Origin of the sequence: Pseudoclavibacter chungangensis, from assembly GCF_013410545.1 — a bacterium.
GTDB classification, from domain to species: Bacteria; Actinomycetota; Actinomycetes; order Actinomycetales; family Microbacteriaceae; genus Pseudoclavibacter; species Pseudoclavibacter chungangensis.
Genome location: NZ_JACCFV010000001.1, coordinates 2,581,907 through 2,639,577 on the forward strand (window position 1 = coordinate 2,581,907; position 57,671 = coordinate 2,639,577).

The following is a 57,671-nucleotide window of genomic DNA, read 5'->3' on the forward strand; positions in this document are numbered from 1 at the left end:
CCACACGCGCTCCATGAAGCAGCGGTACAGGTCGGGTTGCAGGCCCGCCAGGTGGGGATAGTTCGTCGCATCGCCCACGAAGGCGGCGATGCCTGCGACGTCCGTCGTGCCGTCCAGCACGAGTTCGGTGATGCCGGGGAGTGCGAGCGTCTGCTCGCGCTTCGCGCGCAGCTGCGCCTGGGTCGGCTTCACGGCGAGCTGGAACCACGGATTGCCCTCCGCGAGCAAGGCCTCGACATCGGAGCGGGGTCGCACCCACGGCGGGTTCCCGAGCTGCAGCTCGAAGCCGCCCCCCGCGAAAACCGTCGCGAAGTCGAGTTCCCAGTGGAAGAAACCCTGCTGCTCGGCGATGCGCTCGCACACGCCCAGCCAGGGGTGCTCGTCGAGCACCTCGGCGATCGGCTTCGCCTGCGCGAAGTCGAGTTCGAGCCGTTCCTCGACGCCGAGTGCGTTCCAGTCACGCGCCAGGCCGAGCGGCGTCTGGCCCTGCGCAGCGGCCGTCGGCTTCACCTCGGCGTGCACGCCGAGGATCGCCGTGAGTCCCGCGACCCACTCGTCCAGGCCGGGTGGCGTCGCCCCTCGCGTCAGGGTGTCGGTGAGCGGCCAGAACCACAGCGCGCACCAGGCGTCCATCACGCGCCGAAGACGACGGTAGGCACCGTCCGCGTCGGCGAGGCTGCGCTCGATCTGCTCGCGCGACACCGCGCCCGTCCGCCCCGGGTCCGATGCGCCCCACACCCTGATCGGGCGACGCACCTCGCGCTCGGCGATCTCGAGCCGCCGCAGCGCATACCGCCACAGCACCTCGACCCGCCGCGCGAGCGCGACGAGCTGCTTCGTCTGCGCCTTCGACGGCTTCACGAGCACCCGCTTGCGCCACGCCTTCAATGTCTGAAGCGCCTCGGGGGCGAGCGTCTTCGCCTCCTTCGCATCGACCGCGCTCCCCCACCCGTCGGCTGGCAGCAGGAAGTGGTGGATCTTCCCCGCCGTCGAGGCCGACGGGCGCCCGGCGGCGAGGTCCTCCGCGAGTTCGGCGACGGGCACGTCGTGCGGCACGGCCGACAACCACGCCCGCCGGTCCAATTGCGACTCCGCATACACGGCCCGGCGAGCACCGATGAGCGAGTTACCGCGCCGCAGATGCAGCCCGAACCACGGCGCCTGCAGCTCGTCCGACATCGTGTCGAGCCACAGCGAGACCTCCGCGAGCTCCACGGCGGTCGCATTGAGGTCGACGCCGTACACCTGGTGCAGCGCTATCGACGCCTTCACCCGCTGCAACTCACGCGGGTAGCGATCCGGGTCGATCCGGCGACCGAGCTCGCGCTGTTTGCGGGTCAGGTACTCCGCCGCAAGCTGCCGCACCGCCTCGATCGCGAACGCCCCCGAGCCGAGCGCCGGCTCACACACGCTCATGCGCAGGATGTCGTCCGCTGGCGTCGTCTCGCCGTCCTGATCGAGCAGCTCCGCGAGCGCCTGCCCCACCGTGAAGCGCGTCAGCACCTCGGGCGTGTAGTACGACGCCGACTGCTGCCGCTCACGCCCCGCGAGGCGGAACACGAAGGTACCGCGCCGATGCACGACCGCTCGCGTCTCGCCCGTCACCGCATCGATCGCCTGCACGAAGTCCTGCGGCTCGATGTCGCTCGACCGCTCCACCGGCACGACCCACGAGCCCTTGTGCGCGTCACCGTTCTTCGCGACCTCGAACAGGTCCTGCTCCGCGAAGAAGCCCGTGTACGACATGAGGCCCTCGTACACGGCGCCGAGCTGGTTGATGCCGAGATCGGCATAGCTGATGAAGCCCCGATCGCGTCCCTTCTGCGCCTTGCTCAGCAGGAGGTGCTGCAACACCTGCTGGAGCGCACGATCCGACAGGCCCACCTCGTCGATGAGCGCCGTCGCCGCGGGCAGGAACAGGTCGGCACGGAGGCTGTTGAACACGAGCCCCTCGGTCACGTGCTCGGCGATCGCGCCGCCGTCCCACGCGGCATCCGCATCGCTCCCGTCGCTCCCCGAATCGCCGTCGGCAGCGTCGGCGGCACGAGCGACACCGTGGCCCTGATCGACGAGCCGGAAGAGCACCGCGAGCGAGTCGTAGAGGTGCCGCCCTTCCTCGCTGCGTTCCGTGCTGAGCGGCACGAGCGTCAGCTCGCGCAAGCGATCGAGGCTGTAGCCCTCCTCGTACTCGCTCGCCCCGACGGGAAGCACATCGAGCTCGGGCGAGGCCTCCGCGTAGAGCAGGAAGAGAATGCGGTACAGGAAGCGGAGCGACTGCTTCGCGAGCGGTTGCGCTGACTCAGCCGGCAACGGGGCGAGCCCGAGCCGCGCGCGCTGCGCCACGACGTCGTTCGCGATGAGTTCGATCGAGAGCCGCACGCCCTCGCGCAGATCCTGCGAGACGCCGACCGTGTGCGTGACCGACTCCTCGAGCACGGACTGCCACCAGCTCGACCCCTCGTCGCCGCGCTCGAATCCCTCGGCCCCGAGGCACGCGAGCGCGCGATCGATCTCGCCGCCGCGCTTCGTGTCGTTGCGTTCCACGACGAGCTGCAGATCGATCGCGAGATACCGCCCCTCGGGCCACCGCTCGCGCTCGGCGAGCAGCAGCCACGCGCCCGCGAAGACGATCGCGAACTGCGGCCCGTCATCGGCCACGAAGAGCGTCGACAGTGCCCTCGCCGCCGAGTGCACGACATCGCCGCGACGGGTGTGCTCGCCGTCCGGCAGATACGGTTCGAGCAGGGTGTCGGCGTCCTTGGCGAGCAGCTCGTCGAGGGAGTCGACGGGCCGCGCATCGACGAGCGCGAGGACCGGCTCGCCCTGCTCGCCGACGCGATGCACGAACCGCACCGGGCCGTGCGCTTCGAGCCGCACCCCGTTCGCCTCGTAGCCGAGCACCTGTCGGAGCGGCGCATACAGCTCCCGCTCGATGGCCGCCGGCTCGCGCAGCTCGTCCTCACCGAGCGAGGCGAACACGCGCTCGAGCGCCACGCGCTCGGCCGAGAACCGCGAGCGCGTCGACTCGTGCCCCTCGTCCGTGAGCGCCGTCCACGCCGCCACGCGTGCGAGCACACGCGACTGGAACGACTGGGACTTCGCGTCGGTCGTGACGTAGTGCTCGCTCAGCCAGCCCTCGCCGACGATGATGGCATCCGAACTCATGCCTCGCTCCTCTCGGTGCCGACGGGGGTGGCGACCGGCGTCAGCGCCGGGACGACGACGAGCAGGGGCCGCACGAACGTCTGCTCCGGGAGCATCGAGCGGGCGATCTCCAACTCGTTCTCGACCGACACGCGACGCGCTTTGAGCGCCTCGATCTGCGAGAGGCCCGCGGCCTCGTCGCTCCACCCCTCGACGCGGCCCGACCATCGATCGATGAGCGCTGTGACACTACGGTTCGCGTCCTCGTGCACCGCCAGGGCATAGTTGCGCGCCGCGTGCACGGCCGGTGCGATGACACCCGCGAACGCCTCCGCATCGATGGGCCCCGGATTCACGACCGTCTCGCGCGTGAAGCCGAGATCCTCGAGCGCCTCCCGCACACTCGCGACGGGCCGGGGCAGCGCGAAATCGCCCGTCGGGTCGGGCACCGTGGCAGTCAGCACGATGCTCGACACGAGCTGTCCGCGGTGGTTCGTGAGCGTCGCCTGCACGAGCACGGTCGGCATGTCGACCGTGCCGCGCACGGCGAAGACCTCGTTCCGGCCGAGCGTGCCGAGGGCCCGGTCACCGGCCCAGTCGAGCACCGGATGGAGGGGCCCGAGGTAGTGGGCCTCCGGCCACATCGTGTGGCTCTTCGGATCGTCGCGCGCATCCACGAGCAATTGCGTCGCGAGTGCGCGCTCGGTCACGAGCCGGAATCGCGTCGCGACTCCGCGATCGGCGAGATAGCTCTGCGGCAGCACGTCGAGCCTGCGGCGCAGATCGCGTGGCGGCTCGAGTTCCACGAGCGACGGGTCGAGCTCCTTCCAGCCCGCCCCGTTCTGCTCGACCGGCGCATCGGGCGTCGTGAAGCTCTCGGCGAGCGCGGTACGCAGGAAGTCCCGGTCGGCCGCGAACAATCCGGTCACGCCGTCGGAATGGTTGCCCGCCTGCCGGGACGGCGTGCTCGACTCGCTCGTGCCGGACGCCAGAGCCGCGTCTGCGCGCTGATCGAGTGCGCTGCCGACTTCGAGCCCGGCGAGCAGCGCGAGGAAGGGATCGTCGCTCGCGGCGAGCGCGTCCTCGACGTTCGGCACGATCTCGTCCAGCTCGCGCTCCCCCGAGAGGACGCGGCGTATGCCGTCCTCCTCCTCGCCCACGTCATAGCGTCCCATGAGCGAGGCGGCGTCGCCGAGCGTCGTGTGCGCCTCCTGCTCCCGGTCGAGGACGCGGCGGAGCACGCGCACATCGCCCGCGAAGCGCGCGTTCGCCGGGTCGAGCAGGAGCGTCGTGATCTGCGGCCGGTGCCGCTGCCCGTACCGGTCGATGCGGCCGTTGCGCTGCTCGATGCGGATGAGGCTCCACGGGATGTCGAAGTGAATGAGTTCGTGACACTGCGCGTGCAGGTTGACGCCCTCGGATGCGACATCGCCCGTGACGAGCACGCGGATCTTCGACGAGGACTGTTTGAACTGCTCGACGATCTCCTGTTGCTCCTGGTCGCTCAGCTGACCGTGCAGCACACGCACCTGCTCGTCGTTCATGCCGAGGTCCGCACGCAGCTTCGCGGCGAGCCAGCCGAGCGTCGGCACGCGCTCGGAGAAGACGACGGCACGCTCGGCGCTGCGCTTCCCGACGCCGATGCGCCGCAACTCGTCGAGGAGCGCGTCGTACTTCGCGGAGCGCCCCTCGAGTGCCGCGTTCGTGAGGTCGAGCAGGTGGGCGAGGGCGCGATGTTCGATTGCCGCGGCCTCGCCGCCGGTGCGGTCGAGCCGCTTCATCCGCTCGGTGACCGTCTCGCGCAGCGCGGCGGGTGACGAGAGGAACGACTTCGCGAGCGTCCAGGGGAACAGGGTCGAGTTCGAGCCCGAGTACGGCGAGCGCGCGTCGGCCGGGTGCAGCCAGACCTCGGCGAGTTCGTCGGCAATCGCGTTCTCCTCGGGTGAGGCGTCGACGAGGCGATGAATCGGTTCGAGCCGTTCCGCCCAGTTGTCCCCCACCTCGCCGCGCACCTCGGGGCTGTTGCGGTGTCGGCGGATGACCAGGCGCCGCGCCTCGTCCATGTCGATGTCGCCGTTCGGGCGCACGGCGGTCGGTTCGAGCAGCCGGATGAGCTCGGCAAACGATTCGGGCTTGCCGTTGTGCGGGGTCGCCGAGGCGAGGATGAGCGCCTCGGTGTTCGGCGCGAGCGTGCGGGCGAGCTGGTTGTTGAGGGTCTTGCCCGTGATGTTGTGCGATTCGTCGATCACCACCGCGTCCCAGCGGTGCTTGCGCAGGTGTGCGCGGTACTTGTCCTGCTTGAGCGTGTCGATCGAGATGATGGCGCGCTTGAAGAGCGAGAACGGGTTGCGCGTCACCGGCAGGTGCTGACGCACCCGCTGGATGCCGACGGAGTCGAGCCGCACGAACGGGAGCGCGAACCGCGTCCACAACTCGTGCTGCATCTGTTCGAGCACGTGCCGAGGCGTGACGACGAGAATGCGCTCACCGCGTCCGCGCCGCACGAGCTCGGCGAGGATCATGCCGATCTCGAGCGTCTTCCCGAGCCCGACGGCGTCGGCGAGCAGAATGCGCGGGCGCAAGTTCGACGGATCGAGCGCGCGCGTCACCGCGGCGCGCTGGTAGTCGAGCGGGTCCATGAGCATGCGATCCGCGACGGCGAGCCCCTCGGCCATCGCGGGCACAGGTGACTTGCGCATCGTCGCTTCGAGCCAGAGCTTCGCGGTGCGGTACTGCGACGAGCCGTCGGCGACGACTCGAGCGTTTTGCGGGTCGAGCGGCGTGATCGTGTCGATGTCGCTGTAGAACGCCGCCGTCGTGTCGCGCACCAGCTCGGAGAGGCCCACCACGCGCACGAGCGTTCCGGATGTCGTCTCCGCGGTGCTCGTGACGATCCAGTCCGCGTCACGGACGACAACGACCGATCCCGGAGCGACGTTCTCGAGGCGCGACGAAACGGCAGGAGCGGGTACGAGCGACACCGGTGATGGTCCTTTCCTCGCGCGACTGAGCGGAGGGGTGAAGCGTCGGCGCGCGGTAGGGGCAAGTCTAGTCGTCACGCGCAGCACCGGACGAGAGCAGCCCGTGTCCGAAGGCCGGTATACCGTGCCGAAAAAGACGGAGGTCGACATGTCACTCAGCGCAATACCCGGCGCCCTTGCTCAATCGCACATCCTCGTATCGACAGCCTTTGGTGTGGGATGGGAGCGAATCGCCCAGTGGACGGTCATCGGAATCGTCAGTGCGTGGTTCTGGACCAGCAGTGGCGAGCACGTCGTAGCGATGGTCGACCCGATTCATGGCCTACAGCCCGTCACGACACCAGTCGCTTGGCTCATCGAACTCCTCGGCGGCCTCGGAGTCACCCAAGTCCGTTGGCTCGAAGCGACTCTGGTTTGGACTGCGTCGCTGAAGGACGCATGGCTCGAGGGTGCGCTCGTCGTCGTCGCGGCAGGTTGCGCGACGGCCCTCGCCCGGCACAGGAATGGAGCTGGCCTCATCACGCTGAGCACGCTCTCGCTCGTGTTTGCGGTGCAGATCTCCGGAAACTTCGCGCCCGTACTGTGGTTCGGAGCCGTCGCAGCAAGCCCTGCTCTCCTTGCCCTCGTTCTTCGCAGCTTGCAACGGGCTACCGACGCTTCACCCCAACGGCCAACTCGCTGGCTGCCCGCCAGATTCATCGTCCTGAGACTCGTCGGCGTCGTCCTCAGCCCGATCCTTCTCCCCGTCTTCGCACCGGTCATCGCCCTGACCAATCTCATGCCCGCATACGCGCACGACGATGACGGTGAGAGCGCAGCACACGACCTCGTCTCCACCGGCGTGAGCGACCTTGTCGCGGCAGAGGCCGATGGGCGGCAACCGAGCGCATCCACGGTCCTCCGAATCCTGAGTGGACTCGCGCTCGCGGACTCGGCGGCGTCGTCACGAAACAGGCTCGCTTTTGGAATCCAGTGGGGTCTTGCCGCGCCGAGTGGGGCGGCCCCAAACCGAACTTCACCGTGAAACTGAATGAGTTGGGACACTCACCACCCCTGGTGGGGCGACGCAGGGAGGCATTCTCCAACAGGGAGGTCAAGACGGTGCCCTCCCGCCTCCCCGACTGCAGGGTTGTCCGCGAACGAAGGCACCGCACCGACGCCTGCGGGGACGTGCTAGAAGCCGCATACTCGGGCAGGCTTCGTCGTGAAGCGCGCTTCGTCGTGATGCAGAACCGCCACCGCAGGGACAGCAGCGGGCCGCCCATCATGTTCTGCGGCAGGCTCGACCTCTTGCGCGACAACGGCCCCGACGGGCGTGGCCGACATCGAACACCGATGTGGCGCCGGTTGTCGCCGCCTTCCCAAGCACCTAATCGGTCCTCGGGTCTGCCCATGCCCGACGACAGTCGTCGGCTCGGCCCGCAAACGCACACGCCGCCCAGGTACCCTCCCTTCATGTCCACGTCCGGCAAGACACCGGCAACCATCGCCCTGCGCGATGTGCTCGACGGTCGCCGAGTCGAGTTCGCTGCGCTGCTGGCGAAGTACCGGGCCACGAATCCGCACCTGTTCGGTTCCGTCGCACGTGGAACTGCGGGCGCGGACAGCGACGTCGATGTGCTCGTGGACATGGATGCGTCCGACGGCAACATCTTGTTGCGCGCCGCTGGCCTCATGGAGGAAACGCGTGACCTCTTCGGGAGGGACGACATCGACATCTTCCCGGCCGAGCTCCTGAAACGCCGGGTATCCGAGACGGCGCTGCGAGAAACGGTCCCGCTGAACTCCCCACGTATGCGTGAGCCACGGCCTTCCGCTTCACGTCCTCAGAGCTGATTGACCCGCACGAGGTTCCCCGACGGATCGCGGAATGCGCAGTCGCGCACCCCGTAGTCCTGCTCGGTCGGCTCCTGCACGACCTCTGCGCCGGCAGCCTCGACCCTCTCGAAGAAGGCGTCGAGGTCGTTCGTGCCGAGCGTCACCGCGCCGAGCACGCCCTTCGCCATGAGGCGCAGCACCGTGGCGCGCTCCTCCTCGGTGACGCCGGGGTCGACGACCGGCGGGTGCAGCACGATCGACGTCTTCGGCTGGTCGACGGGGCCGACGGTGATCCACCGCAGGTCCTCGTAGCCGACGTCCTGGCGCACCTCGAAGCCGAGCGCGTCGCGATAGAACCCGAGCGCGGCGTCCGCGTCGGTGTGCGGGAGGAAGGCGTAATGGATGATGACGTTGTTCATGCCGCCCACGCTACGAAGGTTCAGTGGCCGCCGGCTTCTCGATTCCTGACCGGTCTGCCGACCTGCCGCGCGAGGCAGTGGGGGATGCCCTCCGTCGCGCGCGCGAAATCGCGCCGATACGCGCTCGGGGAGACGCCGACGAGCTCCGTGAACCGCGTGCTGAAGGTGCCCAGCGACGAGAACCCCACCTCGAAACAGATCGCCGTCACCGACAGATCACCCCGCCGCAGCAGGGTCATGGCCCGCTCGATGCGCCGCGTCATGAGGTACGAGTACGGCGGCTCGCCGGAGACGCGCCGGAACTCGCGCGTCAGGTGTCCCGCCGACATGTGCACGCCCCGCGCGAGCTCCTCGACGTTCAACGGGCGAGCGAACTCCCGATCGATCCGATCGCGCACCCGCCGCATGACGGCGACGTCGTCGAGCCTTGCATCGTTCATCCCCGCTCCTTCGTGCGATCGCCCCGCGGACGACTCTCACACACGCCGCCGACCCGGTCGAGCCCGGCACCTCGACGGTCGCCGGGAGTCGAGTTGACGAAACCTTGCAGGGATGTAATATTGCGCGTCCGCAATTTTCATCACCCCTCGCGAGAGGACGCAATGTCCACGGTTTCATCGCTCACCGGCCCGCAGCCGGTGCCGCAGGCTGCTGCACCGAAGCCGGTCATGACGCATCGTCAGATCATGTTCGTGATCTACGGGCTCATGGCCGGCATGTTCCTCTCGTCGCTCGACCAGACGATCGTCGGCACCGCCATCCGCACCATCGGCGACGACCTGCACGGCCTCGATCAGCAGGCGTGGGTCACGACGGCGTACCTCATCACCTCGACCATCTCGGTCCCGATCTACGGCAAGCTCTCCGACATCCTCGGCCGCCGACCGCTGTTCATCTTCGGCATCACGGTCTTCGTGCTGGGCTCGCTGCTGTCGACGTTCTCGACCTCCATGCTCATGCTCGCCGGGTTCCGTGCCGTGCAGGGCATCGGCGCGGGTGCGCTGATGTCCCTCCCGCTCGCGATCATGGCCGACATCCTCGCCCCCCGCGAGCGCGCCAAGTACCAGGGCTACTTCTTCGCCGTCTTCGGCATCTCCTCGCTCGTGGGCCCGCTCGTTGGCGGCCTGTTCGCGGGCGCGAGCGAGATCCTGTGGATCCCCGGCTGGCGCTGGGTGTTCCTCATCAACATCCCGATCGGCCTGATCGCCCTCGCGATCGTCATCGCGTTCCTGCACCTGCCGAAGGTGGGCACACACGCGAACCCGCGAATCGACTGGTGGGGTGCGACCGCGGTGATCGTCGCGCTCGTCCCGCTGCTGCTCGTCGCCGAGCAGGGCCGCGAGTGGGGCTGGGGCTCACTCATCTCGATCGCCTGCTACGTCGTCGGCGGGCTCGGGGCCGTCGCGTTCGTATTCATCGAGATCGCGATGAAGAACGACGCGATCATCCCCATGCGACTGTTCAACTCGAACGCGTTCTCGTGGGCGACCGTCATCGGCATCCTCGTCGGCTTCGGCATGTTCGGGGCGATGATGACGATCCCCCTCTACATGCAGATCGTCATCGGCCTCACACCGACCGAATCCGGCTTCGCGATGCTCCCGATGATCGTCGGGCTCATGGCCTCGTCCGTCGCGGCCGGCCAGATCACCGCGCGCACGGGACGCTACGGCTTCTTCCCGCGCACGGGCACGCTCACGACAGCCATCGGCTTCCTGATCCTCACCTTCGTGTCGGCGACCACGCCGCTCTGGTTCATGATGCTCGGGATGTTCGTCATCGGCCTCGGTCTCGGTCAGCTCATGCAGACCCTGACGATGGCGAGCCAGAACGCCGTCGAGGCGCCCGACATGGGCGTCGCGACGAGCGCGGCGACGTTCTTCCGCCAGATCGGTGGCACGCTCGGCACCGCGATCATGCTGTCCGTCCTGTTCACGATGCTGCCGGCGAACATCACGCACAGCATGGCCGACAAGCCGACGCTCACCGCGGCCCTCGACGCCGCACTGGACCCGGAGGTCGCGGGAGCCGAGCGGAACCAGGCCGTCATGGCGCAGCTCTGGACGCCGATCGTCGGTCCCCTGCAGACCACCATCCAGCAGCAGCTCGACGACGCGGCGACGCAGGCGACGTCGGCGGCGAGCGACGCGGTCACGAGCGCCGTCACCGAGTCGGTGAATCAAGCGGTCGCAGCAGGGCAGCTGCCCGAATCGGCGGCGGCGAGCGCGATCGACGCGGGCGTGCAGCAGGCGCTGGGCGACGCGCAGTCTGCGGCCCTGCAGACGGTGGCGGAGCAGGCACACGCATCGGTCGTCGGCGGCGGCGTGTCGGTCGACTGGTCGAACGCCGAGCAGCGGACGTACTGGGTGGACCAGCTCGTCCCGGATCTCGCCGAGCGCATCGCGACGGACGCCGCATCGGACTCCGGCGGGGCGAGCAGCTCGGTGAGCGACACCTCGTTCCTGAACGGCGCGGACGCCGCGCTGACGAAGCCGTTCATGGTCGGCTTCACGCAGGCGATCGACGTCATCTACTGGATCGGCTTCGGCGTGCTGATGCTCGCGTTCGTACTGAGCTGGTTCTTCAAGGCTCCCCCGCTGCGCACGCGTTCCGCACTGCAGGAGCGAGCCGACGAGAGCGGCGTGAGCGAGACCGGCACGATCAGGGTGTCGAGCTGAGATGAGTGACGATCACGACGCGGGGCGGCCGACGGAGGGGCTGCGCGAACGCAAGAAGCGCTTGCGGCGGCAGGCCCTGCACGACGCCGCCCTGCGCCTGGTCGAGCAGAACGGGCTCGATGGCACCACGGTCGAGCAGATCTGCGAGGACGTCGGCGTCTCGCCCCGCACGTTCTTCAACTACTTCCCCTCGAAGTCCGCCGCCGCGCTCAACCTTCGCGACCAGGTCGTCTCGCCCGAGTCCGCGGAACGGTTCCGGAACGCCACGGGCGAGCTCATGCCGGCGGTCTGTGAGCTGCTCGTCGATGCGATGAACGCGGGGGCGGAGCGGGCGAGGATCAAGAAGCTGTTCGAGACGCAACCGCAGATCGCCGAGCCCCTGGCCCAGTGGATGGGGAAGCTCAAGACGGAGTTCTCCGCGCTCATCCAGGAGCGCACCGCCTCCCCCGAGACCGCCGACGCCGCGATCACGCTCGCGCTGACGTCGTTCCGAGCGCTCCTGCACGAACCGACCGACGAGGTCACCCTGACCACGGCGCGTCTGCTCGGGACCATGGACGAGTTGCTCGCCGCCCGGCACGCGATGCTGGCTGAGCCTAACGACGCAACGACGTAGTCCTCCCCGGGCAACACACGGAGTCGAAGCCGCGGAGGGACAAGGCATCGCGCTCGGCTCAATTCGCGAGCGATCCGATCAGGTCCCGCGAGGTGATCCCGAAACCACTTCGTCACGCCGGTCCGCGACGAGGATGGAAGCACAGTCGTTGGCACAAACCTGCGCCACCCGTTCACTCGCGATGTCCCAGGTATGCCCTACCTTGAACCCATGCCAGAGAAGAAGAATGAACTTGAACAACACATCGCCGTCTTCGGTGAGAGTTCGAGCGGAAAGACCGTGCTCGTGTCCTCGTTCTACGGCGCGGCGCAACAGGCCGCGTTCGTTGAGAACAGCCTGTACCGGGTCGTCGCGAACGACATCGGACAGGGCTCGAGACTCAATCGCAACTATCTCGGTATGCGCGACGAAGCGACCCCGCCGCTCGCCACGCAGTTCGCTGCGACCTCCTACGCGTTCTCCATCAAGCTCAAGGAGCCGCCGGCCGCGCGGGCACCGAAGGACCAACCCTTCGACGCCCTGCGGCTCGTGTGGCACGACTACCCGGGCGAATGGTTCGAGCAGAGCCTCACGGGCGAAGAAGCGCAGCGACGCATCGACACGTTCCGCGCTCTCCTCCACTCCGACGTGGCGCTGCTTCTCGTCGACGGACAGCGCCTCCTCGACCACGCGGGCGAGGAGGAGCGCTACCTCAAATCGCTCTTCAACAACTACATGAACGGGCTCCTCACACTCAAGGACGATGTCCTCGTTGACGGCAAGCCACTCGTCCAGTTCCCCCGAATCTGGATGGTGGCCCTCTCAAAGGCAGACCTGCTCCCGGACATGGATGCGTACGCGTTCCGCGACATGCTCGACCTCAAAGCGGCGGACGACATCAACGAACTCCGCTCGGTGTTGAAGAGCTTCGTGCAAGCGCCCGATGCGATGTCGGTCGGCGAGGACTTCCTCCTGCTCTCGTCGGGCAAGTTCGAACCAGGGAAGATCGACCTCTCCGAGCGACGCGGCGTCGACCTCGTGCTGCCGGTCGCGTCGATCCTCCCCCTCGAACGCCACGCGAGGTGGGCGAAACTCCAAAACCTTCCCGGTAAGGTCGCGGAGAACCTGCTCGGCGCCGGGTTCTATGTCCTCGGTGCGGCGCTCCTCGGGAAGAAGTTCTTCGGCAAGGCCATCCCCTTGCCACTGGCAGCCGCCCTGGCCTTCCTCAACAAGGACGTCGTGGACGCGGCGTCGCGGGTCGCGAACGACGCGCTCCGGGACCTCAACGAGAAGGCCCTGGCGAAACGCAACTACGTTACGGCCACGCTCACACAGTTCCAGTTGGACCTCAACACGGCGGAGGCGAAGCGGACTCTACTCAGGAGCGCTAAGTGACCCTCGAGCCGGGTTCGTTCATCTGGGCGACCCGAGGTCGCCATTGGGGGTTTCGGTTTCTCCGCGATGGCGGGTACACCGACCCGCTGCCTGCCTACGAGGAGGCCTTCGCCCAAGTGTCCGAGCGTCGCGAGCTCTGCGAGCTCGTCGGCGACGAACTCGTCGTCCGCTTCCCCGACCCAGCGGGACGCAAGGACCGCGCCGGGCGGCCCATCTTGCACGACTTCGTCATCCGTCACACCGACACCGGCCAGCTCCCCTCGCTCACCGATGCTCCCGGTCTGGCGTGGGCTGCCGTCTCCGCCGAATATGCGCGGCTGTGGGACAGCGACCCCGCTCCCTAGCACCGCCTACCGCTACGGATTCCCCATCCGACTCGCTGCACAGACCGCACCGTTCGCCATCGAGGCGGCGAGCGCGTCGACATCGGCCGTGGGTCTTCCACATTGTTGGCCCCCCATGAGGTCAGGGAACGATAGTGATGCACTCGGGCCGTGCACAGAGTGCGGCATGGTCGATGGCCCACGCGACCGGCGTGAGCGTCAGCGAGCGGAACGAAGAGTTGAGCGGGTGTTCGCATACGAGTGCATAGGCGGCGCGGGTTTCGAGCCGCGACCGGGCGATGCAATCCGTCGACTTCCGGCCCGAGCCGCGAAGCTGTCGGGGACGCCCGCCGATTGGCTCCGTGGGCCCGTTGCTACTGGGGCGGTCGAGAACGCGAGAACGTCGGCGACAGTCGACGCCAAGGTGCGGCCGATGTGTCACGACCCCCGAAGCACCCGCCACAGCACACGCCCGCCGAATCGCAGACTCTCGACGGGCACGTGTTCGTCGGCCGCGTGGAACTGCCCGAACGCGTCGAAGTCGTTCGGCAAGCGCAGCGGCGTGAAGCCGTGGCCGCGGATGCCGAGCAGCGCGAGGGCCTTGTTGTCGGTGTTCGCGGGCATCTGGAACGGCACGATGATGCCGTCCGCATCCTCCCCGGTGATCGCCGCTTGCAGCAGCTCGATGAGCTCGCCCTCCATCGGCGATTCGATCGCGGGGATCGAGCCGCGCTCCACGACCTCGATCCCGTTCCCGACGATTGCCCGCAGCTCGGCGGCGATGGTCCGTTCGTGTCCGGGGACGGTGCGGATGTCGAGTTGTGCGCGCGCCTCGGCCGGGATCACGTTGCGCTTCACCCCACCCTCGAGCACGGTCGGCGAGACGGTCGTGCGCGCCGCGGCCGAGATCAGACGCCCCGGCGGACCGAGCCGCTCGAGGAACCCGTCGAGGGCCTCGTCGCCGACGGGGCCTGCGCCGAACTCACGCGCGAGGACGCCGATGAAGCGATCCAGCGCGGGCGTGCGCACGATCGGGAACGGATGATCGGCGACTGCCGTCACGGCTCGCGCGAGCGCCACGACGGCATTGTCCGGCGTGGGTCTGGACCCGTGCCCCGCGCGGCCCCGCGCGACGAGGTCGATGCTCACCGAGCCCTTCTCCCCCGTGGCGACGAGATACGCTCGCCGCCCCTCGCGCAGGGGCAGCGAGAATCCACCGACCTCACCGAGCGCCTCCGTCGCACCCGCGAACACCTCGGGCCGCTCGGCGACGATCCAACGCGAACCGTATCGGCCGCCGGCCTCCTCGTCCGCGAAGAACGCGAAGACGAGATCACGGCGCGGTGCTCGCCCCTCGCGGGCGAGGGCCCGCGCGACGGCGAGCATCGTGCCCGCGAACCCCTTCATGTCGACGGCGCCCCGGCCGTACAGGATGCCGTCGTGCGTCTCCGCCCCGAACGGCGGATGCGTCCACGCCTGGCCGTCCACGGGGACGACGTCGAGGTGGGCGTGCACGACGAGCGCCCCGGCCGCCGGGTCGGTCCCCCGCAATCGCGCGACGATGCTCGCGCGCCCCGGCACGGGCTTGAACCACTCGGGCTCGTATCCCACCTCGGCGAGCCGCTCGGCGACGAATCGCGCTGCCCGTGCCTCCCCGTTACCCGTGGTCTCCGTGACCCCGGTGTTGACGCTGTCGATGCGGATGAGTCCCCGGGCGAACTCGAGCGACTCGCCCTCGATCCGCCCCTCGTGCGCCCCGTCCGTGGCCGCACCCGATGTCGTCGTCATGACGCCATTTCATCGAGCCGGACCGGATTCGCCAAGACGAGCGACTCGCGCCGTAACGCGCACCGTGCGTGATTCGGCCGACCGCTCGCGGTGGCACGGGACGCCTGTCGATGTCGGCCGCCACTCATGTGCGCGACGACGACACGCGACTCCCGTCTCGGACGTCGGCCACCCGGATGCTCCTGCCTGCGCCGTCCGTACTCGACCCGAGCTCACCCGCCCCACCCGCACCCCTTTCCCACTCCGCCTGTGGGCATCTCCACGCCTCATCGGGAAGAATCGTCGACGAACGTCCGTCAAGGCGAGGAGACACGCGTGACGCCACACGAGTTCGAGGCACCCGATCTTCAGAAGCTCATCGAGCACGCGTTCCCCGAGCTGAGTCCCGAACAGCGTGCCGCCCTGTTCGTCGGCGGGCTCGCCCCGACCGGTCTCCCCACTCGACCCGAGCCGCGACTCCTGCCGGTGCCGACGACCGTTCGAGGATTTCGCGTGCGACTGGATCTGTCGCGCACGAAGCCCCCCGTGTGGCGTCGGCTCGAGATTGCCGGCGACACGACCCTGCCGCAACTGCACGAGGTGATCCAGGCAGCCATGGGGTGGACGGACAGCCACCTGCATCGTTTCCGAACCGGCCACGACCCGTACGCCCCCGAGTTCCTCACCGGATTCGACCTCGACGAGGGCGATGAGGGAATGCCGGAGGACGGGGTGCGCCTCGACCAGCTCGTCGCCGACGAGGGCGACCGGCTCTGGTACGACTACGACTTCGGCGACAACTGGCAACATGTCCTGCGCGTCGAACGTGTCCTCGACACACCGCCACCGTCACCGACGTGCATCGGGGGACGGCTCGCCTGCCCTCCCGAGGACTGCGGCGGCACGTGGGGGTACGACGAACTCGCGGCCTGGGTACGCAGCGACTACGACGACACGTTGCGCCCGGACGTCTTCGACAGCGTCGACGAGGGGCGCGCGTGGCTACCCGAGGGCTGGCATCCCGATGCCTTCGACGCCGAGGAGACGAACGCATGGCTCGCGGCGGCAAGCGCCGAACCGGGCCCCGTCGGCGAGGAGCTCGCCTCGCTGCTCGAGCTGTCACGCGACCGCGGCTCGCGAGCACTCCGCGACACCCTCGCACACCCCGCAGCCGACGGCCCCACCGATATCGACGACGACTCGGCCGCCGAACTGACCGAACCGTTCCGCGTGCTGCTCGAGGCCATCGGGAACGGCACGGACCTCACTGCGGCCGGCTACCTGAAGCCTGCCGTGGTCGAGCAGATCGCGCAGCACGCCGGCATCGCCGAATGGTGGATCGGGAAGGCGAACCGCGAAGACCTCACGACACCGGTCGCGAACCTGCGCGCACTCGCGCGTGCGCTCGGTCTCGTGGTGGTCCGACACGGACGCATCACCCCGGCGCGCACGATCGCCCGTCATGGTCACGATCCGCAGGCCCTCCTGCGGCACATCGCCGGCCGCCTTCCGCTGGGCACGTCTCCCGCCGATCGCCACGCCGGGTGGGCTGCACTCGCGGTGGCCGCGTGCGCGACACCGTCGGAACAGTGGCCCGATCGCATCGCCGAGATCCTGTTCGACCTCGGGTGGCGCGACCGGGATGCGCCCGGCGCACTTCCCCCGTCGGGAAGCCCGACGCTCGGCACACTCATGCTGCTTTCCGGCGACGCCCGCAGCGGGCGTCGATTGCACGGCGTGAACGAGGCCGTGGCCGCGCTCGCCCGCCGCATCATCCGTGGTCGACGTGTCGGGGAGGCCCGTGTCGGGGACAGTCGGGAAACGTGACGCGCTCGCACCGCCCGACAGCCCGGTCATCCCGTTCCGCGTCCGATCCGACTCGCCACGGCCACAGGGCTACGGCATGGCGTGGTGACCGCGGTCGATCACAGTGCGGGGACGAGTTCGTGACCATGGTGGTCTCGAACTCGTCGGCCGTCGAACCGCCGCGCCGGACTGTCGTCGGCCGGGATCCGCTCCGTCCGTGCGACGATCGGGAGCGTGCTGGCGTGGACGACGAACCCCGAGGCCCCGGGCGGCCTCGCCCTCCGGGACGTGCCCGAGCCCGTGCCGTCACCGGACGAGGTGCTCGTGCGGGTCGAGGCGTTCGCCCCCAACCCCGGCGATCTCGCAGCGCTCACCGGGGCCGCAGCGGGCAGCGTCCCGGGCTGGGACGGCAGCGGTATCGTCATCGAGCCGGCCGCGGACGGGCACGGCCCCCGCGCGGGTGACCGGGTGCTCTTCCTCGGCCTCGCTGCACGCGGCTGGGCGCAGCGCCGCGTCGTGCCGCTCGCGATGACGGCCGCCGCCCCGGCCGACGCGTCACCGGAGCGACTCGCGACACTCCCCGTCCCCGCGACGAGCGCGCTGCGGGCGGTGCGCCGGCTCGGCTCCCTGCTCGGGCGACGCGTCCTCGTCGTCGGCGCGACGAGCGCGGTCGGCCGCTTCGCCGTGCAGCTCGCGGCACGCTCCGGCGCGCACGTCGTCGCCGTCGCACGCGACGAGCACCGGCACGCGGAGCTGCGCGCGCTCGGTGCGGCGGAGACGCACGCGACCCCGGCATCCGTCACCCGCCGCGTCCACGGTGCGATCGACATGATCGGCGGCCCGCACCTCGTCGACGCCTACGCACTGCTCGAACGCGGCGGCACCGTCATCGCGCTCGGCCACGCCGCGGGTGCCGACGAGCACTTCCCCTACGGCGCGTTCGTCGCCGACCCGTCGACGTCCGATCGCAGCATCACGAGCTTCTTCCTCGGCACGGAACCCGAGCTGGACACCGAGATGGCCCTGCTCGGGGCCGATCCGTCGCTCGACGTCGGCCCGCTCGACGTCCGCTCCTGGACGGCCCTCGCGACGTGGATCACGGACGGGGCACGGCGCGACGCCGGCCGCGTCGTCTTCCGGGTCGACCAGGAGCACGCCGACCGCCCCACCGGGGCCTGAGCCGGGCCGCCGCGACCGACCGTTCCCCTGCGACGAACTGGCCGATCGCTGCTGCCCGCCCCGCTCCCGGTGCCACACGCGTCCTCGCCGACCCCATCGGCCGCCGGGCCGCTCCGTGACGAACGCGTCACCGCGCCCGCCACCGACATCGGCTACGAGGCCAGAAACGACCGCAGCGCCGCGTTGACCTCGTCGGCGTGCGTCCAGAGCAACCCGTGCGGTGCCCCCTCGACCTCGACGTATTCGGCTTCGGGGAAGGCCTCGTGGAACCGCCGCCCCGTCGCGTCGATCGGCAGGATGTTGTCCGCCGTGCCGTGCAGGATCAGGCTCGGTTTGCCGGCCGCCCGCACGGCCTCGACGTCGCCGCGGAAGTCCTCGATCCACGTCGGCACCACGGCGTAGGCGGCCACGGGCGCGCTCGTGACCGCGACGTTCCAGTTGGCGTCGACGACCTGGCGGCTGATGCGCGAGCCGAGGGTGTCGTCGAGGTTGTAGAAGTTCGTGAAGAAGTCGGTGAACCACGCGTACCGATCGCCCCGTGCCGCGGCCTCGATACCGTCGAACACGTCCTGCGGCACGCCGTCGGGATTGTCCTCCCGCTGCACGAGGAACGGCTCGAGCGAGGCGAGGAACGCGAGCCTCGAGACCCGGTCGTGGCCGTGGTTGGCGACGTACCGCGCGAGCTCCCCCGTCCCCATGGAGAAGCCGACGAGCACGACGTCGCGCAGATCGAGGGTCTCGAGGACCGCGTGCAGGTCGGCTGCGAAGGTGTCGTAGTCGTAGCCGGTACCCACCTTCGACGACTGCCCGAAGCCCCGGCGATCGTAGGTGATGACGCGGTATCCCTGCGCGAGCAGTTCCCTGCTCTGGCGCTCCCAGCTGTGCCCGTCGAGCGGGTATCCGTGGATCAGCACGACCGGCTGACCGGCACCGTGGTCCTCGTAGTAGAGCTCGATCGGTGTGCTGTTCTCGGTTCCGACGGTGATGTGCCCCATACGTGCTTCCTCGCTTCTGCGTCGCGGGCGGGAGGTGTCATGGGACACGTTGCCAGGGTGAGATCCGAGGTCGGTCGATGTGACGTCCCGATACACGGCACCATCGCGTGCGATCGCCCCCGACCCCACGCCGCGGTCGGAGCCATTCTCGGTCGGAGCCCACGCGGTCAGAGCCACCCGCGGTCGCGCGCGATCCGGGCCGCTTCGTGCCGGGTCGTGGCCGCCGTCTTCTGCATCGCGCTCGACAGGTAGTTGCGCACCGTCCCGGGCGCGAGGTGGAGCCGCTTCGCGATCTCGGTCACCGCATATCCCTCGCGCGTCTCCCGCAGTGCGTCGGCCTCACGGTCGGTGAGCGGTGAGTCGTCGACGACCGACGCCTCCAGCACCTCGTGCGCGATCCAGCGCCCGCCACCGTGCAGTGCGCGGATGACCTCGACGATGTCCTCCGGGTCGGCGCTCTTGCTCATGAACCCCTGCACCCCGAGCTTGAGCGCGCGACGCAGCACGCCCGGGCGAGCGTGGCGCGTCAACATCAGGACGCGCTGTTCGGGACGTTCCGCACGGATCGCGGCGACCGCCTCGAGCCCGTCCGTGCCGGGCATCTCGAAGTCGATGACGAGCACGTCGGGCTCGTGCCGGAGCGTGGCGGCGATGGCCTCGGTGCCGCTGTCGGCCTGCGCGATCACCTCGATGGTGCCGTCGAGCGGGAGGAGCGCCGCGAGCGCGGCGCGAAGCAATTGCTCGTCGTCGACCAGCACGACCCTGATCGGCTCGTCGCCCGTCATGCCGCGTCCCCGTCCGGGCGGCCGCCGGGCCGCTGCGGGATCCGCGCGGTCAGCACGAATCGACCGGGCGGACGTGCGATCGCGAGCGATCCACCCGCCTCCTCGACGCGTGTCCGGAGTCGGGCGAGGCCTCGCAACGCAACCGGCTCGGGCACGGCATCGATGACCCCGTCGTTCGCGATCACGACGGACTCCCGTCCCATCGTGATCGTCACGTCGTTCGGCTTCGCGTGCCGCAACAGATTCGTCGTCGCCTCGCGCAACACCTGCGCGAGCAGCGGATGGGGCGACGGCCCGGTTCCGCCCTCGATCCGTGCCGTCACGGCGATCCCCGCCGCCTCGACGAGGCGCTTCGCGTTCTCGACCTCCGCGGTCGGGTTCAGCTCGTGCTGCGCGTACGCGAGCGTCCGCGTGTGCGTGATCGTCTCGTCGGCGAGACGACGGATCTCGCCGAGTTCCTGCTCGGCCCGCACCGGATCCGTTCGCACGAGGTGCGAGGCGAGCACCGCCTTGAGCTTGATCACGTGCAGCGAATGCCCCTGGATGTCGTGCAGGTCACCCGCGAACCGGACGCGCTCCCGCTCGACCGCGAGCGCCGCCTCGGCCTCCCGTGCCCGCTCGAGACGCCGCGCGAGCAGCCACGCCTGTTCGCTCACGAGGATGACGCCGGCGATGAACAGCGTGCCGCCCGCCGGGACGAGCAGGTACTCCACGACGAGGACCGGGGCGAACGGGTGGAAGGCGAACGCCCCGGCGCCGATCAGCGCGACGAGCGCGGCGAAGGCCGCCAGCCACAGCCGCCGAGCCCGCATCCGCACGATGAGGAGGGCACCGACGAGCGCGAAGGGAACGAAACTGATCGGGCTCGCCGCCGAGAAGGAGCCGATCACCCACCCCACCGAACTCCTCGACGCCCGCCGCGCGGGCAGGACGGGGCTCGTGCTCCCGACGCTGTCGCTCGGCCTCTGGCACACGTTCGGCGAGCACACGCCCGTTCACGACCAACGCGAACGGCTGCTGGCCGCATTCGACGCCGGCATCTGGCACATCGACACCGCGAACCGCTACGGCCCGCCCCACGGTCACGCCGAGGAGGTGCTCGGCTCGGTGCTCGCGCGGGATCTCGCCGCGCACCGCTCCGAGATCATGGTGTCCACCAAGGCGGGCAATCGCATCGGTCCCGGTGCCTACGGCGCCGGTGGCTCGCGGAAGCACCTGCTCGAGGCGCTCGATGCGAGCCTGGGTCGCCTCCGACTCGACCACGTCGACGTGTTCTACCTGCACCGCCCGGACCCCGAGGTCGACGTCGACGAGACCGTCGCCGCACTCGCCCACACCGTCACGAGCGGCCGAGCCCACTACGTCGGGATCTCCAACGCGGATGCCGCGACGACGACCGAGTACGCGACAAAACTGCGGGCGGCGGGCGTGCCCCTGGCGCTCCACCAGCACCGGTTCTCCCTCCTCGACCGCGACGCGGAATCCGGCGGACTCCACGATGTGCTCGGCGCCGAGCGTGTGGGCGGCGTCGTGTACTCGCCCCTCGCGCAGGGCCTGCTCACCGACCACTACCTCGCCGGCAGCGCCCCGGCCGGGGCGCGGGCCGGCTCGAGCCCGTTCCTCGGCACCGAGTTCATCGACGACGCGTACCTCGCGCGCACCCGCGAGGCGAACGAGCTCGCGACGCGTCACGCTCGAACGCTCGCGCAGCTCGCGCTCCAGTGGGTACTGCGGGCGCCGGCCGTGACGAGTGCCATCCTCGGCGTGAGTCGGGTCGAGCAGTTGCACGCGAACATCGCCGCGCTGCAGGCCCCGCCGCTCGACGAGGAGACCCTCGCGGCGCTCGATCGGCTCTACCCCGCGGCCTCGAGCCGCACCGCTGAGGACGCCACTGCCACGAACCCGGCGACGTCGAGCGAAACCGCGCCGAGCCCCGCGCCCTGACCACTCACGCTCGGTCGCTGTGCCCCGAACGCCCGGACCGCGAACGCGATCGCACCACACGAGAGGACCTGCCCGCCACCATGCCGCCGAAACGATCGGAGCGTGACATCGCGCTCCAGCTCTATACGCTCCGGAACCAGCTCGCGACGAGCCCCGAGGCCACGTTCGACACGATCGTCGACGCCGGGTACACGGCGGTGGAACTCTTCCGGCCCATCGAGCTGTCCGCGACGTTCGGGGGCCAGCTCGAACGGCGAGGCCTTCGCGTTCCGTCCGTGCACGCCCAGCTCGTCGGGCGCGACGCGGCGCCGATCTTCGACACCGCGAGCGCCCTCGGCGCTGGGACGGTCATCGATCCGCGCGTCGACCCGGCGGCGTGGACGACGCGCGATGGCATCCTGCGGACGGCCGAGGCCCTCAACGCGCTCGCCGAGGAGGCGGCGGCGTGGGACCTGCACGTCGGGTACCACAATCACGACGTCGAGCTGTCCTCGCTGATCGACGGTACGCCCGCCCTGCTCGTGCTCGACGGCGCACTCGACGCCGTCGTCGTGCTCGAAGTGGACGTCTACTGGGCGGCCGTGGGCGGCGCCGACGTCGTCGGGCTGCTCACCGAGCTGGGCGATCGGGTCCGTCTGCTCCACCTGAAGGACGGCCCGGCGACGGCGACGGGCGCGATCGATCCGGATCTCGCGAAGCAGGTGCCGTTCGGCGCGGGCGTCCTCGATGCTCCGGCGGTGCTCGCGGCCGCGCCCGGTGCGTCGACGCTCGTCGTCGAGTTCGACGACTTCGACGGCGACCTCCAGCAGACGATCGCCGATGCGCGGCACCGGGTGCAGACGCTCGTCGAGGGCGAGCGATGAGCGCACCGATCGCGGTCGGAGTCGTCGGCACGGGCGTCATCAGCGCCGACTACCTGCGCACCCTGACCGAGTCGGACGAGGTGACGGTCGTCGCCGTCGGCGACCTCGATGTCGATCGAGCGCGAGCGGTCGCCGAGGCGTTCGGCATCCCGCGCGCCGGGACCGCCGCGAGCGTCATCGAGGACCCGCGGCTTGAGATCGTCGTCAATCTGACGCCGCCCGCCGCGCACGCCGAGGTGACGCTCGCCGCGATCGCGCACGGCAAGCACGTGTGGTCCGAGAAGCCCATCGCGCTGAGCGAGGACGACGCGGACGCGATCGTCGCGGCCGCCGGTGCGGCCGGCGTGCTCGTGGGCGTCGCACCCGACACGCTCCTCGGGGGCGCGTTCCGGACCGCCGCCGGCGCCCTCGCGCGGGGCGAGTTCGGTACCCCGTTCACCGCGCAGGCTGCGTTCCAGTACGTCGGTCCGGACTGGTGGCACCCGAACCCCGACTTCCTCTTCGCACGCGGCGCGGGGCCCGTGATGGACATGGGCCCGCACTACGTCACCGCCCTCGCGCGTGTGTTCGGGCCCGCGGTCGACGTCGTGGCGGCCGGACAGCGCCCGCAAGCGGTTCGCACAGTGTGCACCGGCCCTCGTGCGGGCGAGAAGTTCCCCGTCGAGGTCGACACGACCGTCTCCGCGATCGTCCGCTACCGTTCCGGTGCCCACGCGAACCTGTCCTTCAGCTTCGACTCGCCCCTCCGCCGCTTCGGGATCCTCGAGGTCACGACGACGGAGGCCACGGTGACGCTGCCCGATCCGAACCGCTTCGACGGCGTGACGACGGTGCTCCGCGCCGGGGAGCAGGACGCGACCGAACTCCCGTCGCCCACGCCCGCGGAGTCCCGAGGCCTCGGCGTCCTCTCGATCGTCCGCGCCCTCCGCGACGGGACGCCGCTCGCGGCCTCGACCGAGCTCGCCCGTCACGTGCTCGAGACGCTCCTCGCGATCGAGGAGTCCGCCCGAACGGGCTCGCGCGTGGAGCTGCGCACCAGCTTCACGACGCCGACCAGCGTGCCCCGCCCGACGCCGGGCGCCGCACATGCACGGGAAGGAGTATGACCGAGTCGGGTGCGCGGCAAGCCCTGCGCACCCTCTGGGACACGTCGAAGAGGCGCACAAGAAGCCGGGTTGTTGCTACCGGGCCCCGGGCCCGGTAGCAACAACCCGGCTTTCTGTGGCGCTCCCGTCGCGGGCGCGGCACCCGTCGCGGGCGCGGCATCGCCGCTGCGCGAGCCGCGCCGACGCAGCGGCGACTCGGAGACTGTGGGCCGATGCGGCCGCCGGAGTTCCGGGTGGTTCTCGGGGTTCGGGGTGCCCCGGAAGCCCGAAAACCGCCCGGAACGCGGCTGGGGAGCGAAAAACCCTCCGGATCGCGAGGATCGGAGGGTTTCAGAGCTGGGGTACCTGGACTCGAACCAAGAACAACTGAGAGTCGCCTGGCCCGCCCGGACGAACCCCCGAATCGGTGGAGCTCCCCGTAATTTCAGGGATCTCATGGGGCTGAGTCTAGCGCGAGCTACCGACAGCTACGCAGTGAATCGGGCTGGTTCGTGCCACTCGGGAGGGTTTCTGGTCACCAATTTGGTCACCGATTCTCGCCGTCGTCGAGCCTCTGGACCGGCACGAACGCGGCGAGCGGTTGAGGATCTCTGGTGAGGTCGTACTCGCGCAGCAAGGCGATGTATCGGCGCTTGTCGATCGGCATGCACGGCGATGCCGAGTTCGCGTGCTGTCCAGTCGTCGGTGTGCTCCCACCGGTACCGCCTGTTGTCGAGCGATCCGCGGAGCTCGACGGCGATGCGCTGGGGTTCGACGCCGATGTTGAGATCACGCGTTCGGTATCGACCTGCCCACGTCCACAGGTCTCCGTAGAGCTTCTGATGCAGGCCACGGAGGAACGCGTCCGTGAGAATATCGGCGAGCACGAGTCGCCCGTCGGCGATGTCGTCGAGAAACGCGATGCTGACCTCATCGTTGACCGCCTGCTCGGCCTCGTAGAGGTCGATCTTCTTCGGCGCATCGCCGAAGATCTCACGAGCCTGTGGGGTGAGGGCGTCTGCTTCTTCCGGGTCCACCGGCGTTTTGCCATAGCCGGGCTCGATGCCCGTCAAACGCGCGGCGAGGAAGCGCTCGACCCGTTCAGAGCGAGTGACACCGACCGGCACCGACCTGTTCTCCAACGCTGCCGACGCCCGCGTGGAACGCAGAGCGGCACGATGAAGCGCCTCGCGAGTGACGTCCTTGCGCTTCATATGCTCACCTCCGGGAGAACAGGATCGACTTCATTCGATCTGCCGACTCCCTCCTGGTGGGGCGCGGTGCACGCGCCGCCCCCAGGCACTTCCCTGACCAGCAGTTGGGCGGAAACCGACGTGTTCCACGAGAATTGATCGCGATGGCGCATCCCGACGTGACGTGCCCGAGCCGGAAGAAGGAAGATGGCATCCGAGAAGTTCGAGGCACCGGAGCTTCAAAAGTTCATCGCCGCACTGCGCCCCGACGCCGATCATCTGGACGATCTCTGGCGCCGACCCGAGCCGCAGCTCCTCCCCATCCCCGCGACGGTGCGGGGGTTCCGCATCCGTATCGACCTGCAGCGCACGAAGCCGCCGGTGTGGCGACGTGTCGAGGTGCCGGGTGACATCCTCCTGCCGCGGTTGCATGAGGTGATCCAGGCGGCGATGGGATGGACCGACAGCCACCTGCACCGCTTCCGCACGAGCAATGACCGCAACGCTCCCGAGTTCCTCACCCAGTTCGACCTCGATGAGGGCGACGAGGGGATGCTCGAAGACGATGTTCGTCTCGATCAGGTCATCGCCGGCGAGGGTGATCGGCTCTGGTACGACTACGACTTCGGGGATGACTGGAAGCACCTCCTGCGCGTCGAGAAGGTGCTCGACGCCCCTCCTCCGGCTCCGGTGTGCGTCGGCGGGAAGCTCGCCTGCCCGCCGGAGGACTGCGGCGGCGTCTGGGGTTACGCCGAGCTCGCCGACTGGGTGCGCAGCGACTACGACGACGCCCTCCGCCCCGAGATGTTCGACAGCACGGCGGAAGGACGCGCGTGGCTGCCCGACGGCTGGCATCCCGACGTGTTCGACATCGATGAGACGAACGAGCTCATCGCCTCCGTCACCGCGGAGCCGATCCCGGTCGTCGAGGAGCTCGGGTCGCTGTTCGAGCTGGCACGCAACCGCGGCGCACGAGGCCTGCGCGACGCGCTCGCGCATCCGTCCGCTTCCGGTGCGACCGATGTCAGCGCAGACGATGCCGCCGATCTCACCGAGCCGTTCCGAGCACTCCTCGACATCCTCGGGGACGGCGCGGCGCTCACCGGCGCCGGGTATCTGAAGCCCGCTGCCGTCGAGCAGATCGCACATCGCATCGGCATCACCGAATGGTGGATCGGCAAGGCCAACCGCGAAGACCTCACCTGGCCCGTCTGGGAACTCCGCGCCACCGCGCGAGCGCTCGGGCTGGTGTCGGTGCGCAAAGGGCGCATCGCTCCGACTCGGGCAATCGCGGCACGGCGGGGCGATCCGCAGGCGATCCTGCGCCACATCACCGGCCGGCTCCCACTCGGAACGACCCCCGCCGAGCGACACGCCGGATGGATGGCGCTCGTCGTCGCCGCGAATGAGACACCCGCTGAACTCTGGGAGTCACGCATCAGTGAACTCTTGTTCGAACTCGGCTGGCGCGACCGCGAAGACCCCTACCGCGCCCCATCCCCCGACAGCCCCACGCTCGACGCACTCAACCTGCTCACCGGGGCGATGCGCGTGAACCGGCGACCCAAGAGCCTGAACACGGCCGTCGCAGCCATCGCCCGGACCGTCATACGGGCTTGACCGTCTGGTCACCAGATCAAGTGCCGCGAGGTCCGGCCGAAACCGTCACAGTTCCGCCCTACCTGTAGCCGATTCGGTCGACTCAGACGGTGCGCCGGATGCCGTGTGCCAGTTCCGTTCGACGGGGCTCCACAGGGCCTTGGCGTCGAGCCCGTCCAGCGCCGGGTCGACGAAGTCGGCAGCTGAGTATTCGCGCTTCTGAGGGCCGCTGATATTGGGGGCTCTTCGGACATTCGGTGGGGGTCATGGGGTGAGTCCGCCGGCGGCGAGGAGCATGCGGAGCCGGTAGTTGTCGCGGTTGCGGAAGCCGCGGGCGAGGCGGCGGTGCAGCTCGATGATCCCGTTCACGGCCTCAGTGCCGCCGTTCGATGATCGTCCGGTCGTGAAGTAGGCCAGGAACGCGGCTCGCCAGCGGCGGAGGGTGCGGCCGAGGCGGGCGATCTCGGGGATCGGGCAGGTGTGGAATGTGTCGACGACCTTCTCGGCGATCCGCCGCCCCTCGACGAGGTCCTTCTGGTGGTAGGCGGAACGCAGTTGCTGGGCGCACTGCCATGCGACGAACACCTCGTCGTGCGCGGGGTCGGCCTCGATCGCTGCCGCGAGCCTGGTCCGCTGCTTCTCGGTGAGGTTCTCGGCGCCGGCGCGGAGGATGGTCTGGATCCCGTAGAGCGGGTCGCCGGTCCGACCGCGATGCCCGAGGGTGTCTTGCTGGACGCGGCGGCGGACCTCGTCCACAGCGGCGGTGCCGAGCTTGACGACGTGGAACGCGTCCAGCACGGCCGTGGCGTCTTCGAGCTTGTCGTCGATCGCGGTCTTGTAGCCGGCGAACGGGTCAAGAGCTGCGACCTTCACGTTCTGCCGGAACGCTTCGCCGCGTTCGGCGAGCCAGGACGCGTAGGCCTTCCCGGAGCGGCCGGGCACGAGGTCGAGCAGCCTGGCCCGCGTCTTTCCGGTGCTGTCGCGGCTGAGATCGACCATCCCGGTCAGTTCCTTCGGGCCGCGCTTTCGGGGGTCGACGTGATGCCAGATGTGCTCATCGACGCCGAGGGTGGTGACGTTCTCGAACCGGGACTCGTCCTCAGCCAGTTTGACCAGCTCGGGCTCGACGGCCCGCCACACCGTCTTCCACGACGTTCCGAGCTGACGGGCGATACCGTGCACGGTGGCGTGCTCGCGGCGCAGCTGCCCGATCGCCCAGCCGACGGCGCGCGTGGTGATCGACCCGCGCCGGGCCACCAGACCCGGGAGCTGCTCCACGAACGTCCGTCGCACGCATCCCACCTCGTCGCACCGCCAGACCCGCTGCCGCCACACGATCCGCACCCGCGTCACGCCGGGCACATCATGAAGCACCCGTCGGCGACGTCCGCGGCCGGTCGCGACGACCCCGCACGACGGGCAGCCGGTCGGTGCCGCCGGGCTCGAGACGGTCACGATCAGCAGCCCGTCACGGCGGTCAACGTCCTCGACATGGACCCCATCGAGGCCGAGCAGCAAGTCGCAGCGGGAACACGGGCAGGCGGCGGAGCACGCGTCAGCGCACCCCGAACTATCGTGAGACACGTCGAGGTCCTCGGTTGGAGCAGCAGTTGGCGCTACTGATCCTCGGGGACCTCGACCCCTACCCGCCGACCATCACCCGGCGAGCCTCACCCCCACCGAATGTCCGAAGAGCCATATTGGGGTTCGGGGCCACCCTGCCGTCGAGGCGATCGCGTCGTTGAGGGCCACCGAGTATTGGGGTTCGGGGCCGCTTTCTTAGGCTCCTTCTGCCGTGTGGCTGATCACGCGGCAGAAGGAGTGATTCGGATGGTACGCAAGATCAAGGCGAAGCTCGTGCTTCGGTTGCGCTCGGAGGGGCTCACGGGTCGGCAGATCGCCGCGCAGGGTATGTCCCGCACCAGCGTGGCGATGGTGCTCGATGCCGCTGACCGGGAGGGCATCGGCTGGGACGACGTCGCCGCGCTCGATGAGGCGGACGTGTATGCGCGGCTGTTCCCCGGGCGGGGTGAGCATGACAGTGTTCACGCGCAGCCGGACTGGGAGAAGGTCCATAAGGAGCTCGCGAAGGTCGGGGTCACGTTGAAGCTGCTGCACGGCGAGTATGTCGACGCCTGCCACAGTAGGGGTGAGACGGCGATGGGATACGACAGGTTCTGCAAGTCGTATCAGCGTCACGTGCTGGTGATCGGGGCGGCGTCGCGGGTCGGTCACAAGGCCGGGCAGACGGTCGAGGTCGACTGGTCCGGAAAGACGATGCGGCTCACTGATCCGGTCACCGGCCAGGCGATGAGGGTCTACTTGTTCGTCGCGACGCTGCCGTTCTCCCGCTATGCGTTCGTTGAACCGGCCCTGGATATGCGGCAGGACACTTGGTTGCGGGCGAACGCGGCGATGTTCGACTGGTTCGGCGGCAGCGTCCCCAGGATCGTGCCGGACAACCTGAAGACCGGGGTGATCAAGCACCCTGCCGAGGGGGAGGTCTGACTCGCCCCGGCATGTCCGGAGAGCTGTTTGCTGGTGTCAGCCGGCTCTTTCAACCGGTTCGTTGCGAGCGTAGTCGAGTTGCTCGACCTCGAGGGGTGTGAGGTCGTCGATGGAGCCGTGGGTGCGTTCGGTGTTGAACCAGAGCACCCAGGATGCGGTCGCCGCCTCGACCTGATCGACGTCACGCCAGGGACCTTCGTGGTGGATGAGTTCGGACTTGTAGAGCCCGATCTGCGATTCCGCGAGAGAGTTGTCGTAGGCGTCGCCGACGGATCCGACGGACGGGTCGATGCCTTCGTCGACGAGCCGATCGGTGAAGGCGATTGACGTGTAGACGCTGCCCGCGTCGGTGTGATGCGTGAGCCCCTCGAACCCGGTGATGCCTTCGCGGCGGCGGGTGAAGAGAGCCATGTCGAGGCAGTCGAGCACGAGCGGTGTGGTCATGCTCGTCGCGGCGCGCCAGCCGATGATGCGGCGGGAGTGCGCGTCGAAGACGAACGCGACGTAGACCCATCCAGACCACGTCCACACGTATGTGAAGTCCGCGACCCAGAGCTGGTTCGTGCGGAACCGGGCGAAGTGTCGGTCGACGAGGTCCGCGGGGCGGGTCTCGCGCGGATCCGTGTCGACGGGACGCTTCCGCTTCCCGCGGAGCACGCCGGCGATCCCAAGCTCACGCATGAGGCGCTCGAGCGTGCAGCGCGCGATGTCGTGACCGTCACGGCGGAGCCGCAACCAGAGCTTTCGGGCCCCGAGCACCTTGCGGTGCGCCTGCCACGCCGCCAGGATGATCGGCTTCCACCGCTCATCCGAAACGGCCTGGGATGACGGTCCGCGCCCGCGGGCGTCGTAGTAGGTCGATGGGGCGATCTTCACGCCGTGCTGGGTGAGCACAGCGCAGATCGACTCGACACCCCATCGGAGCCCGCCCTCGGTGCGGTCCTTGTGTTCGTCGATGAAGGCGACTATCGCTTGTGTGGCCGGTCGAGTTCGGCCGCGAAGAAAGCTGAAGCCGCCTTCAAGATCTCGTTCGCCCGCCGCAGCTCGGCGTTCTCCCGCTTCAGGCGCTTGATCTCCACCGCCGCGTCAGTCGTCACACCGGGCCGGTCTCCCGCGTCGACCTGCTCCCGACGGATCCAGGTGCGAATCGTTTCCGGCGACCCGATGCCGAGCATCTGCGCGACCGCGGTCATCGCCTGATACTCGCTCGGATAATCGGCCCGCACCTCGACGACCATACGGACAGCGCGCTCACGAAGCTCGCGCGGATACTTACTGGGACGTCCCATAAGACAGATCCTTCCAAGGAATCCTGTCTCCGGACACACCGGGGCGAGTCAGTCGTACTCAACGACGCGTATCGGGAACTCGCCGCGCACTACTCCGCGGCGGTGCTGCCGGGCCGGCCCGCGAAACCGAAAGACAAGGCGAGCGTCGAGAACACTGTCGGCAACGTCGCGACAGCGGTGATCGCCACGCTCCGTGACCGCACCTTCGCGACGCTGCCGGAGCTTCGCGCGGTGATCCGTGAGCGGGTCACCGCTTACAACGCCGAGCCGTTCCAGAAGCGCGCCGGGTCCAGACTCTCCGTGTTCGAGGCAGAGGAGAAGCCGCTGCTACGGCCGCTGCCGGCCGTCGGGTTCGAGATCTCCCGATGGCACTACGGACGCAAGGTTCAGCGCAACGGGCACGTGGTGTTCGAGCGGAACTTCTACTCCGTCCCCTACGCCAACATCGGAGGCAACGTCGACCTGCGCGTCACCGAGACCACCCTCGAGGTGTTCGCCGCCGATCAGCGGCTCACCAGCCATCTCCTCGCCCCAGCCGGGGTGATCAACGAGTACCGCACGCACGACTCGGATCTGCCCGACGGACCCCAGTATCGGCAATGGGACGCGGAGCGGGTTCGGGAGTGGGCAGCTCGGATCGGGGAGGACACCACGACGATCGTGAACCGCATCTTCGAGTCCGTCCCGGTCGACGAGCAGGGTTTGGACGCTGCGCTGGCCGTGTTGCGGATGACTCGCCGCTACTCGGCTGCGCGGGTCGAAGCTGCTGCTGGGATCGCGCTGCAGTCGCGGGTGAGGTCGCCCAGGTATGCGCATCTGCGGCCGATCCTGGACTCCAATCAGGACCAGAACGGCAGACGGCAACCGAGGTTCGAACCATCCGTCTGGGAGGAGCCGGCAGGCTACGTCCGCGGCGCCGACTACTACGCCGGAGGCACCCGATGAGCCGGCTCGACTCCGAGACGAAACGGAAGCTGCGGGAGATGGGCATCTCCGCCCTGGTCGACGCGATCGACATCCAAGACGGTGCCCTCACGATGGGGATGGTGTTCGAAGAGCGCATCAAGCTCGCCGTCGACGACGCCCACGCCGCGTTCACCCACGCGAAAGTCGAGGGCCTCATCCGGCGGGCGGGGCTCCGATACCCGAACGCGGACCTGCGCAGGGTCGACCTGCTCGAACAACGCGGCCTCGACCGGGGTGTGATCGCGCAGCTCGGGACCTGCCAGTTCATCAGCAGGCAGCAAAACGTGGTGTTCCAAGGGTTCACCGGGTCCGGGAAGAGCTACCTCGGATCGGCGCTGGCGAAACAGGCCTGTCAGCACCGCTACCGAGCGCACTACATCCGCATGCCCGACCTCGAAGAGACCTGGGCCGCGGCGAAAGACAAGCCCGCCGGCAGGGAGAAGTGGCTGCGGAAATACAGCACGTTCACGCTCCTCGTGATCGATGAATGGCTGCTCGACCCACCCACCGACGACGTTCGATCCATGCTGCTCGAGCTCCTCGAACGCCGATACGACGCGACCTCGACGGTGTTCTGCACCCAGTATGCGAAGAAGGACTGGCACCAGCGCCTCGGCTCCGGGGTCCACGCCGACGCGATCATGGACCGCATCGTCCACAACACCCTCTGGATCGAGACCGGCGACGTCAACATGCGCGAACAGACCGCCGCGTCCAGCTGAGTCGGCGCCGGTGAGCGTCGCGCCCGCGGGGGTGGCGCTCACCGGCAATACCCCTGGCCCCGAGAGCAAATATCGGCTGGCCCCGAACCGCAATAATCAGTGGCCCTCAAGACTCCAAATACTCAGGCAGCCGCAGCAACGGTGTCGGAGAACCTCTCCGGCAGACTCGCGCCTGCGTCGCCGAGCCCCCTCCGGTAGGCGACATAGGTTGAGTCTCGGAGCACGGCGAGCCCCTCGGTGGCCCGCGCTAACGGAATCAACGTGGCTCTTCGCGAACGAGAGTGTAGCTGTTGCCCGGAACATCCCTCATAGCGTCGAGCTTCCAAGGGAGTGTCAGTGTTGTGCGAGGGAGAAGACTGAGACGTTCCTTGCCGTGTCACTTCGCGTCGACGACAGCTTCCCACCCTTGAGTCACAGAGTGAGCCGCGAGCTTTGGGTCATCACCTGCCGCGGAATACAGGCGCACCAGGCCTGAACGCACAACCGGTTCGACCTCGTCGAAGCTCATCACTCGCGCCACGAACAACATGCAGGCTCCATGGCCGAACATCCATAACTCTCGAGCTAGGGTCAGCGCGTCCGTCTCCGCCGTGAACCTCCGCGCCTCGACGCATCGGCGCACCACATCGACTACATGCATCAGCGTGGCGTCAGCTGCCCGATCGTCGGGTAGTGGCAACGAACCATCGAACATCAACGCATAGAGTTCGGGACTGTTTTCGGCCGCCACCGCATACGCCGCACCGGCCGCCGCGAGGTCGGCAACCGGATCTGAGGTATCTGCTAACCGGGCAAGGCTTGCTGACAGCCGGCTGAAGCCCTCTTGTCTGACAGCACCCAGCAGGCCTGGCATGCCATTGAAGTAGGTGTAGACAGACATCGTCGAGAGGCCCGTCCCCTTGACGAGCTTGCGCAAAGTGATCTCCTCACGGCGCGTCAGCATCCCCGCGGCGCGTTCGATGAGCAGATCACGGATCTCAGGTCGGGAGGGGCGAGCCACTTGACCAGTCTATAGCGCTGCTATTAAATAGCAGTGTTACCAAAAGAGGAGTCTCGATGCCGGTCCAACTGCTCAACCCAGACACGCTGTCGCAGCCCGAGGTCTACGCGCAGCTCTCCATTGCTGAAGGATCCAGGCTCGTCTTCATCTCCGGCCAGGTGGCGCACGATGCTCATGGTCAGCTGATCGGCGATGGTGACCTATCCGCGCAGGCCGAGCAGGTCTACGTCAACCTGAATGCTGCTGTCACCGCTGCCGGGGGCCAGTTCGACGATATCGCCAAGTTGACGATCTACATCGTTGACTACGAACCCAGCAAGATGGCCAAGCTCGGGGAAGGCGCTGTCCGAGCAGCGGAGCGCTTGGGGCTCGATCTCGTCCGCCCCATCACACTGCTGGGTGTGGCTGCACTCGGAGAACCAGACCTTCTCATCGAGATCGAAGCCATCGCCGTCTTGCCGTAGCGCTTTTCAGGATCTGCTCGATTGAAATCCCGGCGGGCTGGACTCGTCTGTCTACCGAGAGATACCGAAGTCCTACGGGAAACGTTGGTTCTTCAAGTTCATCGCCCCGAGAGCCCTTCACATGCCCTGCACTGCGTTCGGGAAGCCGGATCTGACCACTTTCTGTCGTCTAGATGAGCTGGGGCTCGTAGCCGTGGGCCAGCGGCTTGAGCTGAATCGGGCGACGATCGAATGCCGTGTCGCGGAGGCAGATCCGTGGTGCCGAAAGTGTGGTGCGGAAGGAAAGGCGCGAGACACAGTCATTCGGCGTCTCGCGCATGAACCGTTCGGGCATCGGCCCACTGTTTTGATGGTGCGAGTGCGTCGGTACCGTTGCGATCACTGTCGGTCTACATGGCGGCAGGACACCACTGCGGCGGCACGCCCGCGTGCCAAGATCTCCCGCACCGGCTTGACGTGGGCGCTCCAGGGCGTCGTTCTTGACCACCTCACCGTCACCCGAGTCGCCGCTGGTCTCGGGGTTTCCTGGAGCGCCGCGAACGCTGCGGTCCTCGCGGAGGGGCGCCAGCGATTGATAGATGACTCGGGCCGGTTCGACGGTGTCCGCGTGATCGGCGTCGATGAGCACGTTTGGCGCCACACCCGCCGCGGTGACAAGTACGTGACCGTCATCATTGACCTCACCCCGGTGCGCTACAAGACGGGCCCATCCAGGCTGCTGGACATGATCGAGGGGCGCTCGAAGGCGGTGTTCAAGCGATGGCTCGCGGATCAGCCGAGGGCATGGCGGGACGGCATCGAGGTCGTCGCGATGGACGGGTTCACCGGGTTCAAGACCGCCGCCACCGAAGAGCTACCGAAGGCGACGGCCGTGATGGATCCGTTCCATGTCGTCCGCCTTGCCGGCGACGCCCTCGACGTTTGCCGCAGGCGTGTCCAACAGCACCTCCACGGACGAAGAGGACGGAAGAATGACCCGCTCTACAAGGCTCGCCGCACCCTCCACACCGGCGCGGGCCTACTCACCGATCGACAACGGGACCGCCTGAACGTGCTGTTCGCCGTCGAGGACCACGTCGAGGTCGAGGCGACCTGGGGCATCTACCAGCGCATGATCGCCGCCTACCGCGAGCCCGACAGGAAGATTGGGAAGATGGCGATGCAGGCCGTGATCGATTCCCTCGCCAGCGGGGTTCCGCCCCCACTCATCGAGTTAGGCAAGCTCGGCCGCACCCTCAAGCATCGCGCCGCGGACGTCCTCGCGTTCTTCGACCGGCCCGGCACTTCCAACGGGCCGACGGAGGCCATCAACGGCCGCCTGGAGCATCTCCGCGGCTCGGCCCTGGGCTTTCGCAACCTGACCAACTATATCGCCCGGAGCCTGCTCGAAGCCGGTGGGTTCAGACCCCTTGTACACCCTCAAACGCGATGAGCCATCAACGTGGTCCCGCGGAAAGTTGCGGTCGCCGTAAGCGCGTCGCGCAGTTCCCCGCACTGGAGAGCCTGTGCGCCGGTCAAGAGATGGATGTCAGCGAAGTCACGCACGCGCGTGTTCGCTCGTCCCAGTTCGATCGCGGTGACGAGTTTCTCCGCGAGCACCGTCTCGATCGGGTAGCCCAGGATGCGGATCGGCGGAGCGTCCGGCCGCAGCGACGGCAGCTCAACTGTTCGCGGGGCCGGAGTGACGGGATCACCGAAGTTGATGTCGAGCCGCAGCTTGACCTGCGCTGTCGCGAGCCGTGCCGTCATCGTCACCCGCACGCCGCAATACAGGGCATCGTCACGAATCACCGCAGTGGTGACCGTGTCGGACAGGAACTCCACGCCGTCGTCTGGGTCTTCGATCGCGGCGATCTCGGCCACACGACGGGCCACGGTCTCTTGATCAGAGGCCATGTTACGAGCGAGGGCGTCGGCGTCGACCGTGGGACGGCGGGTGCCGAACGAAGCCAGCAACATCCCACCCTTCAGGATGAAGTCCTCGGCGTACGGTGAGCGCGACATACGCGACAGCCATCGCTCGACGATGTACATCGTGAGCAGCTCCTGCGTGCCACGCTTTTGGCGACGAGCCTGGTTCTGCAGGTCGAGGTATGCGCGCCCTGCGGCGCTCTCTCGCGTAGGGCGACTCATCGGGCACTCGCGACATCGAGCGCAGCACGCATCGGCCCAAAAGTCCCCAGCGCCGCTGCGTAGTCCAGCAGCAGTGCCGGTTTCGAGTTCGGTGCCGCCAGATATCGGTGAAGCGCGGCGTGCGCGATCGGCTCGCCAAGGCGCTTCCGGAACCGCATGAGATCCACCACAGTCTTCGCCGCGTCGTAGATGCGCACGGGCTCCCCCGGCCCCGCCTCGAACGCGGTCAAACCGAGTTCGAACGTTGCCTCATCGAAGCGAAACACCGTCACAGGCGGGTAAGCGATCACCGGCGTATGCGACCGGTTGGGAACCGCGATCTGCACCGACGCCGGCATCTCATCCGTCAGCTCGTGGATCGCTGCCGCCGAGATACAGCACACGATCGCGCGAGGAGCGCGGTGCGCCACAGCGATCATGTCGGGGTACGACGCCGGGGGCGCGTCTGCTCGACGGAAGACCCCGCGCGAGAGTTCGATGATCCGCCCGCCATCTCGCCAGGCATACAGATCTCGCGGATGCACACCGTGCGCCCGCGAGTGGGCCGCCCCCTTCATTCGGTCCGGTCGCTGTGCGAGTCGTCGGTTTCCAGTTGATGGGTGCATTGCCGAGCGTAGTCGACCGGTGCGAGGTATCCGAGCGATGAGTGTCGGCGGTCGTGGTTGTACTCGGTCTTCCAGTCGCCGATCACGACCTGGGCGTGCAGCAGCGAGTAGAAGCTGTTGATGTTCAGGCACTCGTCGCGGAGCCTGCTGTTGAACGACTCGACATACCCGTTGTGCCAGGGCGAGCCGGGCGGAATGTAGAACAGGCCGGTGCGGGTGCCGGCCCAGTCGGCCATCGCGTCGCTGATGAACTCCGGGCCGTTGTCTGATCTGAGCACCGCGGGCGCGCCGCGGACGGCGGCGAGGTCCTCGAGGTGGGCAGTGAGTCGGTCCGCGGTGATCGACCGCTCGACAAGCCCTCCGATGCATTCACGGGTGTGCTCGTCGACGATGGAGCAGATCTTGATCGGGCGGCCCTGCTCGTCGGCATCGAACTGGAAGTCCACCGCCCACACGAGATTCGGGGCGACCGCTGCCGGGGCATCGACGGTCGAGGATCCGACGCGTTTGCGCCGCCGCCGCTGGGGGACACGGAGGCCTTCCTCGCGCCAGAGCCGCTGGATCTTCTTGTGATTCACGGCCCACCCCTCGCCGCGAGCGTCGTGGTAGGCCCTGCGGTATCCCCACCGCGGGTGCTTCTTTGCGTACGCGCGCAGCCAGTCCCGCAACGCCCTGTCCGGGTCGGCGGTCGTGTCGCCCTTGAGCGGGCGACGGTACGCGGACCTACTCAGCCCGGCCAGCCGGCACGCCATCCGCTCGCTCACCTGCAGTGTCCTGATCAGGTGAGCGACGGCGGCGCGGCGCCTACCCGGGCCTAGAAGTTTCCCTCAGCCAACTCCTTGAGCGCGGCCTTCTCCAGCTCCGCTTCGGCCAGCAGTCGCTTCAGAGTGGCGTTCTGCTTCTCGAGCTCCTTGAGCCGCTTCGCGTCGTCGGCCTTCAGGCCGCCATACTGGTTCCGCCACCGGTAGTACGTCTGCTCGGACACGCCGAGCTCCCGACACACCGCCGCGACGTCCGCGCCGTCGGCGAGCATTCTGTCGGCCTGCCCAAGCTTTCGGACGACCTGCTCCGGGGTGTGGCGCTTCCTGCTATTCGTCATGATCTGACCAGTCTCCCTGCCCGAACCCTCGGGCGACAGGACCACTCACATAACGACTGGACCTACAAAACGGGGTCAGCCCACGAGGTCTCCGTCGTGAACGTCGACGGGAGCGACTCATCCAGCTCCTTCATGGATACAATCCTCGCACAGGCCGCTCAACTATGTGCGGCTTTTATCGGCTCTTCGGACATTCGGTGGGGGTGAGGCTCGCCGGGTGATGGTCGGCGGGTAGGGGTCGAGGTCCCCGAGGATCAGTAGCGCCAACTGCTGCTCCAACCGAGGACCTCGACGTGTCTCACGATAGTTCGGGGTGCGCTGACGCGTGCTCCGCCGCCTGCCCGTGTTCCCGCTGCGACTTGCTGCTCGGCCTCGATGGGGTCCATGTCGAGGACGTTGACCGCCGTGACGGGCTGCTGATCGTGACCGTCTCGAGCCCGGCGGCACCGACCGGCTGCCCGTCGTGCGGGGTCGTCGCGACCGGCCGCGGACGTCGCCGACGGGTGCTTCATGATGTGCCCGGCGTGACGCGGGTGCGGATCGTGTGGCGGCAGCGGGTCTGGCGGTGCGACGAGGTGGGATGCGTGCGACGGACGTTCGTGGAGCAGCTCCCGGGTCTGGTGGCCCGGCGCGGGTCGATCACCACGCGCGCCGTCGGCTGGGCGATCGGGCAGCTGCGCCGCGAGCACGCCACCGTGCACGGTATCGCCCGTCAGCTCGGAACGTCGTGGAAGACGGTGTGGCGGGCCGTCGAGCCCGAGCTGGTCAAACTGGCTGAGGACGAGTCCCGGTTCGAGAACGTCACCACCCTCGGCGTCGATGAGCACATCTGGCATCACGTCGACCCCCGAAAGCGCGGCCCGAAGGAACTGACCGGGATGGTCGATCTCAGCCGCGACAGCACCGGAAAGACGCGGGCCAGGCTGCTCGACCTCGTGCCCGGCCGCTCCGGGAAGGCCTACGCGTCCTGGCTCGCCGAACGCGGCGAAGCGTTCCGGCAGAACGTGAAGGTCGCAGCTCTTGACCCGTTCGCCGGCTACAAGACCGCGATCGACGACAAGCTCGAAGACGCCACGGCCGTGCTGGACGCGTTCCACGTCGTCAAGCTCGGCACCGCCGCTGTGGACGAGGTCCGCCGCCGCGTCCAGCAAGACACCCTCGGGCATCGCGGTCGGACCGGCGACCCGCTCTACGGGATCCAGACCATCCTCCGCGCCGGCGCCGAGAACCTCACCGAGAAGCAGCGGACCAGGCTCGCGGCAGCGATCGAGGCCGACCCCGCGCACGACGAGGTGTTCGTCGCATGGCAGTGCGCCCAGCAACTGCGTTCCGCCTACCACCAGAAGGACCTCGTCGAGGGGCGGCGGATCGCCGAGAAGGTCGTCGACACATTCCACACCTGCCCGATCCCCGAGATCGCCCGCCTCGGCCGCACCCTCCGCCGTTGGCAGGCAGCGTTCCTGGCCTACTTCACGACCGGACGATCATCGAACGGCGGCACTGAGGCCGTGAACGGGATCATCGAGCTGCACCGCCGCCTCGCCCGCGGCTTCCGCAACCGCGACAACTACCGGCTCCGCATGCTCCTCGCCGCCGGCGGACTCACCCCATGACCCCCACCGAATGTCCGAAGAGCCCTTTTATCCACCGTTGGTCACGCGCTCTCATCGCTGCAGTCAACGACTCCCGGACGAAGTCCCCTCCGCGTATCGATGTCCCGCTCTCCGATCAGCCCTCACCGCGGCGCTTGAACAATGAGGGCCTCCCCATCGATCTTGCGGCACCCGATCCCCCAGGTCGTCCAGCGCCCGCCGAACGGTCGTCGCCGGAACGCCCTCGTAGCGGTGAGACCCTCATCGGGAACTTCCAGCCGGTTCCAGCTCGATCCACTCCGGCAGCGTGCGCCGCACACGGCGGGGTGTGTCCCCGCGCACCTTCGGCAGGTTGAACAGCCCGAGCCCGAGCAGATCGAGCACGGACTCGATCTGCCAGAGGCGTGGCGGCCGATCAGGGGTGTTGCCGCGCAGCCTTTGCCATCTTCGGCAGCTCGCTGCGCAGGGCCTTGTAGGAGTACGGCAAGCTGGTCGGCTTCAGTGCCGTGAGCACTGGCAAGAGAGCCTCCTGCCGCTTGATCGCCTTCGCTTTCTCGATCAGCAGGTGCGCCTCAGTCCGGTCGGCGGCCGGAACCTTGAGACGATCGAACAACCGGTTCCTCGTCTCCTGCGCCACGACGAGATCGACCTCAATCGCGTACCTGAAGCAGAAGAAGCCGACCTCTCGAAGCGTTGCCATCGCTTGCTGGTGGTTACCTGCAAGCTGCGCGACCACCTTGCTCTGGTCTGCCACCTTGGGGAACAGCACCCTCAGAAGCGAGCCAGACTTCGCCTCGGGCTTGTACTGCGGGTATCCCTTCGAATCCTGGCTCGCCTTCCGCTCACCGTTCTTGTACGGGAGGAAGTAGTCCTTGTCGACAATGAACGCACTCGCGATCCCGAGCTCGCGGAGGATGTGGAACATATGGGGAATCTGATCGACACCGTCGAGTGCGACAACACTCATGCCCAGTTCGGCGAGGCCCTCGCCGGCCTCCTGCAACAACGCGAGGACGACCGCGGAGTCGACCGGGCTCTCAGTCACTGTCACGAAGTCCGCGAAGATGAACTCGGAGTTCCGCCTGCGGTGGAACTTGTAGTACGAATCCCGATCAAGCTTGTGCTTCGCGAAGAAGTCTGACGGAATCTGTCGAATCTGCACTTCGAGGCCGCGGCTCTTGCCCTTGATCCTCCGGCAAAGAACCACCTGCTCGTGATCGAGCGAGTCGACCACTGTTGGCGAATGGGTGGTGAACAGCACCTGGAGACCGAGGCTTGTGATCCGGTTGATCAACTGGCGCTGGGCCTGGGGATGCAGGTTCTGCTCGGGCTCTTCCATCCCGAGGACGAATGTCTTGCTTTGAAGCTCAGCGAGATACGCATACAGCGCGAAGATCGCCATGCTCTGCGTGCCGCTGCCGCTGTCCGCGAGCGGAATCGCCTGTCCTCCCTCGTTCACGCTGAGCGCGAGGTTCGACAGCAGCAGACGGTAGTCCGGCTGCAACGAATAGCTCAGCTCGAAGCTGAAGGGTCCGTCGCCCGGGGCAACCTTGCGAAGTTGCTTCTCGAAACCCGACAGCGAGTTCTTCTGAAGCTGGGCACCAAGCTTCGCCACCTGTGGGCTCACACGGTCACGCTGCCTGTTGGAGGTGACCCACGCATCGACCGCGTGCTCAAGGAGTCCGGTTGACGGCTCGTGGGCCACCGCGTGGTCGCGCCGAGTGGGGATCAGCGCGTAGGCGACTTGCTTGCGAAGCGCCTCGTGGAATCCGGGTGCGACCGGTTGCCACTTACCTCCGACCGAAACGTTCCAGACGGCCTGCCGCCGGAACTTGAGCTGGGCACGAACCTGGTCTGATCCGCTCTGGGCTCGTGGGAGCGCGGGGTCGCTCGCCAGCCCCTCAATTTCGACCTCGATGACGGACTGCATGGAACGGCTGTAGGCATGGTTGCCGTTCTCGAAGTCAGCCCTCTCGTCCTCGAAGTTGAAGAACGCGTTGAGTGCCCGAAGAAGCGACGACTTGCCCGAGCCGTTCTGGCCCACGAGCGCAACGGTGTCACCCAACTCAAGTTCGGCCGACGCGATCGCGCGGAACTTCTCGATCTTGAGTCGAGTGATACGCACGCCGCCAGGTTGCGCGGGCGGCGCACTCATAGATGCAGATGCCAATGCGCGTCACTCCCCCACAAGTGCGAGGAGGTTCTCGTACGTGTCCACGACGTCGTACTTCACACCCTCGTGTTCGGCCTTGTCGTTGAGCGAGGCGAAGAACTTGCGGGCGCACTCGATCTTGGCCTGCTCGACGCCCTTGAGCTGGAGGGACGACATGGAGCCCTTGGTCTCGGCGACGAAGTAGACGTGCTTGATCTGCGTGATGTCGTCCCGGAAGGCGATGGCCCAGTCAGGGTTGTAGTCGCCGACCGGGGTCGGGATGAAGAACCCCCGCGGCAGCTTCGAGTAGACGACAACCTCGTCGCTGACATCGAGCTTCTCAACAAAGGACCGCTCGACCTTCGAATCGGTGACGACGTACTCGTACACGCTCTTCTTGAGCCGGTCACCCGCCTTTGTCAGGTCCTGGGCGGTCTGGTTCTCCGTGAAGATCGAAGAGTCGTAGCGGCCATCAAGCGGGTCGTAGCTAAGGTGCTCGACGATCACTGTGGCTTTCTGCTCGTTGATGAGCCGGGCAGCCTCAGTGATGAACTGCTCGGGATTCTGCTTGAACTTCGCGAAGGTACCAGGTGTGATGCCAGTGAGGATCGCCGCGCAGGTGCGCCGGGTGAGCTGCGTCTTCTCGGCGATCTCACCGAGAAGGTCGTACTTGACCGTCGAGCTTGCTGACACGGCGGAGTGCTCGATCTTCGTCTCAGCGACCTTGAAACCCGTGCCCGCCTGGAGCTGCTCGACTTCGAGACCGACGACCTGCTTGCCACTCTCGACGAGGTACTGCATGACGGTGACGTTGAGCGAGGTGTCGAGCACGCGGATGCAGTTGGCGATCAACTCTTTGGAGTCGAACTCGACCTGGTAGATCGCCTTGTGGTTGATGCGGCCCCACAGCTCCTGGAACTCACGCTTCCTGAAGTTGGCCTCGTTGAACGGGATCTTCTTCGGCTTTCGGCCGTCGATCGGCTGCGGCACATCGAGCCGCAGCGAGTCGATGAGTTCCGCGACCTGATAGTGAAACTCCTCCAGGCCGGCGGGCATCGGCGGCATCTCGATCTCCGCGCGCGCATCCCACTTCGCGGTGAGGTGCTGCTCGTAGTCGATGAACCCGTTGACGGTGAGCCAATGTTGGAGCTGCCGCGCCTGGTCGAGCGAAATGGCGACCTTCTCGCCCGTGACGGGATGCTCGACGGTGCGCCCGGCGAAGAACTCTGCCGTCGCCTTCCGCGGGCGGGCCGACAGCGACTCGACGATCTCCTTCTGCAGCGCAGTCACGAACTCGGTGTAGGACTCATCGGTGACGACGGTCAGCTCGTTGACTTCGTGCACGGTCACGGGGTTGTCCATGCGCTCGCCATTCTGGTCGACCGCCAGACGCAAGCCGCGGCCTATCTCCTGTCGCCGCGTGGTCGTGTTGTCGCTCTTCTTCAGCATGCCCATGACGAACACGTTGGGGTTGTCCCAGCCCTCGCGCAGTGCCGAATGCGACCAGATGAAGCGCACCGGCTCCTCGAACGATAGCAGCCGTTCCTTATCCTTCAGGATCAGGTCGTAGGCGTCGACGTCATCGGACTGACCGGCGAAGTCACCACGCGCCGCGATCTTCCCATCGACGAACTGTTTGGTCCGCCTGTCGATCGAGAAGTAGCCCTCGTGAGTCCGACGCACGTCGATCGCCTCGACGTACTCCCGATACCGCGTGGCACCTTCGTCGAGGTCAAGCTGACTGAGGTAGTCCGCGAGCACGGCCGCGTATTCTTCCTCGAACACGCGGGCGTAATCGCCGAGCGTGTCCTCGCGCTCGTAGTCGCGGTACTTGGCGACCTCGTCGATGAAGAACAGCGACAGCACCTTGATGCTCTGCGGGAAGAGCTCGCGCTCCTTGTCGAGGTGAGCCCGGATGACCTCTCGGATCTGGATGCGCCGCTTCGCCTCGTCGGTCACGTCCTGTGTGACCTCGCCCGCGCTGATGACTTCGCCGTTGCTCAGCTCGATGATGTCGCGGTTCGCATCGACGTCGCGGATGAACAGACCCTTGTACGCCTCGATACCACCAGAGATGTCATGCAGGTTCATGCCCTGGCTCAGACGCTTAACCTGCCGCCGAATGCCCTGGGCGGTCTGCACCTCTAGCTCGACACGGGCCTTCGGGAAGTCGGCTCCCTTACCGATCTCCAGCCCGTCGACGTACAGGTAGGCGGTGCTGCCGGCCAAGTGCTTGATCGTGATGCCACGCACCGCGATCTTCTTCACCAGCTTGTGGTTGTAGGCATCCACCGCGTCGAGACGGTGCACCTTGGTGCGCTCGATCTTGTGCGTCGCCGAGTAACGCAGCGCAAACAGGGCATTAAACAGGCCGAGCGCCTCCAGCGACTTCGAGGGCTTCTTCGCGTCGCCCTCGATCTTCTGCGGCTCGTCGATGATCAGGATCGGCCGGTTCGCCGCGATCACGTCGATCGGCCTGCGCGACTGGAAGTCGTCCAGCACCTCGTAGATACGGCGGGCGTCCTTCCCCGTGGCGTTGAACGCCTGGATGTTGATGATCATCACCTGCACGCCAGCGTCCGAGGAGAACCGCTCCAGCTCGTGCAGCCGCGACGAGTTGTAGATGAACGTGCGCGGCTTGGTGCCGTAGAGCTGCTGGAAATGTTCGGCGGTGATGTCGAACGACTTCTTCACTCCCTCGCGGATCGCGATCGACGGCACGACCACGATGTACTTCGACCACCCGTACCGTTTGTGCAACTCCATGATGGTCTTGATGTAGACGTAGGTCTTGCCCGTGCCGGTCTCCATCTCGACATCGAGGTTGATCGGTGCCGCCGACTTCTTCACCGGATCCTTGAGCTCTTTCGAGAGCGGCAGCCCGCGCTCCCGTTGCACGGCCTGCACGTTCGCAAGAAGCTGCGACGGTGTGAGCGCGATCTCGGTGTTGCGAAGCCCAGCATCGTCCAGCAGCGTCAGCGCCGCATCCTTGCCGGGGTCGATACGGTACTTCACCCCGTCGGCATACGGTTGCCCGGTGAACACGTCGACCACGGCGTCGACGGCCTCGGTCTGATACTGCTGGACCTTGAACTGGAGCTTCATCGGGTCAGATCGTCCTTACCTCAGTCTCGGGCGAGACCTCTCGGAGAATCTGCTCTGCGTTGATCCGCGCGGCGTCAGATGCGAATCCTGCATCGAGGAACACGGCGCGGAGCGGACGCCGAGCAGCAATCGTCCGAACAGCTGAGTCGCTGATGTCGTCCTCGAAGCAAGCGATCAGCGCATCGTCAGCGACCGATAGCAACTCTCTGTCGGCGACCCGTTCTGTTTTGACGGGTTCACTCAGGTCGAGCGCCCAGTCGAGGATCACCTGGAACAGGAGGTCGATGCTCGTTCTACCCTCCTTTACGCTGGCGACGGCGCCGTCCAATGTGTCCTGCACGAGCGCGTCGGGAGCCGCAAGGGTGTCGACCAGGTTCGAGGTGTCGATCTTGAGCACACGGAAGCCACTGTCGAGCAGTAGGTCGTCGGCCAGCTGCTCGTGCACGAGCCGCATCCGCTGCTTTGTGATCTCGGCAACCGTCGCTGGACGCCCGAGCCGAGCGAGGAGCTTGATCGCGTTCGTGGTGATCTGCTTCGCCGCGCCCTTCGCGGTCTTGAGCGTCTCGTTCAAATCCTCAGCGACCTGGATGCCAATGAACCGACAGCTGGACTCGCTGCCGCGGTTGAGCTCGAGGACGGCCTGCATGGCAGAGCCCGAGCCAGCGAACATGTCGAGGACGACGTCGTCGCCAGTCACTCCGACTGCGCGATAGATGTCCCGGAGCAGGAACTCGTCCTTCGGGTTCGTGAACACCTTCTCGCCGAACAACGCGGCGAGCCGCTTCGACGCTGCACGGCCATCGACGTACCGGATGCTCGTGAGGCTCTGATACTCGGTATTCGCCAGGTATGTCTTGTTCTTGGGGACACTGGTGTGATCCTCGCCGAAGTGGACTCGGCCCTCTTCGATGCGACGAAGCATCTCATCCTTGGGGTAGCGCCATCCTGACGCCGGAATTTTCACGAACTCACCAGTTGCCGGGTGCGTCACGTCATACACGTACTGGCCGTCGTTCGGACCGGAGATGTCGCTTGCGAAGTAGATGCCTCGGGCATCCATCCACTCGTAGTGCTTGCTCCCGTATACCGCATCGCTGGGTTGGAAGGTCTTGTACCAGGCCTTTGCCTCGGCGTTGATCGTGCCCCAGTCGTCGCCGTGCTTCTTCCGAAAGCCGTCGAAGGCGGCGTAAATCTTGTCCAGGCCTTCCTTCTTCTCAACCCATTCGCCCGCGTTGGCTTGCCGGTTCTTGACGAAGAACACGATGTATTCGTGCTGGATCGAGACGTATGCCTGATCGTTCTTGCTGCTGTTCTTGAGGACAACTTCACCTACGTACGAGGCGTCTCCAAGCACTTCCTCGCCAAGGCGAACCAGGCTCGCGTGCTCGTTCTCGTCGATCGACACGACGAGCACCCCGTCGTCGGTGAGCAGGTTCTTCGCCAGCTTGAGCCGCGGATACATCATGCTGAGCCAGTCGGAGTGGAAGCGACCGTTCGCCTCGGTGTTCGCAACGAGGCGGTCGCCGGTCTCCGACCTCTGGCCTGAGCGGGCGAGGTAGTCGGCACTCGACTCGGCGAAGTCGTCCTCATAGACGAAGTCGTTGCCCGTGTTGTATGGCGGGTCGATGTAGATCAGCTTGACCTTGCCGAGGTAGGACTCCTGGAGCAGCTTCAGGGCCTCCAGGTTGTCACCCTCGATGAAGAGATTCCTTGTGGTGTCGAAGTCAACGGACTCCTCCCGAACCGGACGCAGCGTCTTGGCGATCGGCGCGTTCGCAGCGAACGCTGCGGCGCGCTTGCCGGGCCAGTCGAGCTGGTAGCGCTCTTGCGGCCCCTCGACGATATGGTCGGAGAGTTCCTGACGGAGCAGGTCGAAATCAACCGCGAGGGTCACGTTGCCCTCCGCATCCCTCGACTCGGTGATGACCTGCGGGAACAGCTCGGCGATCCGCTCGACGTTGCGGGCGGTGAGGTCGGGCGAGTGTAGCGCGCGCTTCTCCATCACGCACCACCGCCCAAGACCGCGAGGCCACGGTGTCGGGCATCACAGTGTCTTAACCTCGGTGCCCGGCGACAGCTCGCGGAAAAGTTGCTCGGCGTTGATCCGCTCCGAATCCGACTTGAAGGCCGAGTCCCGGAAGACGGCTCGCAGTGGCTGACGCTTCGCGATCTCGGTGACCACATCAGCGGACACCTCCTCGCTGAAGCACGCGATGAGCGCGTCGTCGGCGACGCGGAAGTACGTTGTGGGCGCGGCGCCGGCTCTCTCTCTCTCTCTCTCTCTCTCTCTCTCTCTCTCTCTCTCGAAACCTCACGTTCGATGGGCAGGCTCAAGTCGAGCCCCCAATCCAGGAGCACCTGGAAAAGCAAGTCTTCATCAGTGCGGTCCGGCTTCACGCTGTCGATCGCATCCAAGAGGTCTCCCTGGCCGAGCGCGTCGGCAGTCGTACTGGTCTCGGACATGTTTGTCGTGTCCACCCGGAGTGCTCGGAACCCGATGTCGAGGTTGGCGCCGACGAGGTCCGCGTCCTCACTCACCTTCATCGCGACCCGGCGCAAACGCTCACGGGAGACATCTGCGATGGTGGCGTACGTGGCGTGTTCGATCGGCTCGCCCAGCTGCACGAGGATGTACCGCCTGTGCCCGCCATCCCGAGCATTAAGATCCACAACCGCGTGACCCGTTGACCCGGAGCCTGCAAAGAAGTCAAGAACAAGCGCCTCGGGGTCGTTCTGCGTGACCAGACTGATCCAGCGTGCCAAGACTTGCTCGTCCTTTGGGTAGTCAAAGACCGACTCGCCTAGGAGTTGTGCGAGGCGGTTCGATGCGCTCCGCCGGTCTGCATAGAAGGTGGGCATCACGGTCTGCATGCTCGTCTCGTCGAGATACCGCTTCATGGTCGGACGAGTCGTCTCATCCGGGCCAAACTTGACACGCCCCTCGGCGAGTAGACGCTTCATGTTCTCCGGCGCGTATGCCCACCCATTCGGGTGCATGTTCACAGGCTTGCCAGTCACGGGGTGGATGATGTCGTAACGCGACGTCGAGGTCGGCGCAGGTTTCCGCATGTTGTCGCCGAAGAACACCACGCCCGGCCGCCCGTCTTCACCATCGACCTGGTTGTAGTGCTGGGACGCACGACGCGGGTCGTCAGAAGGCAACGACGCCCACCACTGGCGCAGCCGCCGACTGGCCTCTTCCGGATCGTGTCCCGCGGCCTCCCACGCCGAACGCCCCGCCTCCAGGATCGAGTAGACGCCGGGCTTCGGCTCGCGCCATCGAACAGCATCGAGCGCTGCCATGTCCCGTGCGTAGATCAACATGTAGTCGGTCGACGGCGAGAGGAACTGCGCGTCGTTCTTGCGCCCACCCTGCCAGACGACGTCGGCGATGAAGTTCTGCGCCCCGAAGGTCTGGTCCAGCAGGAGTCGCAGGTTGCCGTGTTCGCGGTCGTCGATTGCTGCGATCAGGAACCCATCCGGTGCCAGAAGGTTCCGCGCAAGCTGGAGCCTCGGCGCCATCATGCTGAGCCAGTCGGAGTGGAACCGTCCGTTCGTGTCGGGGTTTGAGCGCAGCCGCTCACCAGCGTCATTGATCTGGCCCGACTTTACGAGGTGCTCGTCCGCGCCCTCGGAGTAATCGTCGGGATACACGAACTCGTCGCTCCCCGTGTTGTAGGGCGGGTCGATATAGATGAGCTTGACCTTGCCGAGGTACGACTCCTGGAGGAGCTTCAACGCATCGAGGTTGTCCCCCTCGATGAAGAGGTTCTTCGTAGTGTCGAAGTCGACCGACTCCTCGCGCACAGGCCGGAGCGTCTTGGCGATCGGGGCGTTCGCAGCGAAAGCGGCAGCACGCTTTCCGGGCCAGGCCAGCTGATACCGCTCCTGCGGTCCTTCGACGATGTGGTCGGTGAGCTCCTGACGGAGCAGATCGAAGTCGATCGCGCGCTGGGGGTTGCCGTCGGCGTCGACGGTTTCCGTCACGACGCTTGGGAAGAGTTCGGCGATCTTGTCGATGTTCGCCTGGGTCAGGTCAGGCGAGTGCATCTTCAGCTTGTCCATCGTCATCCTCGTTCTTTACGCCAGATCCGCGAGTGCGACCTGGCGGTCTTTCAGTGCTCGGCGTAGCTCGATCTTGCGGTTGAGCTGGGGTTCGGCGCGGAGCTTCCGCTCCAGTGCGGCGATCTCGCGTTCGAGCTTCTTGGCCTTGTCCATTCTGTCTGCGGCCTTGGACAACGACTCGCCTCGGCGTGTCGCCACTGGGAGCAGCGAGGACAGCATCGCCTCATATAGCGCAGGCAAGTCAATGGCGGTCGGTAACGGAGCACGAGCGGCGTCGTACGGAAGCCACGGTGTCGTGAAGTACGACCCGACCTTCGGTGTCGCGCCACCAAGCGTCTTGTGCGCCGCGACCATGCGGACTTCGTTGCCCCTCGACACCTCGAACAGCATCGGGAAGTGGACGGACTTGTCGATCGCCGCGAGCACATCGTCGGGGACATCGCCGCCCTTCGTTTCGACAGCGAAGACCTGGATCTCCGGTACGGCGTCCGTGCCCTTCAGCCGTATGGTCGACTCCGCGAGCTTGTAGGCCCAGGTGATGCGCTGGACGTCCTCGACGAACTTTTCACGCAGCGCCGTGCGCACGTTGCCGTGCTCGTAGAACTTCGTCTTCGGCACCACGCGGCCGAGCTGTGCGGCGGGAGGCCAGCGATACAGCACGGATTCAGGCATCGGTCGACTCCTCGACGATGGCGAGGAAGGCGATCAGCTCGAAGTCGTCGAGGCCCGTGATCGTCCGCTGCAAGGCGGTGGTGTGGCCGGGGCTGAAGAGGCTGTCGATGTCGCGTTCCTCGGTCACGTCGATCATGGAGCGGATCGCTGCGGTGAGCAGGCCGCTGTACTTGCTCATCTCGGCCCCGTCGCGGGTGGCGGCGTTGAAGACGCGGCACACCTCCCAAGCGGGCTCGTCCCGGTTGCGGCACCCGGCGCGGATCAGATCAAGCAGGTACTTGACCTCGGTGTGGTCGGCGATGACGTTGCCCTCGGTATCGAGGTAGACGAGGTAGTGCGGGTGGAGGCGATTGCCGCGGTTGAGCATCTCGTCGGCGTGGATGTTCCTGAGCGCGAAGAGCGCGCCGGGCTTCAGGCCCTTCTCCGGCTGCGCGGGGACGGCCGCATGGATGCCCCTCGGAGAGGTGGCGATCGTCGGGTCGTCCTTGATGTAGCCGAGGAGATCCATTCGGAAGTCATTCAAGCCGAGATCGGTGATGCTGATGCCCGTGCGCACATCCTCCAGCTCGATCACCTCCTCCTGGAGGCGGCGGAGCTGCGCCTTGCGGAAGGCCGCGTCGCTGGCCTCCTGAGTGAGGATGTTGTCGTCCGCCGTCGCCGTGATGTCAGCGATGACCATGCGGTTCTCGACGCGCTCCTTGAGGTTGATGTATTCGTCCAGCGAGATGTCGGGCCAGAAGTTCACGAGCTGGATGCGCTCGTTCGTCGAGCCGATGCGGTCGATGCGGCCGAATCGCTGGATGATTCGCACCGGGTTCCAGTGGATGTCGTAGTTGACGAGGTAGTCGCAATCCTGGAGGTTCTGGCCTTCACTGATGCAGTCGGTGCCGATGAGCACCTCGATCTCGGCGGTCTCGTTCCGCATCGTCAGGTGCCGCTGCTTCGACCGGGGCGAGAACAGGGTGAGGGTCTGCTGGAAGCCGTAGCCCCTGCCGAGGGTCGTCTTCGGGTTGCCCTGCCCAGTGACCACTGCGCTGTCGTAGCCGCTCTGCTTCAGCAGCGGGGAAAGCTCCCGGTAGAGGTACTCAGCAGTGTCCGCGAAGGCCGAGAAGATCAGCACCTTCCTGTTGCCGGGGTTGATGGGGTCGGCGAACTTCGCCTCGATCCGCTGTTTCAGCGTGCGGAGCTTGAGGTCGTGCTCTGCGGTGATGCCGGAGATCGACGTCAGCAGGCGTGCAATGATCTGGCCGTCATGCATCAGATCTCGGCTCCATGACTCGACATCCACGTCGCTGAGGTCGACCTGCACCTTCTTGCCGACCGTGCCGCTCGTGGGCACGTCGAAGTCGTCGTCATCCGCCTCCACGTCGTCGGAGCCCGCGGCGACGTCGGTGATCGAAGTCGCATGGCTGTCGATCGCATCGAGCGCCTCTTCGACGGTGGCCTCCAAGCGGCTCAGGGTCAGCCGGAATGCCTCGATGCTCGACTCCAGGCGCTTGAGCAGGTTCACCGTCATGAGCTTCTGGATGCCCTTTTCGCGGTTCGCTGCCCCGAGGTTCTCCGTGGAGCCTCCAGCTCGGTTCTTCGCACCGCCGACGTTCCCGTAGAGCACCTCGTACTTCTCGGCGCGGCTCGGGAAGACGTAGGACAGCGGCGCATAGACCGCCAGCGTGAGGGACTGGAGCTGGTCGAAGATCTCGTTGAAGGTCGGGGTGTCCGGCAGGTCGGTCAGCGGCGACCTGATCGACACCGGCTGGAGCCGCTCCGGGAACGCACCGATGTCGGCGATGTCGTAGAACGCCTGGATGTGCTTACGGGAACGGGCGATGGTGACCGAGTCGAGCAGCTCGAAGAAGTCGAAGTCGAGCCGGGCAAGGATCGCCTCGGTGGTTCGTTCCTCCGGTGGCAGGTCGGACCATTCGTTGAAGACCCGCTGCGCCTGCCGGAACACTTCCTCGACGCTGGTGGAGAGGTTGAGCTTGGAAGCGAGTTGGGCGGACTCGCCCTCGTAGGCGAGGGCGAGCTGGTTGCGGAGGTCGTTGAAGCGGTTGTTCACCGGCGTCGCCGAGAGCATCAGCACCTTTGTCTTCACGCCCTCGCGGATCACCTTTCGCATGAGGCGCTGGTAACGGGTCTCGCGTTCCTCCATGAAGTCGGCGTTGCGGAAGTTGTGTGACTCGTCGATGACGACGAGGTCGTAGTTGCCCCAGTTCACCCGGTCGAGCGGGATACCCAGCGATTCCCCCGACTCGCGAGAGAGGTCGGTGTGCGCCAGCACGTCGTAGTTGAAGCGGTCCTTGGCGAAGATGTTCGTCGTCAGGTTCGCGTTGTAGTTCGTCCAGTTCTCCGCGAGCTTCTTCGGCGCGAGCACGAGCACCGACTTGTTCCGAAGCTCGTAGTACTTGATCACCGCCAGCGCGGTGAACGTCTTCCCTAGCCCGACGCTGTCGGCGAGGATGCAGCCGTTGTAGGTCTCCAGCTTGTTGATGACCCCGGTCGCGGCATCCTTTTGGAAGTTGTAGAGAGCGTTCCAGATCGCGGTGTCCTGATAACCGGTGAGGTCGTTCGGCAGCACGTCCTCGCTGAGATCGTCGAGGAACTCGGAGAACAGGTTGTAAAGGATCAGGAAATAGACCCGCTGCGGTGAGTTCTCCGCGTAGACGCTCGCGATGTGCTCGTGGACCGCCTGGGTCACGTCATCGAGCTGCTCGGGGTTCTGCCAGATCTGGTCGAAGAGCTGCACGAACTGCCGTGTCTCGTTCGCACCCTCGAACTTCGTGACGTAGTTCGAGACCGCCGGACCCCGCTCGTAGCCGAGGTCGGCCGTCGTGAAGCCCTGGATCGGGAAGTACGCGGCGATATCATCGACCGCAGCCACGGGCTGCATCGGAGCGCCCGTGCGGTTCGACCGGAAAGTGACCTTCTGCCGCACCCACTCGGCGCACTCGCGGGCGATGGCGCGCTGAGTCAGCTTGTTCCGCAGACGGATCTCGAACTCCGACCCGTACAAGCTCGACACGTCTCCGTGACGCACCTCGAACTGGCGTCGCTCCGGGGCCGGCTTGTCCGTCGCCTTCGCGGTGTTGAAGGACGGAGCCGTGAAGATGAACTCCAGCTCCTTGATCTGCGACAGCTCCCGCTTCAGCGCCTCGAACGCGAAGATAGAGAACGTCGAGGCAGCGATCCGCAGCCGCGACCCCGCCCTGACTTCGGCCTTCAAATCGTCTCCGAGCAGCTCGTTGACGTTGTCGATGATGCGCACTCAGGCATCACCACCATCGGTGGCGCCGTCCGGCGCAGCGCCGGCGCGACGCACCCAGTCGTCAACCTCGCTCACCTGGAACTTCCAGAGTCGACCGATCTTGTGCGCGGGCATCCCCTTGTCAGCGATCCAGACGTAGACCGTCTCCTTGGTGACCCCAAGATGAACGGCGATGTCGTCGGCGGACAGCCAGGGCTCGCTCATGAGAGCACCGCCCTGACGAGTTCGGACGAGGTCATAGCTCAGAGCCTATCGGCGTAACCATCTTTTGGCCGGTTTCTCCCGGTTTAGTCTCGCTCAGCTCAGCTGTCGCGCCACGACTATAGTGACGGGCCGTCGCGATGTGGGGAGCGATCGCGGTTCCGTTCAAACGCCGAAACGTCGATCCGCGTCGCCCGTGCTTCCACCGCTCTGTGAGATTCCTCGGCGGCGAGACGCTGAGCCGCGTCTTGGGCAGCACGCTCGTGGACGAGCTGCACTGCTTCATCTGGTGGAAGCGCATCAAGCTGGGCGAGGTAGCGGCGATCCTGCGCCGCCTGCTCGCGCAGGGCATTCACCCGCGCCGCAATCGCGCTCGGACGCCGGTTCCCGAGGGCGCGCGCGTACAGCGCCGTGTGCTCCCGCGACTGCCTTGCGGTGATCTCTCTGACGATATGGCGCGCCTGCGTGGCTTCCGCGCGTGCTTCGATGACCTCGGGTGCGTAGCCGGCTATGCGCTTGGCAACTGTCTCGGCCCACCCGGGCAGGCCAGCCTCGCTAGGCGGAATGCTCTGCCAACGGTCATGCACCGCCCGCTCTATGTCACTACGGCGGGCATCTGCCTCGTTCGCAGTGCGGGCGGCCGAGCGCTTGCGGAAGCGCGACGCGCTCATTATTGCGAGGTGTGCCGCGTACGCCTCCTGGTGCGAGGCTAGGAACGCGGCACCATCCGCGACCGCTTCCTGGGCCAGTAGCTTCACAACGTTCGCGAGTACCGCAGCGGCCTTCGCATCCGCGGATTCAGCGAGCTCGCGCTCCCGCTCATACTCGGCCTTGTGCCGCCCGGACTGGTCGTGCAATCTAGCGGCTGCCGACACCCAGTGCTCTCGCTCCGCGTCAGCTTTCGTGACCCGCTCGATGATCCGGTCGCGCTCCGAACTCACGATGGACATGGGCCCGTCTGCGATCAGGTCGGTGACGGCCTCACGGGCGCGTTCGGTGGCGTCTTCCAGGCCGAGGTCTGCGCGGTCTCGGGCGAGCGCATCGACGAACTGCTGCTTTGCGTCTGCGAGATCGCTGGCAACGATGTGCAGCCTGTTCGTCTCGCGCCCGCGGGTCATGCCGACGTAGACGCCTGCCGCTTCTATAGCGTCGGAGAGCAACGCGTGTGCGGCATTCACGGTCGCGCCCTGGACGCCGTACGCGGTGACCGCGTAGGCCAGATGCGCATCCTCGGCCACGTACTCCGCGGGCAAGGTCACGGTGCGCTGCTGCTTACGGCCGTTGCCGGTCTCAATGACGCTCAGCGCGCCGTCTTCGCCGACGTGCTGCACCGTCCAGGTCTGCCGGTTGGCAACGCCGAGCGTGGACTCGTTGCGGCGGGTCTGGATCACGTCCCCGATGCCGATGGGGAGCCAGTCACTGCCGAGCACCGTCCGCGCGTCGTCGACCTCACCGCAGTCGACCCGCTCGGCACGGATGCGTTCGTTCAGCGCTCGGGCCTCGTCGTTCGTCGCCGCGGTGATCGCATCCGCCGGGTGCGTCGTCCTGGCAATGCTCTCCCGCACGTCGTCGTTGGTGTCGTGCAGGACGATCAGTCCGTGCTCGTTCAGCCGATCGAAGATCGCGGCGGGGTTGCGAGCATGCCGCAGCTCGAGCGTGAGCGCCGCATACGCGGGGTCGGTGAAGCGGTGCAGGCTCGTCATATCTACGACTGCCGGGGTGAGTTTGGTGGCGATGTCGAGAACGCCTCCGCGACCGACCGCGGGGAGTTGCGCCCGGTCTCCGACGAGCGCGACAGTCGCCCCGGCCTCGTCCGCGACTCGCAAGAGGGCGAGGGCGGAGTCTTGGTCGAGCATCCCTGCCTCGTCGACGACGATCCGCTCACCAAGTGCGAGCCGCGCATCGTGCGCCGGGCCACGGTAGATGCTTCCGGTTTCGGGATCGGCGTCACCGGGCCTAAGGCGCGTCCACACGCCGTCGCTGTTCCACCGGAATCCATGCGCGTAGACGAGCGCAGCAACGGAGTCGGTCGGGATGCCGAGTTCCTGGGCGGCGACGTCGGCGGCCTTCTTCGTCGGCGTGACGACCCGCATCCCACGGCCCTCGGCTGCTGCGGCTTCGATGGCCGTCTTGAGCATCGTGGTCTTACCCGACCCCGCGGCGCCTTCGACCACAACGAGCGGGTCGGCGGATGCGACGACTGCGGCCGCTCGCTCCTGGTCGGCATCCAGGCCTGCCTGCACCGCAAGCTCGTGGACTTCCGGGACGCGCTGGTTGGACTGCTCCGGGCGTGCGGTGAGCAGGTCGCGCAGTTCCGTCTCGGCAGCGACGACGCGCAGCGATGTCAGATGCGCGACGTGCTCCGGCTTCGGCGCACCGGGTGGGAGGACGGAGAGGCAATCCGATGCTGCGAGCTGGGTCGCCAGTTGTACGAACTCTCGCAGCTCCTCGGGTGTGGCTTGCACGCCGTGCTCGGTGGTGATGCGGGCTACGTGCTCGCGCAGCGTGTGCGCCGTCCACGCCGATGCACCCGCCGCCGCACGGTCAAGTGCACGAGATGCGACTTCCTCGATGCGCAACTCGTCGAGCGCGACCGGTGCAGGCCTGTGCGCCCGTGGCGCATCCGGGCTGTAGCCGGCGTCTTCGAGCTCCGCGCGCCAACCGGCCTCGCTGCCGAGCACCGTGGGCTTCTTCCCCGGGCGATCGTGCTCCCACGCCTTCGATTTCAGCCGCGCCCACACGACCGGCCCCGGTTCCTCGCCAGGATGCGCAGCTTCCCACTCGGCCTCGAAGGTGACGAGATTGCGTTCGACCTGCGCACCGCGCTTCGACATCACCGCGTTGTATCGCTCCAACTCCGCGACCTCTCCGGTCGCCGGGTCGAGCGTGAGACCGTGCTTGTCGAGTACGGCGGCGAGTTGCGGGTGCGCGGCGATGATGGCAGTACCGAGGGCGCGAATCGCACCCTGCTGCTTGAGCAGCGCCGCGGTGTCCAGGCCGCGCCACTTTCCCGCGGCGTAGACGCGGGTGCCGATCTGGAAGTGGATGTGCCGGTGCGGGTCACCCGCGCGGCTGGTCTTGTGCGCGACCGCGACGGTCTGCAACTGCTGCACCGGCACAACTTCTCGCGCGTTCCGAGGCCCGATCCGGGTGACCGAGTGCTGGGCGAGCCAGCGTCGGATCTCCGCCGCCGCATCCTGCTGCGCGGCGTCGAGCGCGTCGGAGACCGCCGCGTGCAGAGCAGCGGCGATGGAGAGCGACTTCGGCGCGTTGATCACCATCTCCGCGAACCGCGGCGAACCCCGCATGCCCTCGCCCGCGCCGCGCGGGGTTCCCATCGACGTGCCGCTGATCGGGTCCGTCCAGTCCACCCACGCGGCGTACTGCACCGGGTCGAGCGTCCGTGCCTCGATGATCTCGCCCGCGGAATCGGTGACGGTGAACTCCGCGAGCGCGGTGCCGCCCTCCAGGTAGTACTCGTCGGCGGTGGATCTGTCCGACTCCAGGTATCGGCGCGCGGCCGCGCCGGTACCGCGGAACAGGATCACGCCGCCCTTCACCCCCGGGCCTCCTCACGAGTCGTCTCATGAGGGAGGTGCGCACGCCCCACCAGCGGTGGCATACGTCCATAAATGAATCCGAGAGGAGCGCACCGATCAGGTCTCAGAGCGGAAGCCGGTGCGAGCTGACGGCGAGATCGACGCAGACGGCAGCAGGGCAGGCGCTACGGAAGAGGCGTGCGTGATCGCCGCATGCCGGGTATGCGTGTGTTGTCGAGTCGGTCAGGAGCGTCCAGGCGGGCGACGTGGCTCCAGCCGGACATCCGTTCGTGGAAGCAAGTATCAGCGTGGGCGGGCGGCGAAGCGGTCGCTCACAATACCATGAGGGTGATGGGGCGGCTTCCTGCTCCGATACGACGGTTCCGGAAACTTTCCGGCACCGTCATTGAGGACGTCCAGGAAGCTGTCGCGCATCGTCCATCCGCGTCGTTCACGGTGCCGTCAAATTGACGGAACCGTGCGGTCCCCAACAGTCCGGGCGCCGTGAGTGCGTGCGCGGTGGTGGCAAGTTGGCACCACCTCGAACTCCGGGCCTTTCGAGTTCACGGGTGGTGCAAAATCTGCACCACCGTGATGACGCCGGTTAGGCACGACCGGAGCGTTGCTACCGGCGGTGCCGATTCGGCACCCCCGTAGCGGGTCCTTGTGACGGTCCCGCCGAATCGGCAGAACCGTAGTTCCGGGAAGGTCCGCGGTGGATGGGATTCCACACCGCCGCCGCACGCTCATGGACTTGTGGTGCGGGTACGTTACCTCTCCTCTCGCACAGGCGCAAGGCTTCGGTGAGAAGGTACGCGGCGCCGCCCGCGCGACCGGCGAGCCGCATGACTCACGTCCCAAGGATCGTGTCGAGGATGTCGGCGGTGACGACATCGACTTGCTCGGCCGTGATGACGTAGTTGTTGCGGGTGACCATCTCGTTCGCGTGCCCGAGCAGTCGTGACGCGATCGTGAGTCCGGCCGCGCGCTCCACGAGCGTCGCGGTGGTGCGCCGGTAGATGTGCGTCGAGTACTCCTCCACCTCGACACCGAGGCGCACGAGTTGGTCGCGGTTATCGTCGATGAACGAGCGCAGTAGACGGCGATGTCAAGGCGTGGAAGCAACATGGGGCTCGCCGGCCAGTAGTCGAGCGAATGCTTCGGTCGGTGTCAGGAAGCCGAGCCGGCGGCGGGGCCGGTTGTTGATCTCCTCGGCGATCGTGGTCAGGTAGGGCTGGTGGTCGGGTATCGCCGTGCCTTTGGGCAGGTACTCGCGGTAGAGCCGGTTGGTGTTCTCGTTGCTGGGTCGCTGCCAGGGCGAGTGGGGGTCGGCGAAGTAGACCGGCATGTTCGTGGCCAAGGTGACCTTCGCGTGGTGGGCCATCTCGCTGCCCTGGTCCCACGCGAGTGACGCCTTCATCATCTGGGGCAGCTCGTTGAAATACTCGATGACCGCGTCCGCGGTGCCCTCGGCGTGCTTGGAGGGCAGAGCCAGCAGCCCGGTGAAACCACTCATCCGCTCCACCAGTGTCGCCGCGCAGGAGGCACCGTTCTTCCCGATGATCAGGTCCCCCTCCCAGTGGCCTGGCACCCGGCGCTCGGCGGCGTCCTCGCCCCGTTCTGAGAGCGGGACCATCCCGATGATCGGCCCGCCCCGGGACCGGCCCGTAGTGCGGGGCCTGCGCTTGGTGCGCTTGGACTGCAGAAAGATCCCGCGCCGGGCCAGTT

Annotated in this window: 42 protein-coding genes and 2 pseudogenes (2 of these 44 running past the window's edge); 18 read left to right on the forward strand and 26 right to left on the reverse strand. The window is 67.1% G+C overall.

The genetic code is table 11. The features are described 5' to 3' along the window. Positions 1 to 3,165 carry the 5' portion of a DNA methyltransferase gene (locus HNR16_RS11490; protein ID WP_158039852.1) on the reverse strand. It extends 1,491 nt beyond the left edge of the window, so the window shows 3,165 of its 4,656 coding nt (coding positions 1-3,165); the start codon lies at positions 3,163 to 3,165; the stop codon falls past the left edge of the window. Further along, positions 3,162 to 6,125, reverse strand: coding sequence for a helicase-related protein (locus tag HNR16_RS11495; protein WP_225737789.1), 2,964 nt, complete (start codon positions 6,123 to 6,125; stop codon positions 3,162 to 3,164). Before HNR16_RS11495 ends, HNR16_RS11490 begins: the two co-directional genes overlap by 4 nt. A 148-nt stretch (positions 6,126 to 6,273) precedes the next feature. Between HNR16_RS11495 and HNR16_RS11500 the strand changes: the two genes are divergently transcribed. Both HNR16_RS11500 and HNR16_RS11505 read left to right on the forward strand, forming a co-directional pair. Continuing rightward, entirely contained in the window at positions 6,274 to 7,149 is an 876-nt protein-coding gene (locus tag HNR16_RS11500) for a hypothetical protein (protein ID WP_158039854.1), read from the forward strand. A gap of 431 nt (positions 7,150 to 7,580) precedes the next feature. Continuing rightward, positions 7,581 to 7,961 (forward strand): nucleotidyltransferase family protein, encoded by a 381-nt coding sequence (locus HNR16_RS11505; RefSeq protein WP_158039855.1) that lies wholly within the window; start codon positions 7,581 to 7,583, stop codon positions 7,959 to 7,961. Here HNR16_RS11505 and HNR16_RS11510 read toward each other — a convergent pair. Together HNR16_RS11510 and HNR16_RS11515 are read right to left on the reverse strand one after the other, a co-directional pair. Next, the gene (locus tag HNR16_RS11510) at positions 7,952 to 8,362 is read right to left on the reverse strand and encodes a VOC family protein (protein ID WP_158039856.1); all 411 of its coding nucleotides are present in this window, start codon (positions 8,360 to 8,362) and stop codon (positions 7,952 to 7,954) included. The two genes, HNR16_RS11505 and HNR16_RS11510, sit on opposite strands and share 10 nt — an antisense overlap. A 20-nt stretch (positions 8,363 to 8,382) precedes the next feature. Next, positions 8,383 to 8,802 carry a helix-turn-helix transcriptional regulator gene (locus HNR16_RS11515; protein ID WP_158039857.1) on the reverse strand — a complete coding sequence of 140 codons (420 nt, stop codon included), beginning with the start codon at positions 8,800 to 8,802 and terminating at the stop codon, positions 8,383 to 8,385. A 228-nt stretch (positions 8,803 to 9,030) separates the two neighbouring features. On the opposite strand from HNR16_RS11515, the gene HNR16_RS11520 reads away from it, so the two are divergent. From HNR16_RS11520 to HNR16_RS11535, 4 genes are all read left to right on the forward strand, one after another. Next, a complete protein-coding gene (locus HNR16_RS11520) occupies positions 9,031 to 11,040 on the forward strand; it encodes an MDR family MFS transporter (RefSeq protein WP_158039858.1) in 2,010 nt (669 codons plus the stop codon). 1 nt (position 11,041) lies between these two features. After that, positions 11,042 to 11,656, forward strand: coding sequence for a TetR/AcrR family transcriptional regulator (locus HNR16_RS11525; protein ID WP_158039859.1), 615 nt, complete (start codon positions 11,042 to 11,044; stop codon positions 11,654 to 11,656). A gap of 192 nt (positions 11,657 to 11,848) precedes the next feature. Further along, positions 11,849 to 13,030, forward strand: a complete 1,182-nt coding sequence (locus tag HNR16_RS11530) for a TRAFAC clade GTPase domain-containing protein (RefSeq protein ID WP_225737790.1) — start codon at positions 11,849 to 11,851, stop codon at positions 13,028 to 13,030. Next, positions 13,027 to 13,374 (forward strand): hypothetical protein, encoded by a 348-nt coding sequence (locus HNR16_RS11535; protein ID WP_158039860.1) that lies wholly within the window; start codon positions 13,027 to 13,029, stop codon positions 13,372 to 13,374. Before HNR16_RS11530 ends, HNR16_RS11535 begins: the two co-directional genes overlap by 4 nt. Positions 13,375 to 13,791: 417 nt before the next feature. Here the strand turns inward: HNR16_RS11535 and HNR16_RS11540 are convergent, their stop codons facing one another. Beyond that, the gene (locus HNR16_RS11540; RefSeq protein WP_158039861.1) at positions 13,792 to 15,141 is read right to left on the reverse strand and encodes a M20/M25/M40 family metallo-hydrolase; all 1,350 of its coding nucleotides are present in this window, start codon (positions 15,139 to 15,141) and stop codon (positions 13,792 to 13,794) included. A gap of 315 nt (positions 15,142 to 15,456) precedes the next feature. Between HNR16_RS11540 and HNR16_RS11545 the strand changes: the two genes are divergently transcribed. Beyond that, entirely contained in the window at positions 15,457 to 16,947 is a 1,491-nt protein-coding gene (locus HNR16_RS11545) for a plasmid pRiA4b ORF-3 family protein (RefSeq protein ID WP_218868439.1), read from the forward strand. Between the two features lie 213 nt (positions 16,948 to 17,160). Continuing rightward, a complete protein-coding gene (locus tag HNR16_RS11550; RefSeq protein ID WP_158039863.1) occupies positions 17,161 to 18,105 on the forward strand; it encodes a zinc-binding dehydrogenase in 945 nt (314 codons plus the stop codon). Positions 18,106 to 18,257: 152 nt separating this feature from the next. On the opposite strand, the gene HNR16_RS11555 is transcribed toward HNR16_RS11550, so the two are convergent. From HNR16_RS11555 to HNR16_RS11565, 3 genes are all read right to left on the reverse strand, one after another. Beyond that, positions 18,258 to 19,100, reverse strand: a complete 843-nt coding sequence (locus tag HNR16_RS11555) for an alpha/beta fold hydrolase (RefSeq protein ID WP_158039864.1) — start codon at positions 19,098 to 19,100, stop codon at positions 18,258 to 18,260. Between the two features lie 167 nt (positions 19,101 to 19,267). Then, positions 19,268 to 19,885 carry a response regulator transcription factor gene (locus HNR16_RS11560; protein WP_158039865.1) on the reverse strand — a complete coding sequence of 206 codons (618 nt, stop codon included), beginning with the start codon at positions 19,883 to 19,885 and terminating at the stop codon, positions 19,268 to 19,270. Next, on the reverse strand, positions 19,882 to 20,775 hold the full coding sequence (locus HNR16_RS11565) for a sensor histidine kinase (RefSeq protein ID WP_158039866.1): 894 nt from the start codon (positions 20,773 to 20,775) through the stop codon (positions 19,882 to 19,884). Before HNR16_RS11565 ends, HNR16_RS11560 begins: the two co-directional genes overlap by 4 nt. Between HNR16_RS11565 and HNR16_RS11570 the strand changes: the two genes are divergently transcribed. From HNR16_RS11570 to HNR16_RS11580, 3 genes are all read left to right on the forward strand, one after another. Beyond that, positions 20,705 to 21,829: an aldo/keto reductase gene (locus HNR16_RS11570; protein ID WP_158039867.1), complete on the forward strand. Its 1,125-nt coding sequence runs from the start codon at positions 20,705 to 20,707 to the stop codon at positions 21,827 to 21,829. The genes HNR16_RS11565 and HNR16_RS11570 overlap by 71 nt on opposite strands. Before the next feature lie 80 nt (positions 21,830 to 21,909). Continuing rightward, positions 21,910 to 22,692: a sugar phosphate isomerase/epimerase family protein gene (locus tag HNR16_RS11575; RefSeq protein WP_158039868.1), complete on the forward strand. Its 783-nt coding sequence runs from the start codon at positions 21,910 to 21,912 to the stop codon at positions 22,690 to 22,692. Beyond that, positions 22,689 to 23,798: a Gfo/Idh/MocA family protein gene (locus HNR16_RS11580; RefSeq protein WP_158039869.1), complete on the forward strand. Its 1,110-nt coding sequence runs from the start codon at positions 22,689 to 22,691 to the stop codon at positions 23,796 to 23,798. Before HNR16_RS11575 ends, HNR16_RS11580 begins: the two co-directional genes overlap by 4 nt. A gap of 467 nt (positions 23,799 to 24,265) precedes the next feature. Here the strand turns inward: HNR16_RS11580 and HNR16_RS11585 are convergent, their stop codons facing one another. Further along, complete coding sequence (locus HNR16_RS11585; protein ID WP_158039870.1) at positions 24,266 to 24,991, reverse strand: hypothetical protein; 726 nt, start codon at positions 24,989 to 24,991, stop codon at positions 24,266 to 24,268. A gap of 186 nt (positions 24,992 to 25,177) precedes the next feature. Between HNR16_RS11585 and HNR16_RS11590 the strand changes: the two genes are divergently transcribed. Then, positions 25,178 to 26,590 carry a plasmid pRiA4b ORF-3 family protein gene (locus HNR16_RS11590; protein WP_158039871.1) on the forward strand — a complete coding sequence of 471 codons (1,413 nt, stop codon included), beginning with the start codon at positions 25,178 to 25,180 and terminating at the stop codon, positions 26,588 to 26,590. A 243-nt stretch (positions 26,591 to 26,833) separates the two neighbouring features. Here the strand turns inward: HNR16_RS11590 and HNR16_RS11595 are convergent, their stop codons facing one another. Then, on the reverse strand, positions 26,834 to 28,153 hold the full coding sequence (locus HNR16_RS11595) for an ISL3 family transposase (RefSeq protein ID WP_420850446.1): 1,320 nt from the start codon (positions 28,151 to 28,153) through the stop codon (positions 26,834 to 26,836). 246 nt (positions 28,154 to 28,399) lie between these two features. Here HNR16_RS11595 and HNR16_RS11600 point away from each other — a divergent pair. Then, positions 28,400 to 29,074, forward strand: a pseudogene (locus tag HNR16_RS11600) (transposase); the annotation flags it as partial. Positions 29,075 to 29,113: 39 nt separating this feature from the next. On the opposite strand, the gene HNR16_RS11605 reads toward HNR16_RS11600, so the two are convergent. Next, a protein-coding gene (locus HNR16_RS11605) for an IS3 family transposase (protein WP_179558138.1) occupies positions 29,114 to 30,366 on the reverse strand; the annotation gives its coding sequence in 2 pieces (ribosomal slippage) (positions 29,114 to 30,084 and positions 30,084 to 30,366; 1,254 coding nt in all). A gap of 51 nt (positions 30,367 to 30,417) precedes the next feature. Between HNR16_RS11605 and HNR16_RS11610 the strand changes: the two are divergent. Together HNR16_RS11610 and HNR16_RS11615 are read left to right on the forward strand one after the other, a co-directional pair. Continuing rightward, a pseudogene (locus HNR16_RS11610) lies at positions 30,418 to 31,311 on the forward strand (Mu transposase domain-containing protein); the annotation flags it as partial. Further along, positions 31,308 to 32,054 (forward strand): ATP-binding protein, encoded by a 747-nt coding sequence (locus tag HNR16_RS11615; RefSeq protein ID WP_179558223.1) that lies wholly within the window; start codon positions 31,308 to 31,310, stop codon positions 32,052 to 32,054. The pseudogene HNR16_RS11610 and the gene HNR16_RS11615, both read left to right, overlap by 4 nt. A 376-nt stretch (positions 32,055 to 32,430) precedes the next feature. Here HNR16_RS11615 and HNR16_RS11620 read toward each other — a convergent pair whose 3' ends face one another. Beyond that, the gene (locus HNR16_RS11620; protein WP_179558224.1) at positions 32,431 to 33,054 is read right to left on the reverse strand and encodes a TetR/AcrR family transcriptional regulator; all 624 of its coding nucleotides are present in this window, start codon (positions 33,052 to 33,054) and stop codon (positions 32,431 to 32,433) included. Positions 33,055 to 33,110: 56 nt separating this feature from the next. Here HNR16_RS11620 and HNR16_RS11625 point away from each other — a divergent pair, with 56 nt between their 5' ends. Together HNR16_RS11625 and HNR16_RS11630 are read left to right on the forward strand one after the other, a co-directional pair. Then, entirely contained in the window at positions 33,111 to 33,518 is a 408-nt protein-coding gene (locus HNR16_RS11625) for a RidA family protein (protein ID WP_137826841.1), read from the forward strand. Positions 33,519 to 33,639: 121 nt separating this feature from the next. Continuing rightward, positions 33,640 to 34,950, forward strand: coding sequence for an ISL3 family transposase (locus HNR16_RS11630; RefSeq protein WP_158042195.1), 1,311 nt, complete (start codon positions 33,640 to 33,642; stop codon positions 34,948 to 34,950). Here HNR16_RS11630 and HNR16_RS11635 read toward each other — a convergent pair. From HNR16_RS11635 to HNR16_RS11645, 3 genes are all read right to left on the reverse strand, one after another. After that, positions 34,938 to 35,552 carry a nucleotidyl transferase AbiEii/AbiGii toxin family protein gene (locus HNR16_RS11635; RefSeq protein WP_225738012.1) on the reverse strand — a complete coding sequence of 205 codons (615 nt, stop codon included), beginning with the start codon at positions 35,550 to 35,552 and terminating at the stop codon, positions 34,938 to 34,940. The genes HNR16_RS11630 and HNR16_RS11635 overlap by 13 nt on opposite strands. A 95-nt stretch (positions 35,553 to 35,647) precedes the next feature. Continuing rightward, a complete protein-coding gene (locus tag HNR16_RS11640) occupies positions 35,648 to 36,208 on the reverse strand; it encodes a type IV toxin-antitoxin system AbiEi family antitoxin domain-containing protein (RefSeq protein ID WP_158042194.1) in 561 nt (186 codons plus the stop codon). Beyond that, a protein-coding gene (locus tag HNR16_RS11645; protein WP_179558065.1) for an IS3 family transposase occupies positions 36,205 to 37,355 on the reverse strand; the annotation gives its coding sequence in 2 pieces (ribosomal slippage) (positions 36,205 to 37,085 and positions 37,085 to 37,355; 1,152 coding nt in all). The genes HNR16_RS11640 and HNR16_RS11645 overlap by 4 nt, the downstream gene beginning before the upstream one ends. A 293-nt stretch (positions 37,356 to 37,648) precedes the next feature. Between HNR16_RS11645 and HNR16_RS11650 the strand changes: the two genes are divergently transcribed. After that, positions 37,649 to 38,968, forward strand: coding sequence for an ISL3 family transposase (locus HNR16_RS11650; RefSeq protein ID WP_420850447.1), 1,320 nt, complete (start codon positions 37,649 to 37,651; stop codon positions 38,966 to 38,968). Between the two features lie 240 nt (positions 38,969 to 39,208). Here the strand turns inward: HNR16_RS11650 and HNR16_RS18640 are convergent, their stop codons facing one another. The 11 genes from HNR16_RS18640 to HNR16_RS11700 form a co-directional block, all read right to left on the reverse strand. Next, entirely contained in the window at positions 39,209 to 39,331 is a 123-nt protein-coding gene (locus HNR16_RS18640) for a hypothetical protein (RefSeq protein ID WP_263971474.1), read from the reverse strand. Between the two features lie 31 nt (positions 39,332 to 39,362). Continuing rightward, complete coding sequence (locus HNR16_RS11655) at positions 39,363 to 41,072, reverse strand: ATP-dependent nuclease (protein ID WP_179558226.1); 1,710 nt, start codon at positions 41,070 to 41,072, stop codon at positions 39,363 to 39,365. A 51-nt stretch (positions 41,073 to 41,123) separates the two neighbouring features. Next, the gene (locus tag HNR16_RS11660) at positions 41,124 to 44,204 is read right to left on the reverse strand and encodes a type III restriction-modification system endonuclease (protein ID WP_158042155.1); all 3,081 of its coding nucleotides are present in this window, start codon (positions 44,202 to 44,204) and stop codon (positions 41,124 to 41,126) included. Between the two features lie 4 nt (positions 44,205 to 44,208). After that, entirely contained in the window at positions 44,209 to 46,206 is a 1,998-nt protein-coding gene (locus HNR16_RS11665; protein ID WP_158042156.1) for a site-specific DNA-methyltransferase, read from the reverse strand. After that, positions 46,206 to 48,269, reverse strand: coding sequence for a site-specific DNA-methyltransferase (locus tag HNR16_RS11670; RefSeq protein WP_179558227.1), 2,064 nt, complete (start codon positions 48,267 to 48,269; stop codon positions 46,206 to 46,208). The genes HNR16_RS11665 and HNR16_RS11670 overlap by 1 nt, the downstream gene beginning before the upstream one ends. A 15-nt stretch (positions 48,270 to 48,284) precedes the next feature. Further along, positions 48,285 to 48,941, reverse strand: a complete 657-nt coding sequence (locus tag HNR16_RS11675) for a DUF4391 domain-containing protein (RefSeq protein WP_158042158.1) — start codon at positions 48,939 to 48,941, stop codon at positions 48,285 to 48,287. Further along, entirely contained in the window at positions 48,934 to 52,203 is a 3,270-nt protein-coding gene (locus HNR16_RS11680) for a helicase-related protein (RefSeq protein WP_158042159.1), read from the reverse strand. The genes HNR16_RS11675 and HNR16_RS11680 overlap by 8 nt, the downstream gene beginning before the upstream one ends. Then, a complete protein-coding gene (locus HNR16_RS11685; protein WP_158042160.1) occupies positions 52,204 to 52,407 on the reverse strand; it encodes a helix-turn-helix domain-containing protein in 204 nt (67 codons plus the stop codon). It abuts the gene before it with no gap. A 116-nt stretch (positions 52,408 to 52,523) separates the two neighbouring features. Further along, on the reverse strand, positions 52,524 to 55,964 hold the full coding sequence (mobF, locus tag HNR16_RS11690) for a MobF family relaxase (RefSeq protein WP_158042161.1): 3,441 nt from the start codon (positions 55,962 to 55,964) through the stop codon (positions 52,524 to 52,526). 829 nt (positions 55,965 to 56,793) lie between these two features. Next, positions 56,794 to 57,003: a hypothetical protein gene (locus tag HNR16_RS11695; RefSeq protein ID WP_225738008.1), complete on the reverse strand. Its 210-nt coding sequence runs from the start codon at positions 57,001 to 57,003 to the stop codon at positions 56,794 to 56,796. Positions 57,004 to 57,051: 48 nt separating this feature from the next. After that, positions 57,052 to 57,671: the 3' portion of an IS30 family transposase gene (locus tag HNR16_RS11700; protein WP_420850448.1), read on the reverse strand. Its footprint extends 346 nt past the window's final position; the window shows 620 of its 966 coding nt (coding positions 347-966); its start codon lies off the right edge, out of view; it ends in the stop codon at positions 57,052 to 57,054.

Coding starts and splice junctions, on each gene's coding strand:
- HNR16_RS11500 (WP_158039854.1), top strand. CDS start 6,274: ATGTCACTCAGCGCAATACCCGGCGCCCTTGCTCAATCGCACATCCTC.
- HNR16_RS11505 (WP_158039855.1), top strand. CDS start 7,581: ATGTCCACGTCCGGCAAGACACCGGCAACCATCGCCCTGCGCGATGTG.
- HNR16_RS11510 (WP_158039856.1), bottom strand. CDS start 8,362: ATGAACAACGTCATCATCCATTACGCCTTCCTCCCGCACACCGACGCG.
- HNR16_RS11515 (WP_158039857.1), bottom strand. CDS start 8,802: ATGAACGATGCAAGGCTCGACGACGTCGCCGTCATGCGGCGGGTGCGC.
- HNR16_RS11520 (WP_158039858.1), top strand. CDS start 9,031: ATGACGCATCGTCAGATCATGTTCGTGATCTACGGGCTCATGGCCGGC.
- HNR16_RS11525 (WP_158039859.1), top strand. CDS start 11,042: ATGAGTGACGATCACGACGCGGGGCGGCCGACGGAGGGGCTGCGCGAA.
- HNR16_RS11530 (WP_225737790.1), top strand. CDS start 11,849: ATGCCCTACCTTGAACCCATGCCAGAGAAGAAGAATGAACTTGAACAA.
- HNR16_RS11540 (WP_158039861.1), bottom strand. CDS start 15,141: ATGACGACGACATCGGGTGCGGCCACGGACGGGGCGCACGAGGGGCGG.
- HNR16_RS11555 (WP_158039864.1), bottom strand. CDS start 19,100: ATGGGGCACATCACCGTCGGAACCGAGAACAGCACACCGATCGAGCTC.
- HNR16_RS11560 (WP_158039865.1), bottom strand. CDS start 19,885: ATGACGGGCGACGAGCCGATCAGGGTCGTGCTGGTCGACGACGAGCAA.
- HNR16_RS11570 (WP_158039867.1), top strand. CDS start 20,705: ATGAGGAGGGCACCGACGAGCGCGAAGGGAACGAAACTGATCGGGCTC.
- HNR16_RS11575 (WP_158039868.1), top strand. CDS start 21,910: ATGCCGCCGAAACGATCGGAGCGTGACATCGCGCTCCAGCTCTATACG.
- HNR16_RS11580 (WP_158039869.1), top strand. CDS start 22,689: ATGAGCGCACCGATCGCGGTCGGAGTCGTCGGCACGGGCGTCATCAGC.
- HNR16_RS11585 (WP_158039870.1), bottom strand. CDS start 24,991: ATGAAGCGCAAGGACGTCACTCGCGAGGCGCTTCATCGTGCCGCTCTG.
- HNR16_RS11590 (WP_158039871.1), top strand. CDS start 25,178: ATGGCATCCGAGAAGTTCGAGGCACCGGAGCTTCAAAAGTTCATCGCC.
- HNR16_RS11615 (WP_179558223.1), top strand. CDS start 31,308: ATGAGCCGGCTCGACTCCGAGACGAAACGGAAGCTGCGGGAGATGGGC.
- HNR16_RS11625 (WP_137826841.1), top strand. CDS start 33,111: ATGCCGGTCCAACTGCTCAACCCAGACACGCTGTCGCAGCCCGAGGTC.
- HNR16_RS11630 (WP_158042195.1), top strand. CDS start 33,640: ATGCCCTGCACTGCGTTCGGGAAGCCGGATCTGACCACTTTCTGTCGT.
- HNR16_RS11635 (WP_225738012.1), bottom strand. CDS start 35,552: ATGTACATCGTCGAGCGATGGCTGTCGCGTATGTCGCGCTCACCGTAC.
- HNR16_RS11640 (WP_158042194.1), bottom strand. CDS start 36,208: ATGAAGGGGGCGGCCCACTCGCGGGCGCACGGTGTGCATCCGCGAGAT.
- HNR16_RS11660 (WP_158042155.1), bottom strand. CDS start 44,204: ATGAAGCTCCAGTTCAAGGTCCAGCAGTATCAGACCGAGGCCGTCGAC.
- HNR16_RS11665 (WP_158042156.1), bottom strand. CDS start 46,206: ATGGAGAAGCGCGCGCTACACTCGCCCGACCTCACCGCCCGCAACGTC.
- HNR16_RS11670 (WP_179558227.1), bottom strand. CDS start 48,269: ATGGACAAGCTGAAGATGCACTCGCCTGACCTGACCCAGGCGAACATC.
- HNR16_RS11675 (WP_158042158.1), bottom strand. CDS start 48,941: ATGCCTGAATCCGTGCTGTATCGCTGGCCTCCCGCCGCACAGCTCGGC.
- HNR16_RS11685 (WP_158042160.1), bottom strand. CDS start 52,407: ATGAGCGAGCCCTGGCTGTCCGCCGACGACATCGCCGTTCATCTTGGG.